This window comes from Desulfovibrio aminophilus DSM 12254 (assembly GCF_000422565.1).
Taxonomy (GTDB): domain Bacteria; phylum Desulfobacterota; class Desulfovibrionia; order Desulfovibrionales; family Desulfovibrionaceae; genus Aminidesulfovibrio; species Aminidesulfovibrio aminophilus.
The window spans coordinates 57,340-111,804 of the sequence record NZ_AUMA01000011.1; the positions used below are offsets into that span (position 1 = coordinate 57,340).

A 54,465-nucleotide genomic window follows, 5' to 3' on the forward strand; every position below is an offset into this window, starting at 1 on the left:
GGCCCCTTCGGAGGCTGCCGCTTTCAGGCGGAGCCCCCTGAGAGGTCGCTGTCCGGCGTTTTTCGGTTGACAAAAATTGCGGCTTGTCCGTACATTGTGGAGCCTGCATTCCGGTTTCCATTTCGGCCTTTCCGCGTGTGGCCGCAGAACGCGCAAGGCCTTGCTTTTTCTCCGTTCCTTGACTTCAAGAGGATATTCGTCCGGGCATGACGGCCTACGCCGCGGGCCGATGGTCTGGACGTGCGAGATTGGCTGGAAACATTTTAAAAAAACAATGGAGGTTAAGGGAATGGCGAAACACAAAACCCCCTTGTTGGACCAGCTGGAAAGCGGGCCGTGGCCCAGCTTTGTGTCCGACATAAAGCAGGAATGCGAAAACCGGGCCAAGAACGCCAAGGGCGTTGACTACCAGGTCCCGGCCGACTGCCCGGACGACCTGCTGGGCGTTCTGGAAATGTCTTATGTGGACGGCGAGACCCACTGGAAGCACGGCGGCATCGTGGGCGTGTTCGGTTACGGCGGCGGCGTCATCGGCCGTTACTGCGACCAGCCCCAGATGTTCCCCGGCGTGGCCCACTTCCACACCGTGCGCGTGAACCAGCCCTCCGGCCTGTACTACAAGACCGACTTCCTCCGTCAGCTCTGCGACCTGTGGGAACTCCGCGGTTCGGGCCTGACCAACATGCACGGCTCCACGGGCGACATCGTGCTCCTGGGCACGACCACCCCGCAGCTGGAAGAGATCTTCTTCGAGCTGACCCACAACATGAACAACGACCTGGGCGGTTCGGGCTCCAACCTGCGCACCCCGTCCTGCTGCCTGGGCCAGTCCCGCTGTGAGTTCGCCTGCATCGACACCCAGCAGCTGTGCTTCGACCTGACCCAGACCTACCAGGACGAGCTGCACCGCCCGGCCTTCCCCTACAAGTTCAAGTTCAAGGTCGACGGCTGCCCGAACGGCTGCGTGGCCTCCATCGCCCGTTCCGACTTCTCGATCATCGGCACCTGGCGTGACGAGATCCGCATCGACCAGAAGGCCGTTGCCGCCTACGCCGGCGGCGAGATCAAGCCCAACGCGGGCGCTCATGCCGGCCGCGACTGGGGCAAGTTCGACATCCAGAAGGAAGTCGCGGAGCGCTGCCCCTCCGGCTGCATCCGCTACGAGGGCGGCAAGCTGGAGATCAACAACAAGGAGTGCGTGCGCTGCATGCACTGCATCAACACCATGCCGCGCGCCCTGCGGATCGGCAACGACCGCGGCGCCAGCATCCTCTGCGGCGCCAAGGCCCCGATCCTGGACGGCCCGCAGATGGCCTCCCTGCTCGTGCCCTTCATCAAGGTCGAGGAGCCCTACTCCGAGATCAAGGAAGTCATCGAGAACATCTGGGACTGGTGGATGGAGGAAGGCAAGAACCGTGAGCGCCTGGGCGAGACCATGAAGCGCCTGTCCTTCCAGAAGCTTCTGGAAGTGACCAATCTCAAGGCCGATGCCCGCCACGTTCGCGAGCCGCGTCACAACCCGTACATCTTCTGGAAGGAAGAGGAAGTCACGGGCGGCTGGAAGCGCGAAATCGCCGACTATAGAAAGAAGCACCAGAAGTAACAAGAGGGGGACACCACTATGGCCTTCATCTCTTCCGGATACAATCCTGAAAAACCGATGGAAAACCGGATCACGGACATCGGTCCCCGGCACTTCGAGGAGTTCCTGCCCCCGGTCATCAAAAAGAACAAGGGCACCTGGGCCTACCACGAGATCCTCGAGCCCGGCGTCCTGCTGCACGTGGCCGACTCCGGCGACAAGGTCTACACCGTGCGTTGCGGCGGCGCCCGCCTGATGACCATCACGCACATCCGCGAGATCTGCGACATCGCCGACAAGTACTGCGGCGGCCACCTGCGGTTCACCACCCGCAACAACATCGAGTTCATGGTCACCACCGAGGACGAGGCCAAGGCCCTGAAGAAGGAGCTGAACGGCCGCAAGTTCGCCGGCGGTTCCTACAAGTTCCCGGTCGGCGGCACCGGCGCCGGCGTGACCAACATCGTGCACACCCAGGGCTGGGTCCACTGCCACACCCCGGCCACGGACGCCTCCGGCACGGTCAAGGCCACCATGGACGCCGTGTTCGAAGAGTTCGTCAACATGCGCCTGCCCGCTCCGGTGCGCATCGCCATGGCCTGCTGCCTGAACATGTGCGGCGCCGTGCATTGCTCCGACATCGCCATCCTGGGCATTCACCGCAAGCCCCCGATGATCGACCACGAGCACCTGGACAACATGTGCGAAGTGCCCCTGGCCGTGGCCGCCTGCCCCACCGGCGCCATCCGTCCCACGAAGACGGAGTGGCAGGGCAAGCAGGTGAACACCGTCGCGGTCAAGGAAGAGCGCTGCATGTTCTGCGGCAACTGCTACACCATGTGCCCGTCCATGCCGCTCTCTGACAAGGAAGGCGACGGCATCGCCATCATGGTCGGCGGCAAGATCTCCAACCGCATCACCCGCCCGGCCTTCTCCAAGGTCGTGGTGCCCTTCATCCCGAACGAGCCGCCCCGCTGGCCCACGATGACCAAGGTCATCAAGCAGATCCTGGACGCCTACTCCAAGGGCGCCCGCAAGTACGAGCGCCTGGGCGACTGGGCCAATCGTATCGGCTGGGAGCGCTTCTTCGAGGTGTGCGGGCTGGAGTTCTCGCATCACCTGATCGACGACTTCCGTGATCCGGCCTACTACACTTGGCGCCAGACCACGCAGTTCAAGTTCTAGGAAAACGGCGGGCGCGGGGAGGATCTCTCCGCGCCCGTCACAAACAAGGGGCTAATGCTATGGCGCTTGAACTCAATGAGGCGAAACAGAAGATCATTGATTTCTGCAACTCCAAGTCCAAGACCAAGACCAAGTTCTACTTCAACGACTTCACGGATCTGTTCCCGGATGAGAAGGCCCGTGAAGTGAAGAAGGTTCTCACCGCCCTGGTCAACGAGGGCGAAATGGTCTTCTGGTCCAGCGGCAGCACGACGATGTACGGCCTCAAGGGCGCCGGCAAGCACGCCGAGGGCGAGGACTAGACCGCCTTCCGTCCGCATGGACGATCGAGAGGGCCTTGCCCAGTCTTCTGGGCAAGGCTTTTTTCGTTCCAGGACCGCAGCGCATGGCCTCCACTCCGCGACTCATCTTGGCCGGTCTTTCCGGCGGCTCCGGCAAGACCATCGTCAGCCTCGGGCTCTGCCGGGCCCTGCTTCAGGCCGGGCACACCCCGCGCCCGTTCAAGAAAGGGCCGGACTACATCGACGCCGCCTGGCTCGGCCTGGCCGCCCGCGCCGAATGTTCCAACCTGGATCCATTCCTGCTCCCCGCCGAGACCCAGCTTTCCCTGTTCGCGGGCAAGGCCCAGGGGTTCGATCTCGCTCTCATCGAGGGAAACCGGGGGCTGTTCGACGGCAAGGATGTGGCCGGTAGCTGCTCCACCGCCGAATTGGCTCGCCTTCTGGCCGCGCCGGTGGTTCTGGTCATGGACTGCACCAAGATGACCCGCACGGCTGCGGCCGTGGTGGCCGGATGCCGTAACTTCGAGTCCGGGCTGAATCTGGCCGGGGTCGTCCTCAACCGCACGGCGGGGGAGCGGCATCGACGGATTCTGCGCGAGGCCATTGAGACGTACACCGATGTCCCCGTGCTGGGCATGCTGCCCAAGATGGCGGAAAATCCCATTCCGGAGCGGCATATGGGGCTGGTTTCGGACCAGGAACATGTCGACCGTGAAGCCGCGCTGGACCAGTTGGGACGGCTGGCCGCCGGTTGGCTCGATCTGGAACGGATTCTGGGCGTGGCCCGGAGGGCCCCGGAGCTGCCCGTTTCGGCGACCCCGCTTTGGCCCGAAACGCCTCCCTCTGATGGACCGGTCATCGGGTATGTCCAGGACGCCGCGCTCTGGTTCTACTATCCCGAGAACCTGGAGGCGCTTGAGCGCGCCGGAGCCCGCCTCGTCCGGCTGAGTCTGCTGGATTCCGCCCCCTGGCCCGAGATTCACGGCCTGTACCTCGGAGGCGGATTCCCCGAAACCCAGGCCGAAGGACTTTCGGCCAACGCGGCCATCCGCGATCACGTGCGCGCCTTGGCCGAGGCAGGATTGCCGATCTACGCCGAGTGCGGCGGCTTCATGTACCTCTGCCGTGCCCTGGAGATGCACGGCCGGACCTATCCCCTGGCCGGAGTCTTCGACCTGACCACCACCCTCTGCCCCAAGCCGCAGGGCCTGGGCTACGTGGAAGCCCTGGTGGAGCTGGACAATCCCTTCCATCCCGCGGGCGCCGTCCTGCGCGGCCACGAGTTTCATTACTCGGCCTGTCTCGCCACGACAGCCGCCGATTCCTCGGCCTTCGCCCTGCGCATGACGCGCGGACAGGGCCTGTTCCAGGGCCGGGATGGCCTCGTTCGGAACAACGTCTTCGCCGGTTACACGCACATCCATGCCTTGGGTGAACGTCATTGGGCCCCACGCTTCGTGACTGCGGCCCAGGACTATCGCCGTCGTCCGCGCTGAATTTTTCTCCTTGTAATTGTTTCCTTTTCCCCCTGTGTGGGGCAGGGGGCGCCTTGTCGTCCGCATTCGGGCTTGGGGTAGCGGAGCGTATTGTGCGCCGCCGCAGGCCCGGTACAGTCTGGATTTTTTCATGATAAAGTTCAGACTCGGCTGGTCAGCTCCGTCATCGCGTCATCTTCTGCTCGTTTTCAGGGCAGATCAGGGGGGAGAAGGCTGCGGATGCGCGTCAATGAAGCACCGCCGACATTGCGAGATTATCACAAATAAAAACAATGAATTGTGTTGCGATCAAGCTCGGCTGAGGCTTTTCGGGCGGGAACCGCTCAAGCGTTCCAGGGCAAGGCTCGTTACGGGTGAGGGGGCGGGCATCGTCTGCAACGGATTGAATTTACGTTGCTATCTGTCTTGCGAGATGGAGGGAGACGGTCAGGTTTGAAAAAGAAAGGCCGGGGTGTCCCGGCCTTGCGTGTCATGGGAGCGGATCGCTGGGCCCGCGCCGCGCTCATTCTTCGAGCTGTTCCTCGGCGCCGCCGCTTTTCCGTCGCTGATCCTCCTCGCTGCGCAGGGCCCGGCGCAGCACCTTGCCGACCATGGTCTTGGGCAGGGAGGTGCGGAATTCCACCAGGCGCGGCACCTTGTAATTGGCCAGTTTGCCTCGGCAGAAGGCGATGACCTCGCTCTTGGTCATCTTTTCGCCGTCCTCCAGGACCACGAAGACCTTGACCACTTCGCCGCGTGTTCCATGGGGGATGCCAACGGCCACGGCTTCCTTGATTTTGGGATGGGAGTGCAGCACCTCGTCGATCTCGCGGGGGTAGATGTTGTACCCGGCCGAGATGATGAGGTCTTTTTTTCGGTCCACGATGTAGAAGTAGCCGTCTTCATCCATGGTCGCGATGTCGCCGGTGTAGAGCCGGCCATTGCGCAGGACGTCGGCTGTGGCGTCGGGGCGGTTGAAATACCCCATCATGACCTGCGGCCCGCGGATGACCAGTTCGCCCATTTTGCCGGGGGGCAGGGTCACGGAGCCCACCTCCATGTCCACGATCCAGGCGTCGGTGTCCGGGAATGGCATGCCGATGGATCCGGGCTTGCGCTTGCCGGAGAGAGGGTTGAGGTGGGTCACGGGCGAGGCCTCGGTCAAGCCGAAGCCCTCAAGGATCTCGGCTCCGGTCATCTTCTTGAACTGGTCGATGTACTCCACCGGCATGGGAGCCGAGCCGGAGACGCAGAACTTGATGGATTTGAGGTCGTATTTGGCCACGTCTTTTTGTTGGAGCAGGGAGATATACAGGGCCGGGGCTCCGGGGAAGATGGTCGGCCGGATTTTGTGGATGGCCTTGAGCACGTCCTTGGGCGAGTACCGCGGGAAGGGCACCTGGGCCGCTCCGAGCATGGTCGCCAGATTCATGCAGACCGTGAGTCCGTAGATGTGGAAATAGGGCAGGATGCCGATGAAGGTCTCCTGCTGGTCGCCCAGGGTGTGCAGCAGGGCCCGGCACTGCTGCACGTTGGCCCCGAGGTTGGCGTGGGAGAGCATGCAGCCCTTGGACACGCCGGTGGTGCCGCCGGTGTATTGCAGCACCGCCATGTCCTTCCTGGGGTCCACGCCCTGGAAGGTGAAGGTGTCCGTGCCCTTTGTGAGCGTGGTCCAAGGCAGCACGCCGGCGCCGTCAAAGGGCACGACCGGGCGGTGGCCGTCCCGGCGGGCCTTGACCTTGTAAAGCAGGTTCAGGGGGAAGGCGAGGCAGTCGGCGATGCTGGTGACGAAGAATTTCTCGATGGGGATCTGGTCGCGGAGTTTCTCCACCTTGGGCCAGAGCAGATCCAGGATGACCAGGGCCCGGGCGCCGGAGTCGTTGAACTGGTGCAGGATCTCCGTCTCCATGTAGAGCGGGTTGGTCATGACCACCACGGCCCCGGCCCGCAGGACACCCCAGTAGGTGATGATGGCCTGGGGCGTGTTGGGCAGCATGACGGCCACACGGTCGCCGGGCCGCACTCCCTGGGCCCGCAGATTGGCGGCCACCGTTTCCGTCATTTTTTTGAGCTTGGAGTAGGTCAGGCGGAAATTCTGGAAGATGACGGCCTTGCGTTTCGGCCAATTTTCGGCCGCGCGGTCCAGATACTCGAAGAGGGGGATGTATTCGTACGGCAGTTCCCAGGGAACCTCCGGGTCGTATTTGGCAAGCCAGGGGCGTTCGTTGTCCGGCGCGGTGCTCTTCATGGTCTCCTCGTGAGTGGAAAGAATGGGGGCCGAGTATAGGGATGAAGGCACTTCCTGGCAAGGTGTGCGCGCTCACTTTCAAGAATCGCCTTGGTTTTCCAAGGAATTGCGCGGGAAACGCGGCGAAGGGGGCAAGCACTGCCGAGGAAGGAGGCTTTGGGTTAAAGAAAAGCGTCAAAATGGTCGATGTTTCATTGTGTGGGCGAATGAATGAATCGCCTCTGACAGGGGGATGCAAAAGCGTCTGACAAAAAAGGATTATAAATTCAGTATAATATGAAAAACAAGGCGGACATTTTTGCCGTTGGACCGGATTTTGCTAAAACCAGTCTGCCGGGGAATGATCGTTGACTGAATGAACAGCCGCCCGGTATACCCTGAAAAGATGAGTTTGGATGGTCGGTTCCCATGAATCAAATGCCGCTCGCTGATGGAAAGTACCTGAAGCCCAGCAAGGAAACCAGGGTTCTGGCGATCCTCGACTCCCTGGCCACGGAGAGCGATCTCTCCCAGTATGAGCTGGGGCGGAGGCTCAAACTCTCCGGCGCGATGATCAACCAGTATCTGAACACCCTCCAGTCCGAACGCCTGGTGGAGTTCCTGCCGGTCAACGGCAAGAGTTTCCGCTACGTGCTCACGCCCGATGGCGACGCCATGCGGCGGCGCATGTTCTCGGACTATTCCTCGGAAACCATCCGCCTGTACTCCACGGTCAAGTCCTTCATTCAGAACCGCCTGCGTGGGCTCAAACCCCGGGGCGTCAAGCGACTGGCCTTGTTCGGCGCCTCGGAGACCTGCGAGGTGGTGCTTTCGGCCCTGCGCGAGAGTGATTTCATCGTCGTGGCGCTGTTGGACAACGACCCCGCCAAGCATGGCCGCAATTTCCACGGCCATGTGGTGGCGCACCCCCAGGTGCTCGAGTCGTTGCGCTGCGACGCCGTGGTCGTCACCTCCTTCGGCAAGCAGGACGAAATCTATGAGCAACTCAAGCCCCTCTGCGAGAGCCGGGGGATCGACATCATGAGATTCTGACATGAACAAGCACCAGCGGTCCGTCACCCTGCGTTCCGGTGTGAAGATCGGCCCCGGCCACCCCTGCTTCATCGTGGCCGAGGTCGGCAACAATCACCAGGGCGAGTTCGAACTCGCCAAGCGCATGATCGAGGAGGCCGCCAAGGCCGGAGTGCAGGCCGTCAAGTTCCAGAAGAGGGACGTGGAGGCTCTGCTCACCCGCGCCGGACGCGAGGCCGCCTATTCGGGCCGCAACAGCTTCGGGGCGACCTACGGCGAACATCGTGAAGCCCTGGAGCTCTCCTTGGAGCAGATGGCCGACCTGAAGGTCTACACCGAATCCCTGGGACTGGTCTTTTTCGCCTCCTGCTGGGACGAGCCCAGCCTGTGCGGTATCCTGGACCTGGACGTCGAGCTCTTGAAGATCTGTTCCGCGGATCTGGTCAACGTGCCGCTTCTGCGCCGTTCCGCCGAGGCCGGAGTGCCCATCATTCTCTCCACGGGCATGAGCGCCTTTGAGGACATCGACATCGCCATGGCCGAACTGCGCCGCTCCCACGACGAAATCGTCCTGCTGCACTGCAACAGCACCTATCCCTGCCCCGAGGAGTGCATCGGCCTGCCGGTCATGGACAGCCTGCGTGAGCGCTACGGCGTACCCGTCGGCTACTCCGGCCACGAACGCGGCATCGCACCCAGCGTGGCGGCCGCGGCTCTGGGCGCCTGCGTGGTGGAGCGCCACTTCACCCTGGACAAGACCATGAAGGGCACCGACCATCAGGCCTCCCTGGAACCCGCCGAGCTGGCCCAGATGGTCGCCATGATCCGCGAAGTGGAAAAGGCCTTGATCATCAAGGGCAAGAAGGTCTTCCCCGAGGAGCAGGGCGCGGCCAAGAAGCTGCGCAAGAGCATTGTTTTCTCGCGCGACCTGCCCGCTGGGCATGTGCTCTGCGAGTCCGACCTGACGACCCGCAGCCCCTGGGTGGGCATCTCCCCGGTGCATTGGGACGAGGTCCTGGGTGCGACCCTGAAGCGGCCGGTCAAGCACGAAGAGCCCCTGCAGTGGGACATCCTCTCCCTGATTCCGGCCGTGGGCAGCAACGTGGCCACGTCCTGAGGCCGTCGTCTTTCCGGCGGTTTTGCCCGAAAGCGGGGACCGGCGACGAGGAGCCCCGCGTGAAACAGCTCATACTGTCCCTGGCGCCCGGCCGCTTGGCCGTTTGCCGCCTCCCCGAGGGCACGCCCCCGGCCGAAGTCCTTTCCGGGCTCGGGCCGGGCTTCTGGGCTCTGGTCCGCACTCCCGCCGAATTGTCTCTGGTTTGTCCCGAGGAGTCCGCCCCGTCAGCCGCCGCGGTGGAAACCGGCTGGCGCGCCCTGGAGGTGATGGGCCCCCTGGACTTCGGCTTGACCGGGGTGCTGGCCTCCCTGGCCGCGCCCCTGGCCGAGGCCGGAGTGAGCATCTTCGCCGTGTCCACCTTCGATACGGACTACGTCCTGGTCCGCGAGCCCGCGCTGGAGACGGCCTTGGCCGTCCTGACCCGAGCCGGGCACCGCATCAGATAATAAATGCCTTCGTCGGGGAGGCGGCTATAGTAGGCCCACACCTCTCACGCGGGAGCGCAGCATGGCCGCCACGGACACGGGCATTCTCCTGGAAACCGGGACCAACGAACTGGAGATCATCGAGTTCTTCGTGGACGAGCGGACGCCGGATGGGCCCTTGCGGCACCATTTCGGCGTGAACGTGGCCAAGGTCCTGGAGGTGGTCGAGGCCCCCGAGGGATTGGCGACGTCCCCGGCTGCGGGACATCCGAGCTTCCTCGGGGCCATCCCTCTGCGCGACCTCATCCTGCCCGTGGTGGACCTGGCCGTCTGGCTGGGCATGGAGCGGCAGCCGAACCGGAACGAGCCGATCATCGTCACCGAGTTCAACAACACCATCACCGGCTTTCTCGTCTCCGGCGTGACCATGATCCACCGCGTCAACTGGACCGCCGTGGAGCCGCCCAGCCATTTCATGGCCAACATGCGCGAGAACTGCATCACCGGCACCCTGGACCTGGAGGGTCATTTCGCCCTGCTGCTCGACCTGGAGCTGGCCCTGTCCGAACTGGACAAGACCTACGCGGTCCACGATCCGGCCGTCATTCCCAAGGCCGAGGAGCGGTTTCGGGCCCTGGTGGCCGACGACTCCACTTCGGTGCGCCAACTTCTGCGTCAGAACTTCGAGACCGCCAATTTCGAGGTCCGAGTGGTCAACGACGGCCAGGAGGCTTGGGAAGCCCTGGTGGAAATCCGCGGGCAGGCCGTACGTGATGGGCGACCGGTGACGGACTACCTGGACGTGCTCGTCTCCGATGTGGAGATGCCCCGCCTGGACGGCTACACGCTGACCCGGCGCATCAAGGAGGACAAGGAGCTGTCCCGGCTGCCGGTGGTGCTTTTCTCCTCCCTCATCTCCAAGGGCTTGCGGCACAAGGGCGAGGCGGTCAAGGCCGACGACCAGGTGACCAAGCCGGAGTTCGCCACGCTCACGGAACGTGTGCTGGCGGTGATCCGTTCACGGCGCTGACCGCGTTGCCCGCGGGCTGTGGCGGAATGTTTTTCCCTGCTTCCGGCAGTACCTTTTTCCCTCGAATGTCTGCTATGCTGGCTCCAGGTGCGCTGGAATTTCCGCAAAATCGCGCCACCGGCCCCGGGCTCATTCTTTGATGTAGATTGCAATATATCGTTTTTCTTTGAAAAGGATTGTTTCTCCAAGGGAAGTTTATGGACCCTCTTGTCGGGGGAGGGGAAAGAGCGTAAGCAGCGCTTCGCGCCCATCCCTTTCGGATGAGCCTACCTTATGAGAACCACAACCCTCGCCCTGCTCCTTCTGCTCGTCGCCCTCTGTCGGGGGGCCGGGGCATGGTGCCTGCAACCCGACGACACCCCGCCCGCCTGCACGGATCAGAGCGAGAACCGCGAATTCACTTCCGAAGACGAGTACAACGCCTGCCGCGCCGAGGTGGAGCGCTATGTGAAGCGCATGCAGGACTGGGCCTCCTGCGTGCGTGACGAGTCTCTGACCCGATCCAACGAAGTCATCGAAAAGTTCAACTGCAAGGTGCGGGGCGAATTCTGCCCCTGATCCCGCCCTCCGCCCGGACGAAAAAAAGGCCGGGCGCGAACGCCCGGCCTTGATCAACTGATTCTCTGTCGTCGTCTACTTTTTCTTTTCGTCGTCTTCCTTGGGCTTCTCGGCCACGGCGCATTCCGTGGTGAGCAGCAGGGAGGCGACCGAGGCGGCGTTCAGCAGGGCCACGCGGCTGACCTTCTTGGGATCGATGATGCCCGCCTTGATGAGATCCTCGTACTGGCCGGTGGCGGCGTTGAAGCCGAAGCCGCCCTTGCCGGAGCGCACCTTCTCGACCACCACGGAGCCTTCGAATCCGGCGTTGCCGGCGATCTGGCGCAGGGGCTCCTCGATGGCGCGGCGCACGATGTCCACGCCGGCGGCCTCGTCGTCGTCGACGGACTTGAGCTTTTCCAAGGCCGGGACGCAGCGCACGTAGGCCGTGCCGCCGCCGGGCACGATGCCCTCTTCCACGGCGGCGCGGGTGGCGTTCAGGGCGTCCTCCACGCGGGCCTTCTTCTCCTTCATCTCGGTCTCGGTGGCCGCGCCGACCTTGATCACGGCCACGCCGCCGACCATCTTGGCCAGGCGCTCCTGGAGCTTCTCACGGTCGTAATCCGAGCTGGTGTCCTTGATCTCGGCCTCGAGCTGGGCGATGCGCGCCTGGATGGCGTCCTTCTTGCCCGCGCCGTCCACGATGGTGGAGGATTCCTTCTCCACGACCATGCGCTTGGCGGTGCCCAGGTCGGCGATGGTGATGTTCTCGAGCTTGATGCCCAGGTCCTCGGAGACGACCTTGCCGCCGGTGACCACGGCGATGTCCTGGAGCATGGCCTTGCGGCGGTCGCCGAAGCCCGGAGCCTTCAGGGCGCAGACCTTGAGGGTGCCGCGCAGCTTGTTGACCACCAGGGTGGCCAGGGCCTCGCCGTCCACGTCCTCGGCCACGATGACCAGGGGCTTGGCCTGACGGACCACCTGCTCGAGCACGGGCAGGAGATCCTTCATGTTGGAGATCTTCTTCTCGCTGATGAGGATGTAGGGATCCTCGAATTCGCAGGCCATCTTCTCGGGATTGGTGACGAAATAGGGCGAGATGTAGCCGCGGTCGAACTGCATGCCCTCGACCACGTCCAGCGAGGTCTCCATGCTCTTGGCTTCTTCAACCGTGATCACGCCCTGTTTGCCGACCTTGTCCATGGCTTCGGACAGGATCTGGCCGATGGTGGCGTCGTTGTTGGCGGAGATGGCGCCCACCTGGGCGATTTCCTTGCGGTCGCGGGTGGGGGTGCTGATCTTGTCCAACTCGGCGTTGACGGCCTCGACGGCCTTGTCGATGCCGCGCTTGACGGACATGGGATTGCGGCCGGCGGCCACGAGCTTGAGGCCTTCGTTGAAGATGGCCTGGGCCAGGACGGTTGCGGTGGTGGTGCCGTCACCGGCCACGTCGTTGGTCTTGGAGGCGACCTCCTTGACCATCTGGGCGCCCATGTTCTCGAATTTGTCCTCGAGGTCGATCTCCTTGGCCACGGTCACGCCGTCCTTGGTGATGATCGGCGCGCCCCAGCTCTTCTCGATGACCACGTTGCGGCCCTTGGGGCCCAGGGTGACCTTCACGGCCTCGGCCAGGGCGTTCACGCCCTTGCGCAGGCCCGAACGGGCTTTCTCGTCGAAATGAATGGTCTTGGCGGACATGGTCTCCTCCTACTTCTCGATCACGGCGAGGATGTCCTCCTCGCGCAGGATGACCAGATCCTTGCCGTCGACCTTGAACTCGTTGCCAGCGTACTTGCCGATGAGGACCATGTCGCCGGCCTTCACGGTCATCTTGGCCTTGCCCTTTCCGGGGCCGACGGCCACGACCTTGGCCTGCATGGGCTTCTCCTTGGCGGTGTCGGGGATGATGATGCCGCCCTTGGTCTTCTCTTCGCCTTCAAGGCGCTGAACGAGCACGCGATCGTGAAGCGGTTTCAGGGACATGTTTCCTCCTTATGGCAGATCAGGTGTTTTTTTCTGACGGTCGGCCGAACGGCCTGGCCGGGTGGAAAGTAAACAGCGGAGACGGGTTGTCAATAGCGGCTGGCGGAAATTTTCCCGCCGCGCGGCTCAGTTGAGGACGCGGCGCGCGCCGATGTAGCGGCCGACCCAGTATGGCTGGAGGAAGGATTCCTCGCGCACCCGGTCGCCCCGGTTGGGGCTGTGGATGAAGGTGCCGGGGCCGGTGACGATGCCCACGTGCAGGCCCTGGTTGCGGCGTCGGATGCGGAAGAAGACGAGGTCTCCGGGCTTGAGCGACTCGAAGCCCACGGGCTTGCCCATCTCGAACTGTTCCACCGAGGAGCGGGGCAGGTCCAGCCCATGCTGTTCGAAGACCCAGCGGGTGAAGCCGGAGCAGTCGAAGCCGGATTGCGGGGCGATGCCCCCGTATTTATAGCGGGTGCCCATCATGGTCCGGGCCGTGAGCACCAGTTCCGAGCCCGGAGCCGTGGAGGCGGAGGTCTTCCGGGCCGTTCCCTCCGGAGGGGGGCAGGGCTCCGTGCTCGTGGGCCTGCAGACCGGCGCGGAGGGCAGGGAACGCATCGGCTCCAGGCCGGAACACCCCGCCAGCAGCAGGGCCAGGGGCAGGGCCAGAACGAGGAAACCGACGCGCGTCAGGTCGCGGCGGGGGGAAAAACGGACCGGAAAACGCGCCAACGACGCCTCGATCCAGTTCAGCGCGCGACGCGCAGGAAGGATTTCACGCTACGTACGCCGTCGACGCCCTTGGCGTGGTTCACGGCGCGGTCGGCCTCGGCCTGCGAGCCGACGATGCCCAGGAACACCACGTTGCACTGGATGACCTTGGTGTTCACGTTGGTGGATTTGACGTCCTCGTCGGCGATGAGTTCCTTCTTGATCTTGCCGTAAAGAAGCAGGTTGTCGGTGGTGCCGCAGAGTTCGTCGTCCTTCTTGGGCAGCATGTAGGTGGTCACGGCCCGCACCCCGTCCACGGCCCGGGCGATCTGGACGCCGCGGGCGACCTGCTGCTGGGATTCATACTCGCCCAGGACATAGGCGTGGCCGTCGTACACGGCGGCGTCGAAGTCCATATACTTGATCAACTCGTCCTGGAGGAAGTCGGCCTTGATCTCGGCGGTCATGATCTCGTCGTCGGTCTGGGTGCCGATGCTCCGTTCGTCCACGGCGGCCTTGTAGGCCGTGGTGCAGCCGGTTGCGGAAAACAAGAGCGTGGCGCTCAGGAGAAGCAAGAGGAGGTGCTTCAATGTATCCTCCTGGATTGTTTTGATGTCGTTGGTCTTCACAGGGCGTTTCGCGGGCCCCAGTCTAGCCGAGGCCCGCCCGCGCGGGCAAGGGAAAAATGCTTTCATTCCGGAAAGGCCCGCAGGGCAAGGGCCAGCGCCTCTCGCGACACGGCGCGCGCGCCGCGCCAGGGCGGCGCGCAGAGCAGGGTTCGCCCGGGCAGGGTCAGACGCCAGGCGTGCAGGTGCAGGCCGCCGGGATCGGGTTCGCCGTACTTGGGGTCGCCCACCACGGGATGGCCCCGAGTGGCCAGTTGGACGCGAATCTGGTGCGTGCGGCCGGTGCGCAGCCGCACGGCCAGGAGGCTTTCCGCCGCGCCGACGACCAGCGGCGCGGCCTCGGCCAGGGCAGGCTTGCCGCTTCCGGCGCGCACCCGTTCCCGCCCGGGCTCCCCGGATTTTTCCAGAAGATCCTCCAGGAGCGTGACCCCGGCATGGGGCCAGGAGCCGCGCACCCAGGCGAGGTAGGTCTTGCCCGTGAGCCCTTGGCGAAAAAGTTCGTTGAGGCGGCGCAGGGCCGTGTGAGTCTTGGCCGCCAGGAGCAGGCCCGAGGTGTCGCGGTCCAGGCGGTGGGCCAGGGCCGGGGCGAAGATCGCGTCCTCGAAGCGGGCCTTGAGCCGGGCGTCCACGGAATCGGCGTGGCCGGTTCCGGCGTGGGAGGGCAATCCGGCGGGCTTGGCCACGGCTATGATCTCTTCATCCTCGTGGATGATGTCCAGTTCGCCCGTGGGAGCGGGAAGGTCCGTGGCCTCGCCGGGATGGTGCGGGGGAACGCGCACGGTCTGCCCGGCCTCCACCCGGTCGAAGGGTTTGCGTCGTCCGCCGTCCACGCGCACCTGGCCGGTCCGGATCCAGCGCATGAGCGCCGGGCGCGGCACACCCTCCAGGCGGCGCTCCAGGAATTGCAGCAGCTTTTGTCCGGCCTCGGCGGCGCTCACGGGCAGATGGAGAACCTCGGGCACGGAGGCGTCCTCAGCCCACGAAGCGCGGAAGCCAGAGGGCCAGGTCCGGGAAGAACAGGAGCAGAAGCACGCAGACGAGGTAGGCCGACATGAACAGGGATACGCCCAGGAAGACCTTGGGCATGGGCACTTCCGGGGCCATGGAGGCCACGATGAAGGTGTTCACGCCCACGGGCGGGGTGATGGCTCCCATGGTGGTGACCACGGTGATGACCACCCCGAACCAGACCGGGTCGAAACCCAACGCCAGGGCCACGGGGTGAAAGATGGGCAGGGTCACCAGAAGCAGGGCCAGGGCGTCCATGAGCATGCCGCCCAAGGCGTAGATGGCGCAGATCACGAGCACCACCAAGGCCGGGGGGGCCTGGAGGGAGGAGACGAAGGCCGCCGCCTCGTAGGGCAGTCGAGTCACGGCCAGGAAGCGGCCCAGGATCACGGCTCCCAGGATGATGACCATGATCATGCTGGAGACCTTGATGGTGTCGGTGACGGCCCGGATGAAGTCGCGCGGGCTCAGGCGGCGGGTTCCGGCGGAGAGCAGCAGGGCCGCTGCGGCCCCGGCGGCCCCGGCCTCGGTGGGGGTGAAGAAGCCCGCGAACAGCCCGCCCATGACCAGGCCGAAGAGCACGAGCATTTCCAGAGCGCCGGGCAGGGCGCGCAACCGCCGGCCGAGGCTCGCGCGGGGGGCCGTGGGGCCCCACTGCGGCCGCAGACGGCAGGCCGCGGCCACCACGAGCAGGAAGAGCACCGCCAGGAGCAGGCCGGGCAGCAGGCTGGCCCAGAACAGGCGGGCGATGGAGGTGCCGGTCTGCAGGCCGATGATGAGCAGGACCACGCTGGGGGGGATGACCACGCCCAGGGTCGAGCCCGCGGCCACGGATCCGGTGGCGAGTACGGGGCTGTACTTGTACTTGCGCATCTGGGGCAGGGCCACGGTGCTCATGGTGGCCGCCGTGGCGGTGTTCGAGCCGCAGATGGCCGCGAAGCCCGCGCAGGCCAGAACCGTGGCCATGGCCAAGCCGCCCCGGATGTGGCCCATCCAGGCGTAGGCCGTGGTGTAGAGCCGCTCGTTGACCCCGGAGTAGAAGCAGATCTGGCCCATGAGGATGAACAGCGGGATGACCGTGAGGCCATAGGACGAGAAGACGTTCCAGACCTCGGTGCCGAGCATGCCCAGGGCGGCCTTGGTTCCGAGCACGGCGGCGAAGCCCGCGAAGCCCACCATGCCCATGGCGAAGCCCACGGGCAGGCGGGTGAAGAGGAAGAGCGCCAGGAGGACGGCGATGCCCGTCAGGGCCATGGTTCCGAGTTCCATCTAGACCTTGGTCCGGCCCGAGGCCGTCAGGAGGAAGTCCAGGAAGAGCGCCAGGGCCATGACCAGGCAGCCCAAGGCCGAGGCCAGGACGAACGGGTGGAAGGGCCAATGCAGAGTTTCCGAGACCTCGCCGGTCTCCACGAGAAAGGCGGCCCAGCGGCGGACCTGCTCGGCCAGGAGCAGGAAGAAGACGCAGGAGGCCAGGCTCGCGGCGGCGTCCAGGACGCGGCGGAGGGTTCGTGGCAGGCGGCCGAAGAGGATGCCCACGCTGATGTGGCTTTTGTTCAGCTGGGCCCAGGCCATGGAAAAGGCCGCCGACATGGCCCCGAGAAAGCCCATGACCTCGAAGGTTCCCTCCAGGGGAACCCAGACGGCCCGGGCGATCATGTTGGCGCAGGCCAGGGCCGTCATGGCCAGCAGCAGGACGCCGGAGAGCGCGGCCAGGGCCTTGGCGAGGCGGGACGTGAAGCGTGAGAGGGCGTCGGTCATGGCGTCCTGGAAAAACGCGGGCGCCCCTGGGAGACGCCCGTCGTGTCGTTATTTGGCTTCGGCCGCCTCGTGCTCGGCCTTGAGCCGGTTCAGGTCGGCCAGGATGGCGTCGGCGGGCAACCCCGCCGCCGCGGCCTGGGCCTTCCACTCCTCGATGAGCCCGGCGGTCTTGACCCGGGCCTCGGCCCGTTCGGCGTCGGACAGTTCGAAGATCTGGATGTCGTAGGTGTTCTTGGACCAGGTCAGTGCCTCGCGCACGTGCCCGTCCATGTAGACCCCGGTCCATTCGGCCTGCTCCCGGGCGAGCCCGTCCAGCACGGCCTTCGCGTCGTCGGGCAGGGAGTCCCACTTGGCCCGGTTCATGACCACGGCGAAGGGGTAGACCGGGAAGTCGGTCACGGTCTCGTAGCGGCAGGACTCCGCGAAGTTGAAGTCCTTGAGCACCTCCAGGGAGGAGAGCAGGCCCTTGACGAGACCCTTCTGCAAGGCTTCCGGGGCCTGGGACATGGGCATGGACACCGGGGTCGCGCCCAGGGTCGAGAGCATCTTGGAGGGGGCGCCCGAGGCCCGCAGTTCCAAACCGGCGAGGTCGGCCAGGGATTTCACCGGAACCGTGCTCATGATGTTCGAGGGCGCGGAGGTGAACAGGGTGAGCACCTTCACGGCTTTGAACTCGGCCGGGTCGTATTTGGCGAAGAGGTCGAAGAGCGCGAGGCTGGCCGTCCGGGAGGAGCGGAAGCCCACGGGCTGCTCCACCACTGTGGTCAGGGGAAACACGCCGGGCTGATAGGACATGGACAGGCAGCCGATGTCGGCCTGTCCATCCTGCACGCCCTTGAACATGTTCTTGGCCTCCAGCAACGTGCCGCCGGGGTAGGTTTCGACCACGATCCGGCCCTGGGTGCGCCGCTCCACCTCCTGCTTCCACCGTTCCATCTGCACGCAGGGGAAGGTCGAGGCGGGCGGGAAGTTGGCGTAGGACAGACGGATCACGGCCGTCTTGCCCTGCTTGGGGGCATCGCCCTTGGGCTCGTCGCGGCCGCAGCCCGAGAGCAGGACGACGGCGGCCAGCAGGACGGCCGTCAAGCGGATCGTGGCGCGCATGCGTTCCCCTCCCGACTACTTCTGGATCGCGTCGGTGTTCAGCTCGTAGCCGATGAGCACGGTCTTGCGGAACTCCAGCCCGATGGTGCCGGGGTAGGTGTTAACCAGGACACAGAGATCCTGCTTGCCGTCGTTGTTCGGGTCGGCCACCTGGAAGGCCACCACGGTGCCCTTGATGCGCCGGGTCTTCCAGGCCAGGTTCATGCCCACGCCGTCCCAGAACAGGGCGTGCAACTCGCCCTGGGTGAAGGTGCGGAAGCGGCCGAAGATCTGGGCGGCCACGGAGATGTCCTTGTTCACCAGCAGTTCGTACTTGCCCTTGGCCGAGAAGGCCGTGATCTTCATCGGCATGGGCAGGTAGTAGCTCTGCTTGGTGAAGTCCGAGCCGCCGCCGGCCATGCCGGGCAGGGCCGTGGTCACGTCCAGGTCGACGGCCGAGCTGTTGTAGGTGTCTTCGGTGGAGGTCTGGAGGTCCAGGGCCTGATTGTAGATTTGGATGTGGTTGTCCTCGTCGATGAGCACGACCTTGTAGCCGGTCTGGTCCGGGAGGTAGGCGAAGTTGTAGACGTTGGCGAACTCGGGCAGGGCGATGCGCTTGCCTTCCACGAGGTTCTTGCCGTTCAGGTGATACTCATAGATGCTCTTGGAGTTGAACAGCTCGGTGGAGCCCTGCTTCTGGCCGATGAGGGTCGGCGCGTAGGTCGGGGGCATGGCCACGACGGACAGGAAGACGCGGGCGCCGTCCAGGATCTTCTCGAGTTTGTTGCCCACGAAGGTGAAGATCATGGAGTAGGGCTGGCCGTCGCGGAAGGCCCCGACCACGATGTCCTGGATGCCGTTGCCGTCGGCGTCCACCGCTCCGATGAAGAGCAGTTCATATTTCTGGGTGAAGTCTATGCTGTCCAGGGGATTCAGGCGGCCGTCCTTCAGGGTGTAGGCATGGAGGGCGTGCTGGCCGAGGATGAAGACCTCCTGGCGGCGGTCGCCGTTGGCGTCGCTGACGACCATGCCGCGCGAGGGGAACTTGAGGTTCTGGGTGCGCCACTGGCCCGGCGTGTCCGCGCCGCCTTCATAGCGGAACTGGGGGTTCACGGCGGCGATGGGGTCGTTGGCGTTCGCGCCCTCGGCGGCCAGGAAGGCGGGGTTGGAGGGCGCTGCGGCGCGCTGCTCGGACGACGGCGTGGGCTGGTTGGGTGCGCCGAAGAGTTCGGCCAGTTGTTCCTTGGCCAGGGCGTCCAGGCCGGGAACCAGACCCTCCATGGACATGTCCTTGGTGGCCGTCTTGGCCTGGCCCTTGGCGTCCATGCGTTGGAGTTCCAGCGTGACGTGGTCGCCCAGGATGTTCACGGCGCCCCAGAAAAGGTACTGGCCGTTTACCCGGGCGAGCATGGACTGTCCCTGGGTGCCCGTCGTCGGCGGGGTGGAGCCCAGCGAGACCGCGGCTTCCTTGGGCAGAGGTTCGAATTTGCCTGGCATGGTCAGGCGCGAGGTGAGCATGGACTGCACGGCCGGGCCGAGATAGAGGAACTTCTCCGGGCCGTTGACCTTGAAGGGCAGCACGGCGTAGGTCTTGGCCGTCTGGGCCAGGGCCGCGCCCGCCAGGGTCAGGGTCAGGACCAGGGCTATCGATATATTCCTTAAAAATTTCATGGTGTTCCTCCGGTGAGATGAACGCTGTGGAAGCAGAACGCGCGAGGCGGCACTCTAGCAGGCCCCCCCGTGTTCTGTAAAGCAAGGACGCCGGGATGGGCCATTCGTTACGGAGCTTCCGCCTCGTGGGCGGCGCGGCCGAGGCCGGGGGCATCGAGGATCTGCTGCGGGCACAGGGCTTCGCCTTCGAGCCCGAGCCCTTCTGGTCGCTGGCGCGACGCCTGACCGGGGAACCCTTTCCCTTGGGTGGATCGCTGGCCGCCCGTTTCGGCCGGGTCTACATCCAGGACCGCTCCTCCATGCTCCCGCCCCTGCTCCTGGCGCCGCCTCCCGGGGCCGTGGTGCTGGACATGTGCGCCAGCCCGGGGAGCAAGACCGGTCTCCTGTCCCAGATGGTGGGTTCTCAGGGCTTCGTGCTGGCGGTGGAGGCCTCGGCCGATCGTCTGGCCACCCTGCGCGCCAACCTGCGGCGCATGGGCGCGGCCAACACGGCCACGATAGGCCTCTCTTCGGAACGGCTGCCTCTGGCCGAGGGCTCCTTCGACCACATTCTGCTGGACCCGCCGTGCAGCGGCTGGGGCACGGCGGAGCGCAACCCCAAGGTTCTCGAACTCTGGTCCGGCGACAAGACCGCGCCCTTGGTGCGGCTTCAGCGCGTGCTCCTGGCCAAGGCCGCCGCGCTCCTGGCCCCCGGGGGGCGGCTTCTCTACTCGACCTGCACCACCAATGTGGAGGAGAACGAGGAGCAGACCGCCTGGGCCCTGTCCGAACTGGACCTGGAGCCCGCGCCCCTGTCGCCGCCCCCCGGTTTCGTCTTCGACGCCCCGCTGCTCGGGCTCGACGGCGTGCTGCGGGTGGCCGAGGAGTCTCAGGGACAGGGGTTCTATCTGGCGGCCTTCACCCGGCGGGGCGGAGGGCGAGCCGCCGCCTCGGAGCGCGCGGCCCTTCCCGGCAAGCGTCTGAACCCGGCCCGGCTGGCCACGGAGGCCCCGGTGGACTGGGAGGCCCTGCCGCCGGGTCAGATCCACGACTTCAACGGCAAGGTCTATTTCCTTCATGAACGGGCGCTGGAGCTTCTGCCCCAGGGCCTTCGCTGGCAGGGCTTCGCCCTGGGCAAGACGGCGGCCGGAGTCTTTCGGCCCGATCCCCTGTGCCGCCCGCTGCTGCCGTCCCTGGCGAGCCTCCCGGTCGGGCGCGTGTTCGACGCCCAGGAGCCCGCCGAACTGGAGGCCTTGCTCTCGGGCCAGGCCGTGCCCTGCGGTGAAGGGAAAGGACCGGCCGCGTTGTATTACCGGGGGCTGAGCCTGGGCTTCGTCGGCCGCAAGGGAGGCCGTTTTCTCTGGACCGGCGCGGGTCTATAATGAATATCCTTTCAATTCAATTTGTTGCGTCGAACGATTTTTTTGATGATTTCTTTTGACAACCCGGGCCGGGCTATGTCATATGAGCCTTCCGCCGGGGGTTCCGGGGTTCGTTGACAGAGCCTGCCCATGTGAGTAGCTCCTTCCCGGGGGCGGATAGCTCAGCTGGGAGAGCACCGGCCTTACAAGCCGGGGGTCGCAGGTTCGAGCCCTGTTCCGCCCACCAGCGGATTCATAGCGCGGAGCCGTAGTTCAGTCGGTTAGAACGCCGGCCTGTCACGTCGGAGGTCGCGAGTTCGAGTCTCGTCGGCTCCGCCAGCAAGATCCAGGGGATCGGGAAACACCCGGTCCCCTGTTTCATTCTAGAAGAAAGCCCAATCGCCATTGTTCGGGTTGTTTCCTTTCAGCGACGGTCGGAGGGCGCCACCTCAGGCCGTCGCTGTCTTGTGTTGGACCGCGTGTTGGACCTTTCGTCCGAGTCCCCCCTCCAGGAGCTGGAGGTGCGGGCGCAGGTGGTCCAGCCTCTTCACATATCGTTCGGTGGTCGAGAGCCTCTTGTGGCGGAGCACGCCCTGGATCACCACCAGAGGCACGCCCAGCTTGGCCAGGATGCTGGCGGTCAGGTGCCGGATGCCGTGGCAGTCGAACCGCCGCACCCCGGCCCGCTCGCAGAGATCCCGCAGGAAGCGCCGATACTCCTTGAACGCCTCGCCCTTGTGCCGGCCCTCCTGGTGCGTGAAGACCAATCCCTCGCCGGAAGTCCGCCCACGGTGCTCCAGGAGCACGTCGCGCAGGTCAGTGGTCATGGGGATCCAGTCGGCCTCCATGGAGCCGTCCTTGCGCTTGCGGGTGAACAGCCGGACGCTGCCGTCCTCGAAGTCCACGTCCTCCCAGCGCAGCCGGAAGAGCTCCCCGCGCCGGGCGGCCGTGTGCAGGAAGGTGAGCAGCATGGCCCTGTCCTGGCCCTGGGCCGCGTCCACCACGGCCCAGAAGTCGGCCTCGGGCGGCACGTAGCGGTCCACCCGGTGCTCCGGGAACTGGTCCACGGCCAGGAAGGGGTTGGCCTGGGGCAGGCCCAGGAACTTGCTTCCCCAGGCCCAGGCCGCGGCCAGGTTCTTGCGTTCCTTGTTGGCCGCGTTGCCGCCCCGGGCCTCGAACTGGCCCTGGAGGTGCTCCAAGGCCTGGCCCGGCGTGAGCCCGGCCGCGGGCAGGAGCGGGTCCACCGCCGCCAGGAGCCGCGCCAGGATGTTCTTTTTCTCGGAATAGGTCTTGGGAACGTAGCGCACGGCGTAGTCCATGTACCTATTGCCCCACTCCAGCAGCGAGACCGTGGCGGTCGATGCGCCGGATGGCGTCCTCGCGGGTCTCTCCAGCGCCCGCCGCGTGCGGGCCTCCCAGTCCATGGCCTCGGCCCTGGTCGGTAGCAGCGGGCTCCGGATCCTCCGGTTCCGATGCTTGACCTGACCGAACCAGCGCCCTGTCCATTTCCCGTTCCTCTTGTGCTTGTGCGGCATGGGTTTTCCTTATGCTTTCGCCGATTAAGCTTTCAAAGAACACGGGACGGCGACCAAGCTTGACCCCGCCGTAGCGGGCAAAATACTTCAGAACCATTCCCTCGGAAACCCCGAAGATCGCGGCCACCTCGCCGGTTGTCAGCCGACGGCCCAATTCCTTGATGACGAGCGGATTGTCCATCACGTCCCCCGCAGCTCCCTGAACCTCGCCAAAAACTCCTCCTCCGCCTGTTCCGGGGCCCAGCAGTGCAGGGTCACGGCCGCCGGGCGGACGTACTCCGTGCCCCAGGGCGCGGGCGGATCGCCCAGGAGCTGGCCGCGCTCGGCCATGAGCAGGGCCATGTCGGCCTGCTTCACCGAGGGATGGGCCAGGGCCGGGACGCCGAAGGCCCGGGCCACCGCGGCCTGCACCCCGGCCTCCACGTCGCGCCAGTCCAGGATGCCCCGCTCCTGCCCGGCGTAGAGCATGGCCGCGTCCTTGAGCGGCCGGATCAGGTCGCCCATGTAGGCCTCGGCCGCGTCGTGCAGCAGGCCCTCCAGGGCGTGGCCCCGGGCGCCAGCCGCGAGACGAGCACGCTGTGTTCGGCCACGGAATAGTAGCGCCGCACGTGGCCGTTGAAGCGGCACTGCATGGCCAGGGAACGGGCCACGTCCTCGATGACCACGGCCGCCGGGTCGGGCGCCAGGGGAAAGAACATCCGGCCGGTGTAGGTCTGCTTCCAGAGCATGGGGCCTCCTAGTCCACGTAGCAGCCGCGCTCGCAGCGGGTTTCGGGTTCCGCCGTCCGGGCCGCGCCGCGCGGCAGCAGGTCGCGCAGGCGCACGAGCTTCTGCCGGGCCAGGACCACGCAGGCTTGACCACCCTCGCGCCACTCCACGCCGCCCAGGGCGTCCACGGCCCGGATGGCCTCCTCCACCCGCCGGGTCAGCTCCGCCGGGCCCAGGTCCTCCCGCCCGCGCCGGGTGCGCTCCGCGCAGAGCCGGGCCGCGTCGGGATCGTTCAGGTCGAGCAGTAGGCCGGGCCTGCCGTTGATCACGACACCCCTCATGGCTTCCTCCTTTTCCGCCCGCTCCGGGCGCGGACGGCGCAGAACACGATCAGGCCGATGAACGCGAACCCCAGGGCCTGGGACAGGATCGGGGGCTCAGCGGCCATCGCCGCTCTCCACCTGGCGCAGCAGGGCCATGATGGCCGTGACCGCCTCGTGCCCCTCGCGCAGGATGTCCCGCCGGTCCCGTTCGGAAAGCTCGCCGTCGGCCAGTCCCCCGGCCGTGCGGGCCACCAGTTCGCCGAACTCCTTCACGGCCACGAGGCATTGCCGCTGCACGGGCTCCACGCCCGGCGCGGCCTCGGGCAGCCGGACGAAGGCCCCGCCCATCTCGCGGGCCAGGAAATGCAGGGCCGCGTCCGATCCGGCCGCCTCCATGAGGGGCAGGACCAGGTCCGCGCCGAGCTTGTGCCCGGGCTGGCTTGAAAGCTCGCTCATGAGCGTGGCGTAGGGCTTGCCCAGCATGTCCGCGATGGTCTCGGCCCGCAGGCCGCTGGGCGCGCGCTTGACCAACTGGTGCAAAACCGCCGCGAGAGAGGGGAACGTGGGCCGCATCTGCGAAACCTCAGCCTGTTTTTGCGTGGACCAGGACGAAAAAATACCTGTATGGCCTACTTCATGAACTTCTTGGCACTCAGAAGCTCTTCCAAGGAACGGAGCCAGCGTCCAATGAGGAGACAAATCGCAGGGCCAGCAAGTCCAGATGACTGCAAGAAGTAATATGTCTCGTCCATTTTGTTGCCAACGATCACCACGGCTGCGATCCTGTTCTCCATCGCTGAGTTGATGTGGCGAAGAAAATTAGCACGATCATCAGAATATTGGATTCTGTCCACGCGCTCCAGAATTGAGGATATTGCGTTGTTGCATTCCTCGCCGAACATTTCAGAGAACGGTGATTGCGATTGCTTGGGCATGTTCGACCTCCATTCAGTCCTGCCGGTTCGTCACGGCGTTTCCGTTGATCCTGGGCTTGGGTCCGGCCTAGCCCCGGAAGGCCTGCATGAACTGCTCGTGCAGGTCGCGGGGCTTGGGCCCGGGCTTGATGTCCTGGGCCCGGGGCAGCAGCTGGGCGGGAATGCCCTGGTCCACCAGCTGGGCGTGGCGGCGGGTGGGCATGGTCTCCTGGTTGCAGAGCTTGGACACGCTGTTGGGCGTCACGCCCAGGCGGCGGCCGAGCTCGGAGAACGTGAGACCGTTACGGGAAAGCCAGAGACGGAGCGCCTCTTGCCGTGTCAATGAAGATAAGTTAGGGCTGATAGGCAATTGCATACGTCACCTCCGGGGATTGGAATGAGCCAGGAAAAACTCACCGTCGGCAGGCTGCGCCGAACCCTGCGGGACCTGCCGCCCGACATGCCCGTGACCTTCGGCAGCACGTCGTATTCCCGTCTTCCATTGACCTTTGTGCGCACGAAGACTTGGGACGATGACGACAAGATCGTGATGATCGAGCTGTGCGAGCTCTTCGCGACCACCGAAGAGGAAGAAAGCATCGCGGAGCCCGAACACGACCTGCGGATCACGGTTGAAGACCTGCTCTTGAGGTTGAAGCCCTACGAGGACGACTGGACCGTGGACTTCAGCTGCTCCCTGGAAGGAACGCCGCTGGAGTTCCAGCGCATGGGGCCGGTGCTGGCCTTTGACCTCGTCCAGCCCCGGCCGCCGTTGGACTGGGACGAACTGGAATAGAAGGCTCACCGGTGCCTCCAGGAGGGAACGATCCTTGGTGGGAACGGCAACAAGGGCGGCGCGTGATGCTCCACGACGCGCAGCAGGGACTTGATGCTGCCGGCCGGGTAGAAGAGGTTCTCGCCGGGATAACAGGGGTCCTGCTCCATGGTGCGGATGATGTACTTTGAGGAACGCCGCTCGATGATGAGGAGTTCAAGCTCGCGGTCGTACCTCAACTCCACCTCCAGGGCCAAACGGCGCAGCCATTCGGCCGTGATGGCCAACCGGGATTCGATGCGCTGGTCGGCCTTGGGCTGCGCCTCGGGACCGGCGGGGGCCGCCGCTGACGGCGACTGGCCGAGAAGACGGCCGAGGGTGCGCTGAAAGGTTTCCCGGTCGCGGGGATCGGGCAGGATTTGTGCGAGGAGCTTTTCGAATTCGGGAACGGCGTCGCTCGACATGGCTTCCTCCGGCTTGGCGTGAAAATGTTCGGTTCGCGTTTGGTGTTGATTCGGGGATATGGGTATTTTTTAACTGAGTCAAGATATTTTTCAACTAGGATTAAAAAATAGATGTGCGACGAGCTAGGCGACCGCTTATCGGCGTTGGCTAAATCCCTTGGAAAGGAAGACCAAGAACTTGCACAACTTGGTGGAATTTCTAAGGAAACTTTATCAGGCTATAAGAGCGGGCGCGCGCAACCACGCTTTGGCGCACTCTTGGAGTGGTGCAAAAATACCGGAGTGAATGCCAACTGGCTGCTTCTGGGCGAAGGCCCCATGTTCCGCGACCAGATTCAGACCTTGGCCGATCCCATTGCCCAGCGCGTGGAGGCCGTGGGCCGGACCATGCGCGAGTCAGGCGCGGCCGAGGCCGACATCCTGAAGGCCATCCGGGCCATGATCGACGGCGAGATCGCCAAGGCCGGGCCCGCCACGGAGCCTGACCCTGCGCCCACCGTCGGCAGCGCTTCCGCGTGATCCCTGGGGGAAAGGGACGACAGCGGACAACCGGCGGGGCGTGAGGTCGGGGGGAAAGAGGGTGGACGTCGGGGTTCGCCTCGGCGGCCAGGTCAAACATGAGGAGCAGACAGGGTGGCCAAGACCACTGACGCATACGCCAACGGAAACAACGGCGCGGAGACCGAACGCGCGGACCTGCACAAGATCATCTGGCGCATCGCCAACGACCTGCGCGGCAGCGTGGACGGCTGGGACTTCAAGGGCTATGTGCTGGGCTTTTTGTTCTACCGCTTCATCTCCGAGAACCTCGCCGCCTACCTCAACGAGCAGGAGCGCGCGGCCGGGGCTTCGGACTTCGACTACGCCGACCTGAGCGACGCGGACGCCGAATCCGGCCGCGCCGAGACCGTGAGGGAAAAGGGATTCTACATCCTGCCCTCGCAGCTGTTCGCCAATGTGCGCGAACGCGCCCGGCAGGACGCGGACCTCAACGAGACCTTGAGCCGCGTCTTCACCGACATCGAGGCCTCGGCCAAGGGCGCGGACAGCGAGGACGACTTCAAGGGCCTGTTCGACGACATCGACGTCAATTCCAGCAAGCTCGGCCCCACGGTGGCCAGACGCAACGAGAAGCTGGTCAAGCTGCTCGAGGCCATCGGCGACCTGCCCCTGAACAACGGCTCGGGAGCATTCTCGGGCAACAGCATCGACCTCTTCGGCGACGCCTACGAATATCTGATGCAGATGTACGCCTCCACCGCGGGCAAGTCCGGCGGCGAGTTCTACACCCCGCAGGAGGTCTCCGAGCTCTTGGCCCGCATCACGGTGGTCGGCAAGGAAGAGGTGAACAAGGTCTATGACCCGGCCTGCGGCTCCGGCTCCCTGCTGCTGAAATTCGCCAAGGTGCTGGGGACGGACAAGGTGCGCCAAGGCTTCTTCGGCCAGGAGATCAACCTGACCACCTACAACCTGTGCCGGATCAACATGTTCCTGCACGACATCAACTTCGAGAAGTTCGACATCGCCCACGGCGACACGCTCACCGACCCCAAACACTGGGACGACGAGCCCTTCGAGGCCATCGTCTCCAATCCGCCGTACTCCATCAAATGGGACGGCGACGCCAACCCCCTGCTCATCAACGACCCGCGCTTCGCGCCCGCGGGCGTGCTCGCGCCCAAGAGCAAGGCCGACCTGGCCTTCACCATGCACATCCTTTCCTGGCTGGCGGTGAACGGCACGGCGGCCGTGGTCGAATTCCCCGGCGTGCTCTATCGCGGCGGGGCCGAGGCCAAGATCAGGCAATACCTCATCGACAACAACTACGTGGATGCGGTGATCCAACTGCCGCCCGACCTGTTCTTCGGCACCACCATCGCCACCTGCGTCATCGTGCTCAAGAAGTCCAAGTTCGACAACGCCACCCTGTTCATCGACGCATCCAAGGAATTCACCCGCAACGGCAACAAGAACAAGCTCACCGAGCCGCACCGGCAAAAAATCCTCGAGGCCTACACCGGCCGCCAGGACATCCCCCACTTCGCCCGCCTGGTGCGCAACGCCGACATCGCCGAAAACGGCTACAACATCGCGGTGTCCTCGTACGTGGAGCAGGAGGACGTCCGCGAGGCAGTGGACATCAAGGCGCTCAACGCCGAGATCGGCCGCATCGTGGCCCGGCAGGCCGAACTCCGGGAGCGGATCGACGCCATTGTCGCCGACCTGGAGGGGGGAGTCGCATGAGCGGGGGGAATTTGTGCAAGGGGTTGCTGCACAATTGCAGGGGGACGAGACATGAGCCGCATCGATGACCTCATCGCCAAACTGTGCCCCAAGGGGGTGGAGTTCAAGGAACTGGGCGAGCTTGGTGAACTTGTGCGCGGCAATGGGATGCCGAAATCCGACTTCGGAGATTCCGGGGTCGGATGCATACATTATGGACAGGTTTACACCCATTACGGGGTTTGGGCGAAGGAGACGATTTCTTATATTTCGGAGGAGAAGGCACAGAAGCTGGCCAAAGTTGACCCTGGTGATCTTATCATCACAAATACCAGCGAAAATGTCGAAGACGTGTGCAAGGCGGTCGCATGGCTCGGAGAAGCTCCGATTGTTACAGGTGGCCATGCGACGGTGCTGAAGCACGATCAAGACCCGAAATACCTTTCGTACTATCTGTGCACCTCATATTTCTTCGCAGAGAAAAAAAAATATGCGCTCGGCGCGAAAGTGGTTGACGTCTCGGCGAAAAATCTCGCAAAAATTAAGATTCCCGTCCCCCCTCTTGAGGTGCAGCGCGCGATCGTGAAGGTGCTGGACGCATTCACGGAGCTGGAGGCGGAGCTGGAGGCGGAGCTGGAGGCGCGTCGACGGCAGTACCAGTACTACCGCGACGCGCTCCTCAGCTTTGAGGGTGGCGAAGATGTGTTGGAGATGGCATTGGGTGACGTGATTACAGCGCTTAGAACAGGCCTGAATCCTCGTCAAAACTTCAATCTTAATCCGAACGATGCAAAAAATTGGTATGTTACGGTTAGAGAGTTAGACGGTTTTAATGTGCGCATCAGCGATAGAACTGATCGCGTTAATGATATTGGACTTGATTTGATACAGAATAGATCAAAACTTCAGATTGGTGATGTTTTATTTTCTGGAACAGGAACGATTGGTCGAACAGCGCTCATCACGGAAACTCCAACTAACTGGAACGTTAAAGAAGGTATCTATGTAATTACACCGAACGTTAATTATATAAATGCACGGTTTTTAGTGTATTTATTGCATTCAAGTAATACTCGTAATCAAATTCTTGCCCAAGCTGACGGGTCAACGGTAGTGAGCATCCCAATGGCAGCTTTGCGCAAGATTCGCATCCCAGTCCCGCCCCTGTCCGAGCAGGCCCGCATCGTGGCCATCCTCGATACATTCGACGCCCTGGTGAACGACTTGACCTCCGGTCTGCCCGCCGAGATCGCGGCCCGGCGCACGCAGTACGCGCACTATCGCGACCGTCTGCTCACCTTCAGGGAGGCCGCATGAGCGAGGGCCCCAAGCCGTTGCGCTACGAGCCCATCGCGCTCTCGGACGAGAGCACGGTGGTGGCGGAATTCGTGCCCGAGGCCGGGCGCGACGCGGCCTACCAGTCCGAGGCCGAGTTGGAGAAGGCCTTCATCCAGAGGCTGCGGGCGCAGGCCTACGAGCATCTGCGCATCGCCTCGGAGGCCGAGCTCGTCGACAATCTGCGCCGCCAGTTGGAGCGGCTCAACGCCATCGCCTTTTCCGACGCCGAATGGGAGCGCTTCTTTCGGGACCGCATCGCGGGGGCCAACGACGGCATCGTGGAGAAGACCGCGCGCATCCAGGAGGACCACGTCCAGATCCTCAAGCGCGACGACGGCACGACCAAGAACATCTCCCTCATCGACAAGCGGGACATCCACAACAACAGCCTGCAGGTCATCAACCAGTACGAGGCGGAAGGCAGGCGGGCCAACCGCTACGACGTGACCATCCTGGTCAACGGCCTGCCCCTGGCGCATGTGGAGCTCAAACGCCGGGGCGTGGACATCCGCGAAGCCTTCAACCAGATCGACCGCTACCAGCGGGACAGCTTTTGGGCGGGCTCGGGCCTGTTCGAGTACGTGCAGATCTTCGTCATCAGCAACGGCACGCTGACCAAGTACTACAGCAACACGGTGCGCGACGGGCATCTGGCCGAGCGGCGCGGCGGGCGCGGCGGCCAGAAGACCTCCAACAGCTTCGCCTTCACCAGCTGGTGGGCCGACGCCGCGAACCGGCCGATCACGGACCTGGACGGCTTCATCCGCACCTTCTTCGCCAAGCACACGCTGCTGCACATCCTGACCCGCTACTGCGTGTTCGACGTGGACCGCAAGCTCCTGGTCATGCGGCCGTATCAGATCGTGGCCGCGGAGCGCATCCTGCAGCGCATCGTCACGAGCACCAACCAGCGGCGGCTAGGCTGCATGGAGGCGGGCGGCTACATCTGGCACACCACGGGCTCCGGCAAGACGCTGACCAGCTTCAAGGCCGCGCAGCTGGCGCGGAACCTCCCGGCCATCGACAAGGTGCTGTTCGTGGTGGACCGCAAGGACCTGGACTACCAGACCATGCGCGAATACGAGCGCTTCGAGAAGGGCGCGGCCAACTCCAACACCTCCACCAAGGTGCTGCAAAGGCAGCTGGAAGACCCCAACGCGCGCATCATCATCACCACGATCCAGAAGCTGTCCCGCTTCGTGGCCGTGAACCGGCAGCACCCGGTCTATGACCAGCACGTGGTGGTCATCTTCGACGAGTGTCACCGCAGCCAGTTCGGGGACATGCACGCCGAGATCACCCGCATGTTCCGGCGCTATCACCTGTTCGGCTTCACCGGAACGCCGATCTTCGCCGACAACGCGGGCTCGGGCGGCGATCCGCTGCGGCGCACCACGGAACAGGCCTTCGGCGACAAGCTGCACACCTACACCATCGTGGACGCCATCGGGGACAAGAACGTGCTGCCGTTCCGCATCGACTACATCAGCACGATCAGGACGCAGCCGAACATCACGGACAAGAAGGTGTCGGCCATCGACACCGAGCGGGCCCTGCTCGACTCGGAGCGCATCGCCCAGATCGTGGGCTACATCCGCGAGCACTTCGACCAGAAGACTAGGCGCGCCACCAGCTACCGCCATGACGGCAAGCGCCTGAGCGGGTTCAATTCCCTGTTCGCCACCGCCTCCATCGAGGCCGCCAAGCGCTACTACGCGGAGTTCGCCGAGCAGCAGAAGGAGCTGCCTCCCGGCCGCCGCCTCAAGGTGGGCCTGATCTACAGCTTCGCCGCCAACGAGGGAGAGGGCGACACGCTGCCCGAAGAGGAATTCGAAGCCGCGGGGCTGGACCAGGGCTCACGCGATTTCCTGGAGGCGGCCATCCAGGACTACAACGCCATGTTCGGCACGAGCTACGATACCTCGGCGGACAGGTTCCAGAACTACTACAAGGACCTGTCGCTACGGCTGAAAAAACGGGAGCTGGATGTGGCCATCGTGGTCAACATGTTCCTGACCGGGTTCGACGCCACCACGCTCAACACCCTGTGGGCGGACAAGCCGTTGCGCGCGCACGGCCTGCTCCAGGCCTATTCGCGCACCAACCGCATCCTCAATTCCGTCAAGACCTACGGCAACATCGTCTCCTTCCGCGACCTGGAGCAGGAGACCAACGACGCCCTGGCGCTGTTCGGCAACAAGGACGCCAGGCGGACCGTGCTGCTCAAGCCCTACGCCGAGTATCACCAGGAGTACCGGGAGCTGGTCGCGGAGCTGGCCGGAACCTTCCCGCCGGACCGCCCCATCGTGGGAGAGGCGGCGCAAAAGGCGTTCATCAGGCTCTTCGGCGCCATCCTGCGCCTGCGGAACATCCTCGCGTCCTTCGATGAGTTCGTCGGCAACGAGCTCCTGACCGCGCGCGACTTCCAGGATTACCAGAGCCTGTACCTGAACCTGCACGCCGAGTTCCGCAACGTCTCGGAGGCGGAAAAGGAGTCCATCAACGACGACGTGGTCTTCGAGATCGAGTTGATCAAGCAGGTCGAGATCAACGTGGACTACATCCTCATGCTGGTGGAGCAATACCTGCGGGCCAAGGGGGCCGGAACGGACAAGGAAATCCGCGCGGCCATCGGGCGCGCGGTGGACTCCAGCCCCAGCCTGCGCAGCAAGAAGGATCTCATCGAGCAGTTCGTGGACGCCGTCTCCGCCTCCGCCAAGGTGGACGCCCAGTGGGTCGCCTTCGTCGCGGCCAAGAAGGCCGAGGAACTCGAGCGGATCATCGCCGACGAGGGGCTTCGCGCCGACGAGACCAGGGCGTTCGTGGAGAACGCCTTCCGCGACGGCGGCATTCCGGCCACCGGCACCGCGATCACCAAAATCCTGCCGCCGGTTTCACGGTTCAACAAGACCAACGACCACGCGACCAAGAAGAGAACCGTGCTGGACAAGCTGGCCGCGTTCTTCGAACGGTTCTTCGGACTGGCCTGAGGAGGAGCTCCCTCGTCGTCGGCATCCGTTGCGGAGGCTGCCCCTTCAGCGTCAAGCGCGAGCCGCCGCACCTCCATGAAATTCGTTCCCAAAACGAACCGCTCTATTTTTTATTTTTTGGGAACCATCACTTGACTTCTTTTTGGGAACGCATTAGTTCTTCGCACATGCGTGTGATCGCCAAAAAAACCCTCCGAGTTTTTTGGGAGAACCACCCGGACGCGGAGGGGCCGCTTCAGGCCTGGCATCACGAGCTGACAAAGGCCACGTGGAAAGACTGGACGGAAATGAAGAGGCGCTTTCCATCGGCGGACGCAGTAGGAGGGGATCGCTATGTTTTCAACATCAAGGGGAATACATACCGACTGGTGGCGGAAATCGCCTTCGCCTTCGGCATCGTGTTTGTCAAGTTCATAGGCACACACGCCGAATACGACCGGATTACCGCCAGGGAGGTGGAGCCCAAATGACGAACACCATCAAGATCATCAAAACGGAGGCCGCGAACAACAAAGCGTTGAAGCGCATTGAGCATCTCATGGGGACGGCGCGTCCCGGAACCCCGGAGGGCGATGAGCTCGAACTTTTGACCACGCTTGTGGAGCTGTATGAGAAGGAAAATGCTCCGATACTCCCGCCTTCGCCTGTTGAGGCCATCAGATTCCGCATGGATCAGATGGACCTGACCAACAGGGACTTGGTGCCGATTCTTGGCAGTAAGTCCCGGGTCTCCGAGGTGCTTTCCGGGAAGCGGCCTTTGACTTTGAGCATGATCCGGGCTCTCCGCAAGCATCTCGATATTCCCGCCGATGTGCTGGTGGATTCTCCCGAAGAACTGCCCCAAGAGCCCACGGGCATACAGTGGGAGAACTACCCTCTGAAAGAGCTTGTCCATCGAGGGTGGTTCCAGGGCCTCAAGCGTTGGAAAAAGGAGTTCTCCGCTCAAGCGGAAGAATGGATGCGGGATCTGCATGAACGTGCCGGGGGCGGCCCATTTTGCGCTCCTGCGGCCTGCTTCCGCAAGGGAAGCCGCAGAAACGCCAAGGCCGACTCCTACGCCCTGCATGCCTGGATTCTCTGCGTGAAGGCTAAGGCGACGCAAATCCTGCGGGAGCATCGCAGCGAACTCGGGACGTTTGAGCGGAACCGGCTTGACGATGACTTCTTCCGTGAGATCGTCCGGTTGAGCGTCCAGGAAAACGGCCCCAAGGTGGCCCAGAATCTCTTGAAGGTGTATGGAATCCTGCTGGTCATCGTCCCGCATTTCGACAAGACTTATTTGGACGGCGCGGCCATGCTCCTGGAGGACGGCACGCCCGTCATCGGTCTGACCCTGCGCCATGACCGCATCGACAACTTTTGGTTTTGCCTTCTGCACGAGCTGGCCCACGTCCGGGAGCACCTGCATCCGGACAACACGGACCTGGTCCTCGACGACCTGGACATCCACGTCGATGATGACGGGATAGAAAAACAGGCCGACATGATCGCGCGCGAGGCTGAACTCCCTGCTGATGTCTGGAAGAAAAGCAAGGCCTACCAGCTGCCGACGGCGCAAAACGTCCGGAGCTTGGCGAAAGCGCAGAAAATTCACCCGGCCATTGTGGCTGGACGGGCTCGTTTTGAGATAAAGAATTACAGGATGTTGTCCAAGCTTGTCGGATTCAAAACCGTTCGCGAGCTTTTCGCGAAGGAAATGCAAGGCCCAAGCGGGCATTAATATATACAAAGGCGAAGGCCGCCGTCTCAACTAGGAGAGCAGCGGCCCTTGGCATACGCGGAAACCGCGCACACGATGTCTGGTACACATTCGTTATGCGGCCTCCCTTGATATGTCAAGCTGCTCTCCCGCAAATGAAGACCCTCTGTGGGTCATGAAAGGAGCCCATCATGGGCTACAATCCGAAGCGTTCCTCTGCGGCCGTGGCGAGCCTTGCGGCTCAAGTTCTGCAGGACGGCAACTCCTCTGGGGTTCAGAGGCGGTTGGCCGGTTCCGTGCTGTCGCAGACGAACACGGGCAACCAGACTGGGGCGGAATTGGAAGGCTTGGCTTCGCGGGTTCTCCAGAGCGAAAAGTACAATGACCTGACCCAGGCCTTGGCTGGGTCGGTGCTTTCGCAATCCAATAAGGCCCGGTAGTCTGATCGACAACAAGGCCCCCGCTTCGGCGGGGGCCTTCCTTTTCACATCCCCACCCCGGCGGACCAGCCGGAAGGCTTGAAGACCGCGAGCTTCTCCTCGTCCTCGATGTAGGCCAGCCAGCCCGCGCGGGGCATGGCCGAGGCCCAGGCCGAGCCGGTCCAGACCACCACCCGGCCCTCCAGCCCGGCCCAGTCGCCCGAGGCGGACGCGGCCACGATGTAGGAATCCCCGGCCGCCGGGCCGGCGGGCGGGGCGGCCAGGTCACGGTCCCTGACCGAGAGGTGGAAGCCGAAGCGGCCCAGGGTGAGCAGGTTGGCGTCCATGGCCACGTTCCAGCCGGACTCGCCCAGGCCCCAGCCGTAGTTCAGGCCGCTGCGCGGCTCGACGGAAGCAGGCATCAGATCCCTCCGTAGAAGTTCCCGTACTGGAAGCCGTAGCCCGCGCGCGGGATCACGCGGTCATGGCGCTGGAGGCTCGCGAGCCCGTCGCGCACGGACTCCAGCTCGAAGCGCAGCCGCCCGTTGAGGCGGTAGGAACTCGCCGAGGGCTCGCGGGCGGCGTAATGGGCGGCCGCCTCCTCCGGGGTGAGCGCCCGGCCCACGTAGTAGGCCAGCTCGTCGAGGGTGCCCGCGACCCACTGGAGCGCCGGACGGCCCATGATGCAGATCGGATTCGCGGGCGCGTGGTCCAGGACCGAGGGCAGGGTCAGGCTCGTGTTCAGCACGCCGTTGATGAACATCTCCAGCTTCCAGACGTTGGGGCTCACCTGGCGGCGCTGGAACACGTAGTGCCGGTAGGCCCCGTCGTTGAGGCCGGTGGCGGCGGAGGTGAGCTCGTATCCGCCGCCCGACTGGTCCCGCATCTGGATGCGCCCGGCCGAGCTGTAGTTGGAGAAGATCGTGGGGCCCTGGTAGGGCGAGGGGTCGTAGAACTTGCCGAAGACCATGCCGTAGGCCGTGCCGGTGAACTTCAGCCAGCACTCGATGGCGTATTCCCCGGTTCCGGGGTTGAGCGAGGCATGGTGCGCGGCCTGGGCGCGGGAGCTCGTGCCGTCGAAGCGCACGGCCGTGTTTCCGGGCACGGCTCCGGCCTCGCCGAAGACCGGGTTGTTGGAACAGGCGGCGTCGTGGCCGTGGCCGGTGGAGTCCGCGAGGGTCGGACCGGCCGCCTCGCCCATGCGCCAGTAGGCCGTGGGACCGGCGGCCGCCACGACCTGGTCGTAGGTCCGGGTCTCCGGGTCCGGCAGGGCCAGCCCGCTGTCGGCCCGCTCCTCGGCCGGGGCGTAGTCCCAGCCCTCGGCATCGAGCCCCTGCACGGTGCGCAGGAGCGTGTCCGTCTCGCCGTAGATGCGCAGGGTGGAGGTGGTCCCCTGCTCCGGGGTGACGCCGTCCTCCTCCTGGGTCACCACGTAGGCGGTCTGCTGCACGCGGTTGCGGTGGGCCCAGGCCAGGGACAGCCCGACGGTTCCGGGGATGGCCGCGGGCCAGGCCTGGCCGTTCACGCGCAGCCGTCCCGGCGGATAGGGCCGGGCGAAGCGGCCCGCCAGGGTCACGGAGAGCTCCGGGGCCTCGGCCGGGGCCAGGGTCGCGCCCGGGGTCCGGGTCAGCACCCGGGCCTTCACGGTCTCGCCCGAGGCGTACTCCTCCCGGGGCAGGAGCGGCGAGGCGTCCAGCAGGGCCCGGGCCCCGGCCGGGTGCGGCGCGGGCAGGGTGTCCAGCACGCCCCGGGCCACGCCGAGCGCGCCGTTGTTCACGGACCGGACCAGGAGGATTTCGTTCTCCAGGAAGAGGAGCTGCCCGGGTTTGGCGGCCTCGAAGTCCGTCAGGTCCGCCAGCTGGATTTCGGTCTCCGCCGGGCCCACGGCCAGGGCCAGGACGCCGCCCGGGGTCCAGGCCCCGCCGAGGCCCTCGTCGGGGTCGTACCCCTGGCCCGCGTCGAACACGGCCTGGTACCCGGCGGAATCGGCCTGCGGCGCCGGGGCCAGGACCAGGAGCGCGGCCGAGTCCGGGCCGAATTCGTTGAGCAGGAACTGGTATTCGCCGGTGAGGTGCTTGATGACGTGCCAGTACGGGGCCTCCAGCAGGCGGGCCGCCGAGGCGGGCGCGGGCGCTCCGACCGGGCTGGTCCAGGGCACGGGCAGGGGCGGGGCCACGGTGGAGATCACGGGCTCGGCGAACACGTCCTGGGCGCAGGTGAGCCTGACCGTGCCGTCGGTGAGCGCGCCGTGGCTCACCGCCAACACGCGCAGGACCATGCGTTCGATGCAGTATTCCGGCCAGCGCCAGGCGAACACGTCGCCCGGCTTGAGGTTCCGGGCCGCGCGGGTGGCCACCAGGGTGGCCTGGCAGAGCGAGCCGGTGCGCTGGGCCAGCTCCCGGTCCGCCACGCGCTGGGCCAGCTCCGCGTGCCGGACGCCCGGGAAGTCCAGGGTCTCGGAGACCACGGAGCCCTGCATGTTCACGGCGGCCTGGTCGCGGGCGTAGACCGTGCGCTCCCGGTTCAGGTCGTCGCGCCAGAGCACCTTGACCTCGTTGGTGATCTCGCCCCAGCCCGGCCGGTAGTACTGCTCCACCCGGATGATCTCGTCCGGGCCCAGGAGCGCGAGCCCGGCCGGGTCGTAGTCCCCGCGCAGGAGCTTCAGGCCGATGCGGCCGCTGGACGGGATCTCGTAGAGCGTGGCGTCGATGTGTTCGAGCACGGACTGGATGAAGTCCTCGACGCTCGACTGGGCGTCCCAGAGCAGGGAGAGCCCGAGGCGTTCGGCGAAGAGGGTCGCGGCGGCGGCCGCGAAGCTCGGCAGGTCCAGGCCGCCGGGGTCCAGGCCCCGGCCCCAGTCCGCGTTGGTCAGGCACTCGTAGATCATGTGCGCGGGGTTCATGTCGAAGTCGGCGGCGGTCTCGGCCATGCCCTCGTAGGGCACGGCGGACTCGCCGATCTCGTCCCAGCGGACGTCGGCCGGGGCGAAGAGGGAGTCGGGCCGGGTGCGCACGGCGCGCACGCCCAGGGGCCGCATGTACGGGTTGTTGCCCCAGTAGGTCTGGCGGAAGACGAGCGAGGCCACGCCCCGGGCCGCGCTCATCAGGGGGGAGACCTTGGCCAGGAGGTACGGATGCCGGGGCTGGTAGGGGCCGCCGTTGAGGATGTTCACCACCCCGGAGACCCCGCCCTCGCTGTTGCTGAAGAGCGTGGGCGCGTCGAGCACGATGGAGCTGTCGCCGATGGACGGGTCGGGGCCGTCGGCGGTCCAGCGCCCGGTCTTCACGCCCTCCCAGCCGTACTTCTCGCCGAAGCGCAGGCCCAGGACCGCGTTGATCTCGTGGGCCAGGACCACGTGCAGGCCCCAGAAGTACTGGTAGCCGACGACGACGCTCTTGCCGCCCTTGCCGCCGCCGCTCATCGCCCGGCCTCCCGGCGGGCCAGGTCCAGGAGCTTGAGGGCCATGGCGTCGCCCGTGGCGGCCAGCTGTTCGCCCGGGGTGCCCTCATGGAGACATTGACGCCAGTCCAGGCCGTGGGCGGCGTAGAACGCGCGACAGCCCCGCAGGCAGTAGCCCAGGGCGCGCATGTGCCGGACGTGGACCCGGGGTTCGCTCATTTCTTGCCGCCTCCCTTGGATTTGATGGCCACGGTGCGCAGGTCGCCCCACCAGACCACGTTGGGGTTCTCGATGAGCCGGGAGCCGAAGAGCACGGGCACCGGGCGGCCCTCGGTGGCCGTGGGCACGTCGATGTCCGCCATGGTGGCGGGCTTGGCCCCCGGGTCGGACTTCGGCGAGCCGCGCAGAAAGGAGCCCAGGACCGCCACGGCCACCCAGGCCACGAGCCACCAGAAACCCACGGACGCCTCCTAGCAGACCGGATCGCCGGTCATGGGGTTTTTCCAGGGGATGAACGGCCAGCCCCCGAAGTTGGCGATGTTCCCGCGCGCGTCGCAGGTCTCCTTGGTCTTGTCGCAGCCCGCGCGCAGCGTGACGGGATCGCCCGCGCGGAGCCCGGGCAGGGCCCGGCGCAGCACGACGGCCTCCCCGGCGTGGGAGACGATCTCCCGGGCCCCGGCCGAGGTGGAGAGCAGCAGGCCCTTGGAGAAGAAGCCGTCGGGCTTGGACGAGAGCCCGCTCACGCGCAGGGTCGCGCCCTCCACGGCGAGCACGCTCCCGTCGAGTTCCCAGAGGCTGCCGTCCGGCCAGGAGGTGAAGGGGCGCGGCTCGTCCGGGCCCAGGCCCCGGCCCCGGAAGAAGAGCCGCCAGCCCGCGAGCCGGACCGCGCCGCCGACCCCGAGCACGGACCACCAGCGGTGGGCGCCGAAATCGGCGCAGGGGAGAAAGGTCTTCGCGTCGGCGAGGTTCGTGTCCAGGGCCACGTTCGTGACGCGCCAGAGCGCGCCGTCGTCGGACCAGTCGAGCTGCATCCGGCAGGGGGCCGCGCCGGCGGGCGCGACGAACAGGGCGGCGGCCACGTTGCGGGCCGGGCCCAGGTCGAGCACGAGGCGGCAGGCCTCGCCGGTGATCTCGCAGAAGGTGGACGGGTCCGCGTCGAGCACGTTCGAGGCCGGATGCCCGGCGGTCTCCGCCCCGGCCACGGAGAGGGTCCCGGCCAGAGGGGAGCAGTGGTGGTCCTGATACGGGCCGGGGGAGAAGAAGCGGAGCCCGGCCAGGCCGAAGGGCTCGGCCGAGGCCAAGGCCCAGCGGTCGTGCGCGCCCTGGCCCGGCCGGATGTGCAGGCCGAGCCAGGAGCCGCCCCAGGCGGGCAGTTCGGCGGCCAGGCCGCCGTCCAGGAGCTCCCCGCCCGGCGCGGCGGCCAGCATGGCCCGGGTCCAGGCCGCGCCGTCGTCGGAATGCTGGACAAAGAGCCGGATCGTCTCGCCGCTGACGCCCGCCCGCAGGGGAAAGACGGCCGCGAGGTCCAGCTCCGCCGGGGCCGCGAGGCGGATGCAGGCCCGGTAGACCCCGCCCTCGGGGGCGTACTGGACCGGGCCGAAGCCCTCCGCGTCCGGGTCGGGCAGCCCGGCCGGGTCCTCCCAGGCCGGGGCCGGAAGCCGCCCCGAGGGCGGGGTGTTGTTGAAGAGCGTCTCCGAGCCGGTGTAGTGGGCCACGCCGTCGGGGGTCTCAAAGCCCTGGATGACGATCCGGCGGCGCTGGAGGTCCGGGCACTCCCACCACTCCTCCTCCACGGACTGATAGCGGAGGACGCCCGCCTCGCCGCCCAGGGACTGCTCGCGGGTGAAGGTGTGGACGCAGCCGCCCGCGTCCTCGGTCCACTCCCCGCTCTTGTACCGGACCCAGTCCAGCTCCTCGGCGGGCGCGCTCACCTCGCCGTAGCTGCCGGTGTTCTCGTCCCAGATGTTCTCCGGCGGATATTCGGCGCTCGCCGCGCCGCTGTGGAAGTACTGGCCGGGCTCGAAGACGTGGCCGGACCCGGCGGCCACGGCGGTGTTCGGCTCGGAATAGTGGCCGTTGCTGTCCGGGGGCAGGCAGTGGCGGTCGCAGAAGTCGTGCGGGCAGGAGGGCGTGAACATGCGGCGCAGGCCCGGGGCCTTGATGGTCGTGAACACCGGCTCGCAGGTGAGCGTGGCGGTGATGCCCGCGAACTCGCAGCCGAGGATCCGGCCTTGCCAGACCACGTTCGCGCCGCCGTCCTCCAGGCGCAGGATCTTGAGGCGCACGACCCCGTCGGGCGTGCCCGTGGCGAAGAGCGCGGCCGGGCCGACGCCGATGGGCGCGGTGACCTTGTGCTCGGTGCGCGAGGCGTCGCCGGACTGCTCCGTGTCGCCCCGGGACAGGCCGGGCAGGACCGCGTAGACCTCCCCGCCGTGCTCCTGGGGCGCATCCGCCGAGGTGTAGCGCCAGACCGTGGAATAGAAGGTGAATTCATACAGCTCCACGGCGCTCATTGCCGGACCTCCCGCGCCCGGGTCTCCACCCGGCAGCAGCCCGCCCGCTCCCAGGAGAGCTCCACCCGGTCGGCGTCCAGCCGGGCCAGGGCGAGCCAGGAGACGCGCGCCGAAACAGGGATGGCGGGCAGGGCCTCGGTCACGGTCAGCTCCTCCAGGCCGCCGTCCAGGGCTCGGGCCGAGGACACCCGGCGGAGGACCGCGCCGTCCGGCGCGCGCAGGCAAAGCGCCCGGCGCGCGGGCGAGGCCAGGAGCTGGACGCAGGAGGCCGCCGCCACGGTGAGGACCGTGGCGCCCTGGGCCACGGGAGCGGCCAGGGCCAGGTCCGCCCGGCCCGTGGGCAGCCAGAACGCGGTGAGCCGCCCGGAGAGGCGGTGCAGGAAGCGGCGCAGCTCCAGGCTCTCCGCCGGGGTGTCCGCGCGCAGCCGCAGCGGGATGACGGAGGCCGTGGACTCGGAGTGGACCACCCGCCGCACGCCGCCGGTGCGGTTGTCCAGTTCCTCGGCCGCGCGCGAGCCCTGGCGCTCCATGCCCTCCGGGTCGCACCAGAGCCGTTGCGGGAAGAGCTCGGCGTGCTCCCAGACCGTCCAGGCCCGGCCCGGGTCCGGGGGCTCGGGGTCCAGGGCCGTGAACACGGCCGAGCCCAGGGAGCGCCCCGTGGGCAGGTCGCGACGGGTGAAGGCCAGGTCCATGCGGCAGGACAGCAGGGGCACGGCCTGGGCCCGGGGATAGCTCCCGGCCAGGGGCGCGGCCAGGGTCAGGCCGTCCGGGTCCACGGCCGCGATCTCCGCCTCTTCCCAGGATTCGGCGTGGCGGATCACCAGGGCCCGGCCGCCGGGCCGGAAGCCCGCCCCGGCCGTGTCGCAGTCCAGGCGCGAGACCCCGGCGGCCAGGGGGCCGAGGTCGCGCTGTCCCGGCCACCAGGGCAGGCCGCAGACCTGGTCCTGGGAGGTGTAGGACAGGGCCTCGAAGCGGGCGCGCTCGGCCGGGGTGCGCAGGTTGTATTCCATCTCCAGGACCACGCGCGGGCCGGTGCGCAGGGCTGAGCGGAGCTCCAGGCCGGAGCGCGCGGTCTGCACGTCGGTGAGCCACTCCAGGGCCTCCAGGTGCGGGGCCAGGGGGCGGAAGGGCCAGATCGCGGACATCCTACCTCCTCAGCACCTGGGGGTTCCGGCGGATGACGTTCAGGATGAGCTTCTCCCCGGAGGACGAGGAGAGGTAGTCCGCCACGATGTCGGGGTCCAGGGAGTTGACGATGCGGGTGTTCCCCCCGCGCTCCACGGCCTGGGTGAGCCGGTTCAGGGCCTGGGACAGGCCCGGGTCCCGGCCGCCGTCCATGGCCTTGATGCCGAGCTTGCCGCTGCTGGTTCGGGCGATGGGGAAGATGCCCTCCAGCCCGGCCTCCCCGGCCAGGCCCACGCCGCCGTTGGCGAAGGCCGTGACGTGGCGCTGGAAGCCGAAGACCGTGGGCCCGCCGAGCAGGCTCCCGGACAGGGCCGAGAGCTCCGGGGCCTGGACCACGTCGCCCTTGGCCGAGAAGAGGTCGGCCACGAAGGAGAACACGCCCCCGGCCTGGGAGGCGGACTTGCCCGAGAGCATCGAGGCCAGCGGGCCCAGGAGGTTCATCTGGGTCAGCTGGGAGAACAGGCTCTTGGCCGCCGACTGGAGCGTGTTCATGCCGATCTCGCCGTCGAAGACGAACTCCGTGAGCGCGGCGTCGGCGGTCTCGAAGGCCGTGCCCAGGGCGGCCTCCACCTGCCTGGCCGTGTTCGCGGCCGAATCGGCGTACTCGCGCAGGAAGCGGGTCATGCCGTCGGCGGCCTTGTGGGAGACGTCCAGCCGCTCCTGGGCGGCCCAGGTCTCCACGGCCACGGAGTCGGCCCCGGCGCGCCGGTAGGCCTCGGCCTGCCTGTCGATCTGCTCCAGCTTGGCGGCGGTCTCGCCCAGGACCACGGCGCGGAACTTCTCACTGAACTCGGTCTGAAGCTCCAGGTTCTCCTCGCCGGTCTTGCGGTCCAGGGCGCGGTCCAGCTCGCGGCGGCGCTTGCGGGCCGCGAACACGCCGTCCGGGTCGTAGGCCGAGGTCTCCTCGGGCTTGAGCCAGTGCCCGGCCTCCATGAACTTCGTGTGCGCGGCCTCCTTCTCCAGGCGGATGAGCTCGCGCAGGGCCGGATTGGCCGCCCCGACCTTCCGGGCCAGCTCGGCGTACTTGTTCTCGATCTTCACGGACTCCAGCTCGGACTCCGAGGCGGTCAGCTCCCGGGTGCGGGCCGCGATGTCGGCCATGGTCTCGGCGTACTGGCGGGCGTTCTTGCCGGCCTTTTCGTCGATGGCCGCGAGCTTGCCGGAGCGGACCTGGTCCAGGTCGCCCTTGAGCCGGGCGAACTCACGGGCCGACACGCTCCCGGACTCGCGGGCCCTGGTGAGCGTGCCCAGCACCGCCTGGTAGTCCTTCTCCACATCGGCGCGCAGGTTGTCGGCCAGGGTCTTGGTGTACTCCGAGGCCCGGGCCAGGGCGTCCTGGCGCACCCGCAGGGTCCGGTCGAACTCCCGCATGGCCTGCCCGCCGTCGCCCGCGTCCGCGCCGGTGAGCTTGCCGGAAGCGGCCACCACGGGGAGCCGGATGGAGGAGCGGTCCGGGGCCTCGGGCGTCGCGCGCGCGGCCTGGATCACGGCCGCGAACCCGGCCCCGAGCAGGTCGCCGCCGCGCAGGTTGCGCCACCAGCCGTCCTCGGAGTGCCGGGCGGAGAAGGCGTTGATCTCGCGCAGCACGTCCCGGGCCTCCTTGAGGGCCGTGACCCAGTTGCGCGTGGAGTCCGCGAGGAAGTCCGTCTTCACGGCCTCGGCCTTGAAATCCTGCCAGGCCGTGTCCACCCGGTTCAGCTCGGCCTGGAGCCCGCGCGCGGCCGAGGCGGCCGGGCCGGAAAACTGCTGGTGGATGAGCCGGGCGGTCTTGAGCACCGCGTCCAGGCCCACCTCGCCGCGCTGGAGCATGGCGTCCAGCTCGCGCGTGGTCACGCCGACGGCCTTGGCCATGAGCTGGAAGGTTCCGGGCAGGCGCTCGGCCAGCTGGGTTCTGAGCTCCTCGGCGCTGACCTTGCCCTTGGAGAGCATCTGGCCCAGGGCCAGGAACACGCCGTTCATGTCCTGGCGGGAGAGCTTGAGGGCCGTGCCCATCTCCGAGAAGGCCGTGAAGATCTCGCCCGCCTGCTCCTCGACCTCGGTTCCCCGGGCCGAGGCGAAGAACCTCTTGGCCGTCTCGGCGGTGTCGTAGAACGAGAGGCCCAGGCGGTCGGACTCCTGGCGCAGGAAGGCGAGCCTGGCCCGGGCCTGCTCCGCGCCGCCCTCGATGGCCGCGAAGGCCACCTCGATGTTCTCCTTGCGCAGGCCGGCCCCGGCCGCTCCCTTCACGGCCGCCTTCACGGCCGAGACAGCGGCGGCGACGCCGAACGCCCCGGCCAGCCCGGCCCCGCCGAGAGGCGGGAACGCGGAGAAGCCGCCCCGGCCGCCGTCCGCGCTGAAGCGCTTCATGGCCTCCCGGCTCACGTTCATCTGCGTGGCCAGGGCCCGGACTTCGGCGCGGGTCAGCCCGGCCGCGCGCTGGATGTTGCGCAGGGCCTGGACCGCCCGGTTGTCGGCGAATTTCTTTTGCAGGTCGGCGTAGACGGTTCCCGTGAGCCCGAGCTGCCGGGCCGCGTCGCCGGATCGCGCCGCCAGCTCACGCATGGTGTTCGCCTGGCCCAGGCCGCTGGCGCGGACCTGGGCCAGGCTGTTCAGCATGGAGCGGCCGGAGCGGAGGGAGCTCTTTTCCAGGTCCAGGAAGGCGCGGTCCACGTCCTGGAATCCGCGCATGAGGCGTTGCGACGACAGGTTCACCTGGCCGAAGACCTTGGAGGCCTCGTCCTTGGCGGTGACGATGATCCTGGTTTCAGCGGCCATGCCTCAGCTCCCCTTCCCTTTGGCGGCCCTGGCCAGCTCGAAGCGCTCCAGGGCCTGGATCTTGTCGAAGCAGTGCGGGTCCAGGTCCACCGGCGGCCGCAGCAGCCCGGCCACCAGGGCCAGGGCCGCGTAGTCCAGGCCGACGAGGCCGAAGCCGGCGGAACGCCACTGGGTTCCGGCGGCCAGCCAGAGCCGCATGGCGTCCCGGTTTTCCGGTTTGAGGTCCGGGCCCTTGGCGCAGGGGCACGTCGCGCAGGGAGGCGGATCGTCCGGGGCGCGTCCGGATGCGCACGTCCCGCAGTAGCCCAGCCGCTTGGGGTCCACGCTCCAGGCCCAGACCTCTAGGAGTTTTTTTCCTCCTCCTCGATCCTGTTGCCGTTGGAGAGGTCCATGGTGCCGTAATAGACCTGCATGACGTCCGCGCTGGAGCTCTTCAGAGCGGCGAAACCCTTCTCGCCGTAGTGCTCGGAGAGCAGCTTGCGGATCGCGGCGCGGCGCTTCACGGGATCGTTGAAGTCCGCCGTGAGCACCGTCTCGATGAACTCGCCGTGCACGTCCCAGGGCAGGGACTTGAGCTTGAACTTCCTGCCCGACTCCTTGAGCGTGATCTCGTAGCCCATGGCTCACTCCGTCCAGGTCTTGATCTCGTTGCGCTGGGTGATGACCAGCGAGGATTCGGCCGCGTTGACGTCCCGGAAACAGGTGATGGTGTAGGTCTCCTTGACCCCCTGGGGCCCCTCGATGGGCGGGGTGGCCCGGGACAGCTCGGCCTCGGGGAACAGCAGGCCGAGGGCGTAGCCGCCGTTGACCAGGCGCAGGCCCACGGCCAGGCGCGTCTGGAGCAGGGCCTTGTCCGCGTAGGACGTGTCCTTGAACAGCCCGGTGAGGGTGCCGCCGGACTCCATGGCGCCGCGGGAGATGTCGCCGAGCCGGCCCTGGTCGCCGATGGTGAACTCCCCGGCCTGGTTCAGGTTGAGGGTCAGGGCCAGCTCGGTGAACCGGCCCCTGACATCGACGCCGTCCACGCTCAGGGAGGCGTGGAACTGGCTGAACTTGTGCAGGGGGAAGCGCACGGGGGCCGGGTCCATGAGGGCCGGGGGCGCGCTCTCGCCCGCGCCCAGCTCGGTCATGGCGGCGATGATCTCGCCGGAGCCGCCGATGGTCAGCTTGCACTGGTTGGCCTTGACCCCGCCGTTGCGGAACACGGCCGGGATGCTGGGGAACTCCCGTTCAAAGGCCGCGCTCTGGGTCTGGGCGTTGGTCACCTTGTAGACGTGGTCCCAGAACCGGGCCGTGACGGTCTCGTCCCCGTTCAGGGCCTCGGCGGTGAAGGCCGCCGCGATGACGATCTCGGCCGCGCTCGTGCCGCGCTTGAGCGTGTATGTGCCGTCGTAGTTCGTGGTGCCCGCCACGGTGATCTCCGCGCCCACGGGCAGGCCGTGTCCGGCGCGGGGCAGGCCCACCAGGCCGCCGCCCTTGTCCGTCACGGCCCCGGCGTCCAGGGTGATCCGGCGGGCCAGGGTCACGGTGTCCGTGTCGGCCACGACCTCGGCCGTGTACGGGGCCAGGATGACCAGCTCGTCGGGCCCGGTCTCGGGCTGGAGGATGTGGGCCCCGTCGTAGTGCGTGGTTCCCTCGATGACCACGGGCGCGCCCTTGGCCAGGCCGTGGGCCGGGCACGGGATGCCCACCTTGCCCGAGCCCTTGTCGGCCACGGCCCCGTTGGCCAGGGCCTTGGCCGCCACCACGGTGGAGACGGGGAGCAGGAACATGTGCCGCAGATGCAGGCCGAAGGAATGGGCGTCCACGGGCACGTTGATGTCGCCGGACACGTTCAGGTTGCCCCGGTCCGGGGCCGTGGCGTCCACATGGCCGGAGAGCACCTTGGAGGCGCTCTGTTCCTGCTGCCCGGCCAGCTTGTTGTCCGTGACCGGGATGACGTAGCCCTTCACGACCGCCGGAAGCGCGTTGAAGGACTCCTCGAAGGCCATGTAGGTTCTGGTGAGACTGCCGCTTTCCTGGGTCATGGATTCCTCCTAGAAGCCGCCGATGGTGTTCTCGGCGGTCACGGTGATGAAGACGTGCCTCTCGAAGTAGTTCTCGCCCGGCTGGGCGGTCTCGGATTCCCAGACCGCCGGACGGTAGGCGCTGTCCATGAGGACCTGGAGCGCGCGGGCCTCGAACTCCGCCGCGCTGCGGTAGCCCCGGAACACCCGGCCGCGCCCGCCCACGCTCTCCACCGCCCCGTCCTCCAGGCCCAGGGCCAGCATGAGCCGGTACTCGATGCGCTCGCCCTCGGCGGCGGACAGGTCCGGGCCGTCCTTGGTCTGCATGGGGACCACGACCACGAAGGGCGCGTCGGGCTCGCCCTGGAGGTTGAAGGGATCGGTGCCGAGCTGGATCGAGGGCTCCCTGCCGAAACGCTCCAGGCAGAAGGCGTTGAGCGCCACGCCGGAGAGCAGGGCCTCGAACCAGGCCTCGGCCACGGTCTGGGCTTCGGCGCGGATCATGCGGCCAGCCTCCTTTCGCGCATGTACTTTTGGATCCGGGCCTCGATGCGCGGGCCGAACTTCTGTTTCAAGGCGTCGTAGACCGGCCGGATCACGGGCCGGGCCGGGGCCGCGATCTCGCCCTTGCCGCCCAGGCGGTAGCCCTCGCGGATGAACTTGCGGCGCATGGAGGCCGTGACCCTGGTGCGGAAGCCCGCCTGGAGCTTTCCGGCCAGGCGCGCGGCCGCCTTGGACAGCCAGCCCGTGCTGACCTGGAACTTGTAGTCCTCGGCCAGGTAGCCCACGGCCCGCTCCAGGTCCCCGAAGGGCTGCTCCGGCAAGGCGGACCGGGCCCAGGAGCCGGACTTCTCCCGCCGGGACAGGGTCAGGGGGACGCGCGGCGGCCAGCCCGCGTAGGGCCGCCCGCCGTGGCGCAGCGCGCCCTTGACCGCGGCCCGCAGCCAGTAGCCCAGGGAGCTCAGGGCCTTGTTCAGCTCCTCCGGGAAATCACGCACGAGCGCCGCCAGCGCCGGGACCGAGGCGTCCGTGACCTGGAACCGGGTGCCGAAGCGCGAGGCCCGGTCCAGCACCACGGGATAGGAGCGGCCCTTGGCCGTGCGGATGCGGCCGATGACGGTGAACTCTTCGGACATCAGTACTTCCCTCGCTGCTGGGCGGCGGCGCGGCAGACCCGCCACAGGGGCGCGGACGGCAGGGAGCGCGGCTCGGGCAGGACCTGCCGCACGCCGTACTCCCGGCCGGACCAGAGGATGAGATCGCCCCGGGCCGGGTCGGCCTGGGAGGCGTCGAACCGGAACTCCGCGTGCTCGGCCACGTGGTTGAAGACAGGCCCGGGCCAGCCGGGCGGCGGCGGGCAGAGCCCGTGGTCCGTGACCACGGCCCGCAACGGGGTCTCCGCCCCGCCGCGCCTGAGGACCACCGCCTCGCCCTGCGCGGCCAGGATGGCCGCGGCCGCGCCGCCGAAGTTCATCTGGCGGCCCCTACTTCCCGTTGAACAGGGGTACGAATTTGGCGATGATCCCGCCCATGGTGGCCGCCGCGCCCATCATGAGGGCGAGCACGGCCGCGCCGCCCTTGCGGCGCTGTTCCAGGGCCTGGAGCGCATCCACGTCCTCTTCCAGGGCCTTGATCCGTTCGCTGCGCTCGTCGTCCCGGGCGAAATGCGCCTTGAGCATCTCCTCCAGCCTGGCCAGCGTGACTTCCACGGATTCCCTGCTCACCGCGCCACCCCCTCCTTCTTTTCCCAGCTCCGCGTGACCGCGAGGCCGAGCATGCCGAGGATGAGCTCCATGATCGTGCCCGACAGCTCCACGGGATAGGCGGGCAGGACCACGGCCTGGATGTCCGGGGCGTTGGCCATGATGGCGATGCACTGCCAGGACCAGAGCACCGCGCCCATGACGTGCTTGGGCAGGTAGTAGGAGGCCAGGGCCAGCCCGCCGATCCAGCCCAGGAAGGGCCGCCAACCGGCAACGAACACGGACTTGTGCGCGGCCTCGGCCAGGTTCGTCATGATCTGCATGACGTAGGGCTTCTGCCTGAGCTCCTCGAGCTCCGCCTGCGCCTTGGCCCGTTCCTCGTCCGAGGTGAACAGCTTGTCGGCGGCCGAGCCGACGGCGTTCACCACGGAGGACGCTCCGCCCGTGAAGATCCTGCCGATGACGGACATGAGACCCATCACGCCACCCCGTTGCGCAGGAAGACCCAGGCCGCGGCCGCCAGGACGAAGAGCAGGGCCACGCCCGCGCCGGTCACGGCCCCGAACCAGAACCTGTCGAAGAGCAGCCAGCCGCAGAGCCCGCCGAGGCCGGAACAGACGAACGTCACCGCCGCCAGGGCCAGGGCGAAGGCCAGAAGCAGGGCGTTGCCGAAGCCCGCGTCCATGTTCAGCCCTCCCAGCGGTTGTCGGCCATCTGCCGGGCCAGACGCCGGGCCCGGCCGCCCACCTGCTTGGCCCAGAGCGAGTCGAGCATCTCGTCGGCGGCGCGGGGATAGTCGCCCGTGCGCATGGCGTGCAGGGCCCGGGCGAAACCGGCCACCTTGGCCGCGCCCATGTTGAAGACCATGTCCCAGAGCACGGCCTGGCGCGGCGGGTCCAGGTGCGCGGCCCAGGGCCAGCGCCGGAGCATGTCGGAACGGGCGTCCAGGAGGTCCGCGACGAGCAGGCGGTCGGCCTGCTCGCGGGTGATGGCCGCGCCGACCTCGCAGGGGATGCCGGGCACGGGCCGGGCCTCCAGGTTGTGGCCCCAGCCGATGGTCACGTGTCCCGTGGGGCAGCGGTAGGCCTGGAGGCGCAGGCCCTCGGATGCGGTGATCTGGTCCACCAGCCCGGCCGGGATGCCTTCGGCTTCCGCCCTGGCGTGGAGGCTCGACTTGTCCATGCTCGGCCGTCCTTCGCGGTTGGCTCCTCCCTGTTCGCGGGGGCCCGGCCCGACCGCCGGACCGGACCCCCGCCGCACAAGGGAGGAGGGGTTGGGGGATCAGACGTTGAGCTTGATCTGAACCGTGGGCGCGTTGTCGGCGGCCCCGGCGAAGGCCGCTCCGGCGGCGAGGTTGTCCGTGGCCGTGGTGGTCAGGGCCCCGCTTCCGGCCGCGCCGGAAACCGGGCTGCCGTCCGCGTCCCAGTAGAGCTTCGCGCCCTGGGGCACGGCTCCGGCGGCCTTGCGGACCTCGAAGACCTCGCTGATGGCCACGCTTCCGGAACCGCCGTCCGGGATCTCCCGCACGGCCAGGCCGAACAGCGCGCCGATCACCACGGGCTCACCCGAGGGGATGGCCTTGCCCGTGGCGTTCTCGTACTTGAGCACCTTTCCTTCGCAGACGTGGTTGAGCATGGGCTCTCTCCTTCGCGCTCCGGCCTATTCGCCGGGGTTCTTCTGCAGGCCGCGGAAGTCCATGACGCCCGCGCCGAACACGTGGCGCACCTTCCAGAACAGGGAGTCGTTCCGGGCCTCCTCGATCTCCTCCAGGTAGGGCTGCTCGCTGCCGTCCAGGAAGGCCACCTCCACGGTGTCCACCTGGGCCGGATCGGCCGCGCCGAACCAGGCCTTCTCGCTCACGTCGTCCAGGCGGGGCTCCACGATGGGCGTGATGCCCTTGGTGGACCAGGGGTTGAGGGTGCCGGCGGGCATGTTCTCCTTGGGCAGGGTGGCCGAGCGCAGGACGATGTCCGCGTCGGTCTCCTGGATGGCCGGGACGATGATGTACTTGAGGGCCAGGTTGAGCTTGGCGCCCTGGATGCCCTTCTGGCGACGCATGGCGGTCTGCATGGCCTTGAGGGTGTCCGGGGACACCGGGCCGAGCGCCGCGCCGGAGGCCAGGTTGCGGTGGTCGCCGTGGAAGAGGAGCTTGTTGTCCTCCTTCAGGCGCAGGGTGTCGCTGAGCAGCAGGCCGTAGACCACGTCCGACTCCTTGCGCCGGGCGGCCTGGCCCAGAAGCCGGGGCATCCGGGCGAAGGCCCGCAGGTCGTCGTTGACGATCATCTCGTAGGTCAGGGGGACCATGCGGCCGTACTTGCCCACGCTGTAGGACTCCTGCTTGTCCCGGAGCGTGCCGGTCCTGTACTCCTCGCCCTCCAGGGTGAGCACGAGGTCCGGGGCCTCGGACAGGGCGATGCCGTGGATCTCCTTGAAGTCCGTGGCCGGAACCACGTTGACCCAGGGCCGCCAGGTGGAGGGGGTCTCGGCGTAGGCCTTGAGCAGGGTCTTGTGCACCGCGTCCTTGAACACGGCCGCGAAGTCCGAGGTGCTCATGGGCCCTGCCGAGAGGGCCAGGACCTTGGAGGCCACCTGGTTGCGGGACAGGCCCCGGGTGTCGACGCCCGCGCGTTCCAGGCAGAGGCGGGCCAGCTCGTAGGTGGTCAGGCCCCGGAACTCCTCGTGGCCCGGAGCGGGCTTGTCCACCCCGAGGCCCAGGCGCAGGAGCACGCCGTGGCGCGCGGCCAGACGGAACTTGTCGCGCTCGTCCGCGCCCGTCTCCAGCCGGGCCCCGGCCAGAGGCGGGTTGGCCTGTCCGGCCAGTTCGAAGAGCCGGGCCGTGGCCGTGTCCAGGGGCAGGCCCTGGCCCACCACCTCGGTGACCTGGGCCGCGCTCAGGTTGAGCTGCAGGCCCCGCTGATAGAGCTCGGCGGTGTCCCGGCGGGCCGTCTCGGCGACCTCCCGGCGCGCGGCGGCCAGCTCGGCCTCCTGGGCCGGAGCCTCCAGGCGGCCGTCGCCCGGGGCCGGGGCGGCCGGGGTCATCAAGTCCTTTTTCTCGGGCATCTCGTCTTCCTCCTGGGAAAGGTTGGCGTCCGCGCTCAGGGCGACGGCCGCGGTATCGTCGTCCGCCCCGAACGGGACGAAGCTGACCTCGAAGACTTCCGACTCCAGCCAGACATCGATGGGGCCCTCGACGGTCCGGCCGTTCACCATGTGGGTTTTGCCCTTCTCCACCCGCAGGAGCTTCCGGCCCTCCACGCCGATGGAGGCCTGCCAGGGGAAGCCCTCGCGGGCCAGGCCGAGCACCTCCCGGGCCCTGCCGGTGACCTGGGAGAACTGGCCCAGGACATAGAAGCCGTTGGCGTCCGTCCTGGCGCCGTCGATGGTGCCGACCACCTCGTGGGGATCGTGGAAGTAGAAGCTGGGGGCCTTTTCCTTGCGGAGCTTCAGGCCCTTGAGGTCGATGATGAAGCGGCCGAGCCAGCCCCAGTCCACTTCCTTGCCGGTGTAGGCCAGGATGGCGAAGCGGGACGGCCCGCCTTCCTCTTCCGGAGTCTGTTCGCCGGACATGGCGACCTCGGCCGCGAGCATGGCCGTGTTCCGGTCGCGCAGCTCGGCCAGACGGGCCATGCGGCCCTGGTTCCAGTCCGCCGTGCAGGCGGCCAGGGCGTCGGCCTCGGACTCTCCGGCCTCGCGGCGCTCGGCCAGACAGCGGCCGAGGAAGTCCTGCTTGGCCTCATTCCTCCTGGGCTTGGGCATTGCCGTTCTCCTTGGCTTGCAGCCCGCCGAAGAACGTCTGCTCCTCGGCCAGCTCGTCCATGATCTCGTCCAGGTCCTGGCCCCGCGAGGCCGCGATGCGCCGCCGGGAGGTGGAGCCCAGGGCCAGCTCCAGCTTGGCCGCGCTGGCGTCCTTGTACGGGTCCACCCAGGGCCAGCCCGGGGTCTGCCAGGTGACGGGGATCTCCGGGCCCAGGTCCTCCAGGCCGGAGAGGAAGAGAAAGCGGGACCAGAGGTCCCAGACCGGACGGTTGAAGGCCCGGTTCAGGAAGATCTGCTGCTTCTGGTAGCCCCGGCGCTCCTCCAGGGCCGCCGAGCGGGCCGAGGAGTAGGAGGCGTCGGTGTAGTCGTTGGAATAGGCCTCGTAGCTCATGCCCAGGCCCGCCGACGCGCCGCGCAGCTGGACCTTGCTGAACGGCTCGTAGGTCATGCCGGGCCGGGTGAAGCCCGCGGCGTTGATCTTGGTGCCCGCGGGCATGATCTGGATCCGGCCGGGCTCCACGAAGTCCGGGAGCCGGACCTCGCCGCCCTCGTGTCCGCCGGGCAGGGCCCCGCCGAAGTGGGCCGGGTCCATGGCCTCGGGATAGGGGGTCTCCACGAAGAAGCCGAAGGCGGCCGTGAGCCGGGCCGCGATACGCTCGGCGTCCTGGTACTCGTCGAAGTCGTGCATCTCCATGATCACGGCCGCCAGCCAGGACATGCCGCGCGTCTGGGAGGCGCGCTTGGGCGCGAAGACGTGGGCCACGCGCTCGGCCGGAACGCGCGCCGAGGCTCGGGCCGAGCGGCCCATGGGCCCCAGGCCGCCGGGGTGTTCGCTGAACAGGTGGTAGGCCACGGGCGCGCCCTCGGCGTCGAACTCCACGCCGCGCACCGCCCTGTTGCCGTTCGCCAGCTCCCCGTGCACCGAGGCGTCCAGGTGGTCCGCCTCCAGGATCTCCAGGCCCAGGGGCACGACGCCCTCGCGCAGGAGCCGGGCGGACTCGTAGAAGTGCACGAGCGCCTCGCCGTCCACCCAACAGTGGCGCAGGGCCAGTTCCTGCTTGCCGTAGAAGTCCACGCGCCGGTGCTCGGCCCAGCGCCGGAAATGATCCTCGGCCCGGGTGTTGCGCGCCCGGTCCAGGCGGCCCTGGGCCGTGCGCAGCTGGGCCTGGGGCCGGATGCCGGTGAAGATCACGTTGTTGCAGATCTTCTCCAGCGCACCGGAGACGTGGGCGGAGTTGCGGGCCAGGTCGCGGGCCCGGGCCGTGACCCAGGCCCAGTCGCGGCGGATGTGCTCGTCGGCGGTCTTGTTGGCCGGACGCCAGTTGCGGTTGGCGCCCTTGCGCGAGGCCGCGGCGTAGGACAGCAGGGCCCGGCGCTGGCGCATGTACTCCACGGCCCGGGCCGGGCGGCGCAGGCCGATGAGGTGGGCCATGCCCAGGGTCCAGATGTCGTAGAGGCCGCGCGCGAGGTTCACCGGCGGCCTCCGAACACGGCCTGACCGTGCAGGGAGCCGGACAGGCAGGCCAGGCGGGCCTCCAGCTTCTCGATCTGCTGCTGGAGCGCGGGCAGGTTCGCCCGGGAGAAGACGGTGTCCCCGGCGGTGAAGGACTGGGCCCCGCCGAGGATCGCCTCCTCGGCGGCCAGATACCGGTTCAGCCGGGCTTGCAGTTCGTCGCGCGTGGCCATGTCCGCTCCAAAGGGGTCTTTTGGAGCGAACCTACAGCGCGGTTCATTTCGGGGGGAAGGGAGTCGTTACCAGGGCTGGTAAATTACCAGGGCCGGGAAAGAAGCCGCAGACTGTCCCGATGTCCTCCCCCAAGATGTTTTTTACCGAAAAACATGATACATCTTCAGTATCCAGGCATGGAAGGAAAAGCGCCATCCTTGCCGGGGATCGGTCCGGCGCGCTGGAGTCCTTGGGGTGTTCGTCTTCAAACGCCACCAAGGCGATGGGGAGGCCCCCGTCTCCAGTCGCCGTCTGTCCTGAACGCGACCATGCAACAACGGAGGAGCCTCCATGAGCTTGAAAATAACCGATGCCGTGACCTGGGTTGGCAAGAAGGACTGGGAACTGCGTCGCTTCCACGGCGAGGAGTATTCCACCCACAAGGGCAGCACCTACAACTCCTATCTGGTGCGGGACGAAAAGACCGCGCTGATCGACACGGTCTGGGGCCCCTACGCCAAGGAGTTCGTGCAGCAGCTGGCCGCCACCGTGGAGCTGGCGGGCATCGACTACGTCATCGTCAACCACGCCGAACCCGACCACAGCGGCGCACTGCCCGAACTCATGCGACATATCCCGGGCGTACCCGTGTACTGCACCGCCAACGCGGTGAAGTCCATCACCGGCCAGCACCACATCGACCTGAACTTCCAGGTGGTGAAGACCGGCCGGCGTCTGAGCCTGGGCAAGCGCGAGCTCATCTTCATCGAGGCGCCCATGCTGCACTGGCCGGACACCATGTTCTGCTACCTCACCGGCGAGGACATCCTCTTCAGCAACGACGCCTTCGGCCACCACCTGGCCACCGAGGGCATGTACAACGATCTGGCCGACCCCTGCGCCCTGGAGGCGGAGTGTCTGAAATACTACGCCAACATCCTCACGCCCTTCAGCCCGTTGGTGAAGCGCAAGATCGAGGAGTTCGCCGGTCTGAACCTGCCGCTCAAGATGATCTGCCCCAGCCACGGCACCATCTGGCGCAC

The 54,465-nt window shown here is 66.8% G+C and carries 59 protein-coding genes and 2 tRNA genes (1 of these 61 only partly in view); 21 read left to right on the forward strand and 40 right to left on the reverse strand.

Annotation, left to right across the window (positions count from 1 at the left end; translation table 11 throughout):
• Positions 1-289: 289 nt before the first annotated feature.
• From dsrA to H587_RS0109220, 4 genes are all read left to right on the forward strand, one after another.
• The gene (gene dsrA / locus H587_RS0109205; protein WP_027176027.1) at positions 290-1,603 is read left to right on the forward strand and encodes a dissimilatory-type sulfite reductase subunit alpha; all 1,314 of its coding nucleotides are present in this window, start codon (positions 290-292) and stop codon (positions 1,601-1,603) included.
• An 18-nt stretch (positions 1,604-1,621) separates the two neighbouring features.
• Positions 1,622-2,767: a dissimilatory-type sulfite reductase subunit beta gene (dsrB, locus tag H587_RS0109210; RefSeq protein WP_027176028.1), complete on the forward strand. Its 1,146-nt coding sequence runs from the start codon at positions 1,622-1,624 to the stop codon at positions 2,765-2,767.
• Positions 2,768-2,826: 59 nt separating this feature from the next.
• Positions 2,827-3,069, forward strand: coding sequence for a dissimilatory sulfite reductase D family protein (locus tag H587_RS0109215; protein WP_027176029.1), 243 nt, complete (start codon positions 2,827-2,829; stop codon positions 3,067-3,069).
• 83 nt (positions 3,070-3,152) lie between these two features.
• Entirely contained in the window at positions 3,153-4,544 is a 1,392-nt protein-coding gene (locus tag H587_RS0109220) for a cobyrinic acid a,c-diamide synthase CobB (RefSeq protein WP_027176030.1), read from the forward strand.
• A 502-nt stretch (positions 4,545-5,046) separates the two neighbouring features.
• Here H587_RS0109220 and H587_RS0109225 read toward each other — a convergent pair.
• Positions 5,047-6,771 carry a long-chain-fatty-acid--CoA ligase gene (locus tag H587_RS0109225; protein ID WP_027176031.1) on the reverse strand — a complete coding sequence of 575 codons (1,725 nt, stop codon included), beginning with the start codon at positions 6,769-6,771 and terminating at the stop codon, positions 5,047-5,049.
• A gap of 417 nt (positions 6,772-7,188) precedes the next feature.
• On the opposite strand from H587_RS0109225, the gene H587_RS0109230 reads away from it, so the two are divergent.
• From H587_RS0109230 to H587_RS0109250, 5 genes are all read left to right on the forward strand, one after another.
• Positions 7,189-7,803, forward strand: coding sequence for a transcriptional regulator (locus tag H587_RS0109230; RefSeq protein WP_245560855.1), 615 nt, complete (start codon positions 7,189-7,191; stop codon positions 7,801-7,803).
• Between the two features lies 1 nt (position 7,804).
• On the forward strand, positions 7,805-8,899 hold the full coding sequence (locus tag H587_RS0109235) for an N-acetylneuraminate synthase family protein (protein ID WP_027176033.1): 1,095 nt from the start codon (positions 7,805-7,807) through the stop codon (positions 8,897-8,899).
• A gap of 59 nt (positions 8,900-8,958) precedes the next feature.
• On the forward strand, positions 8,959-9,345 hold the full coding sequence (locus H587_RS0109240; RefSeq protein ID WP_027176034.1) for an ACT domain-containing protein: 387 nt from the start codon (positions 8,959-8,961) through the stop codon (positions 9,343-9,345).
• A 61-nt stretch (positions 9,346-9,406) separates the two neighbouring features.
• Positions 9,407-10,354, forward strand: coding sequence for a chemotaxis protein (locus H587_RS0109245; protein ID WP_027176035.1), 948 nt, complete (start codon positions 9,407-9,409; stop codon positions 10,352-10,354).
• Positions 10,355-10,627: 273 nt separating this feature from the next.
• Entirely contained in the window at positions 10,628-10,912 is a 285-nt protein-coding gene (locus tag H587_RS0109250; RefSeq protein ID WP_027176036.1) for a hypothetical protein, read from the forward strand.
• 75 nt (positions 10,913-10,987) lie between these two features.
• Here the strand turns inward: H587_RS0109250 and groL are convergent, their stop codons facing one another.
• The 9 genes from groL to H587_RS0109295 all read right to left on the reverse strand — a co-directional run bounded on the left by groL (position 10,988) and on the right by H587_RS0109295 (position 19,713).
• Positions 10,988-12,589, reverse strand: coding sequence for a chaperonin GroEL (gene groL, locus H587_RS17955; RefSeq protein WP_034609007.1), 1,602 nt, complete (start codon positions 12,587-12,589; stop codon positions 10,988-10,990).
• A gap of 9 nt (positions 12,590-12,598) precedes the next feature.
• Complete coding sequence (locus H587_RS0109260; RefSeq protein ID WP_027176037.1) at positions 12,599-12,874, reverse strand: co-chaperone GroES; 276 nt, start codon at positions 12,872-12,874, stop codon at positions 12,599-12,601.
• Between the two features lie 126 nt (positions 12,875-13,000).
• A complete protein-coding gene (locus H587_RS17960) occupies positions 13,001-13,588 on the reverse strand; it encodes a C40 family peptidase (RefSeq protein ID WP_051202608.1) in 588 nt (195 codons plus the stop codon).
• Positions 13,589-13,605: 17 nt separating this feature from the next.
• On the reverse strand, positions 13,606-14,157 hold the full coding sequence (locus H587_RS0109270; RefSeq protein WP_027176038.1) for a BON domain-containing protein: 552 nt from the start codon (positions 14,155-14,157) through the stop codon (positions 13,606-13,608).
• A 101-nt stretch (positions 14,158-14,258) separates the two neighbouring features.
• The gene (locus H587_RS0109275) at positions 14,259-15,155 is read right to left on the reverse strand and encodes an RluA family pseudouridine synthase (protein WP_027176039.1); all 897 of its coding nucleotides are present in this window, start codon (positions 15,153-15,155) and stop codon (positions 14,259-14,261) included.
• Between the two features lie 10 nt (positions 15,156-15,165).
• Positions 15,166-16,470, reverse strand: a complete 1,305-nt coding sequence (locus H587_RS0109280) for a TRAP transporter large permease (protein WP_027176040.1) — start codon at positions 16,468-16,470, stop codon at positions 15,166-15,168.
• A complete protein-coding gene (locus H587_RS0109285; protein WP_027176041.1) occupies positions 16,471-16,959 on the reverse strand; it encodes a TRAP transporter small permease in 489 nt (162 codons plus the stop codon).
• Positions 16,960-17,007: 48 nt separating this feature from the next.
• The gene (locus H587_RS17965) at positions 17,008-18,063 is read right to left on the reverse strand and encodes a TRAP transporter substrate-binding protein (RefSeq protein ID WP_034609010.1); all 1,056 of its coding nucleotides are present in this window, start codon (positions 18,061-18,063) and stop codon (positions 17,008-17,010) included.
• Between the two features lie 15 nt (positions 18,064-18,078).
• Positions 18,079-19,713, reverse strand: coding sequence for an FG-GAP-like repeat-containing protein (locus H587_RS0109295; RefSeq protein ID WP_027176042.1), 1,635 nt, complete (start codon positions 19,711-19,713; stop codon positions 18,079-18,081).
• Positions 19,714-19,808: 95 nt separating this feature from the next.
• Between H587_RS0109295 and H587_RS0109300 the strand changes: the two genes are divergently transcribed.
• The 3 genes from H587_RS0109300 to H587_RS0109310 all read left to right on the forward strand — a co-directional run bounded on the left by H587_RS0109300 (position 19,809) and on the right by H587_RS0109310 (position 21,392).
• Entirely contained in the window at positions 19,809-21,074 is a 1,266-nt protein-coding gene (locus H587_RS0109300) for an NOL1/NOP2/SUN domain family protein (RefSeq protein WP_027176043.1), read from the forward strand.
• A gap of 150 nt (positions 21,075-21,224) precedes the next feature.
• Positions 21,225-21,300 (forward strand) — tRNA-Val (locus tag H587_RS0109305).
• Between the two features lie 15 nt (positions 21,301-21,315).
• A tRNA-Asp gene (locus tag H587_RS0109310) sits at positions 21,316-21,392 on the forward strand.
• Between the two features lie 110 nt (positions 21,393-21,502).
• Here H587_RS0109310 and H587_RS17970 read toward each other — a convergent pair.
• From H587_RS17970 to H587_RS17985, 8 genes are all read right to left on the reverse strand, one after another.
• Positions 21,503-22,372 carry a tyrosine-type recombinase/integrase gene (locus H587_RS17970; RefSeq protein WP_051202609.1) on the reverse strand — a complete coding sequence of 290 codons (870 nt, stop codon included), beginning with the start codon at positions 22,370-22,372 and terminating at the stop codon, positions 21,503-21,505.
• 4 nt (positions 22,373-22,376) lie between these two features.
• Positions 22,377-22,769: a hypothetical protein gene (locus H587_RS20840; RefSeq protein WP_051202610.1), complete on the reverse strand. Its 393-nt coding sequence runs from the start codon at positions 22,767-22,769 to the stop codon at positions 22,377-22,379.
• A complete protein-coding gene (locus H587_RS17975) occupies positions 22,769-23,092 on the reverse strand; it encodes a hypothetical protein (RefSeq protein WP_034609012.1) in 324 nt (107 codons plus the stop codon). Before H587_RS17975 ends, H587_RS20840 begins: the two co-directional genes overlap by 1 nt.
• Complete coding sequence (locus H587_RS17980; protein WP_051202611.1) at positions 23,080-23,316, reverse strand: hypothetical protein; 237 nt, start codon at positions 23,314-23,316, stop codon at positions 23,080-23,082. Before H587_RS17980 ends, H587_RS17975 begins: the two co-directional genes overlap by 13 nt.
• Positions 23,317-23,324: 8 nt before the next feature.
• On the reverse strand, positions 23,325-23,636 hold the full coding sequence (locus H587_RS0109325; protein ID WP_027176044.1) for a hypothetical protein: 312 nt from the start codon (positions 23,634-23,636) through the stop codon (positions 23,325-23,327).
• Between the two features lie 96 nt (positions 23,637-23,732).
• A complete protein-coding gene (locus tag H587_RS0109335) occupies positions 23,733-24,191 on the reverse strand; it encodes a phage regulatory CII family protein (RefSeq protein WP_027176045.1) in 459 nt (152 codons plus the stop codon).
• 56 nt (positions 24,192-24,247) lie between these two features.
• Positions 24,248-24,553 (reverse strand): hypothetical protein, encoded by a 306-nt coding sequence (locus tag H587_RS0109340; RefSeq protein WP_027176046.1) that lies wholly within the window; start codon positions 24,551-24,553, stop codon positions 24,248-24,250.
• A gap of 67 nt (positions 24,554-24,620) precedes the next feature.
• Positions 24,621-24,908, reverse strand: a complete 288-nt coding sequence (locus H587_RS17985) for a helix-turn-helix domain-containing protein (protein WP_051202612.1) — start codon at positions 24,906-24,908, stop codon at positions 24,621-24,623.
• Between the two features lie 21 nt (positions 24,909-24,929).
• Here H587_RS17985 and H587_RS0109350 point away from each other — a divergent pair, with 21 nt between their 5' ends.
• Positions 24,930-25,328 carry a hypothetical protein gene (locus tag H587_RS0109350; RefSeq protein WP_027176047.1) on the forward strand — a complete coding sequence of 133 codons (399 nt, stop codon included), beginning with the start codon at positions 24,930-24,932 and terminating at the stop codon, positions 25,326-25,328.
• A gap of 5 nt (positions 25,329-25,333) precedes the next feature.
• On the opposite strand, the gene H587_RS0109355 is transcribed toward H587_RS0109350, so the two are convergent.
• Positions 25,334-25,771 (reverse strand): hypothetical protein, encoded by a 438-nt coding sequence (locus H587_RS0109355; protein ID WP_027176048.1) that lies wholly within the window; start codon positions 25,769-25,771, stop codon positions 25,334-25,336.
• A 111-nt stretch (positions 25,772-25,882) separates the two neighbouring features.
• Between H587_RS0109355 and H587_RS21245 the strand changes: the two genes are divergently transcribed.
• From H587_RS21245 to H587_RS0109390, 7 genes are all read left to right on the forward strand, one after another.
• Entirely contained in the window at positions 25,883-26,290 is a 408-nt protein-coding gene (locus H587_RS21245) for a helix-turn-helix domain-containing protein (protein ID WP_084630561.1), read from the forward strand.
• 114 nt (positions 26,291-26,404) lie between these two features.
• Entirely contained in the window at positions 26,405-28,015 is a 1,611-nt protein-coding gene (locus H587_RS0109365; RefSeq protein ID WP_027176050.1) for a type I restriction-modification system subunit M, read from the forward strand.
• A gap of 51 nt (positions 28,016-28,066) precedes the next feature.
• Positions 28,067-29,311: a restriction endonuclease subunit S gene (locus tag H587_RS0109370; RefSeq protein WP_027176051.1), complete on the forward strand. Its 1,245-nt coding sequence runs from the start codon at positions 28,067-28,069 to the stop codon at positions 29,309-29,311.
• Positions 29,308-32,322 (forward strand): type I restriction endonuclease subunit R, encoded by a 3,015-nt coding sequence (locus tag H587_RS0109375; protein ID WP_027176052.1) that lies wholly within the window; start codon positions 29,308-29,310, stop codon positions 32,320-32,322. The genes H587_RS0109370 and H587_RS0109375 overlap by 4 nt, the downstream gene beginning before the upstream one ends.
• Before the next feature lie 167 nt (positions 32,323-32,489).
• Positions 32,490-32,792: a type II toxin-antitoxin system HigB family toxin gene (locus tag H587_RS0109380; protein WP_027176053.1), complete on the forward strand. Its 303-nt coding sequence runs from the start codon at positions 32,490-32,492 to the stop codon at positions 32,790-32,792.
• The gene (locus H587_RS0109385) at positions 32,789-34,042 is read left to right on the forward strand and encodes a hypothetical protein (RefSeq protein WP_027176054.1); all 1,254 of its coding nucleotides are present in this window, start codon (positions 32,789-32,791) and stop codon (positions 34,040-34,042) included. Before H587_RS0109380 ends, H587_RS0109385 begins: the two co-directional genes overlap by 4 nt.
• A 170-nt stretch (positions 34,043-34,212) precedes the next feature.
• Positions 34,213-34,461 carry a hypothetical protein gene (locus H587_RS0109390; protein ID WP_027176055.1) on the forward strand — a complete coding sequence of 83 codons (249 nt, stop codon included), beginning with the start codon at positions 34,213-34,215 and terminating at the stop codon, positions 34,459-34,461.
• Positions 34,462-34,505: 44 nt separating this feature from the next.
• On the opposite strand, the gene H587_RS0109395 is transcribed toward H587_RS0109390, so the two are convergent.
• From H587_RS0109395 to H587_RS0109495, 21 genes are all read right to left on the reverse strand, one after another.
• A complete protein-coding gene (locus H587_RS0109395) occupies positions 34,506-34,862 on the reverse strand; it encodes a DUF2793 domain-containing protein (protein WP_027176056.1) in 357 nt (118 codons plus the stop codon).
• Positions 34,862-37,861: a phage tail protein gene (locus tag H587_RS21250; protein WP_027176057.1), complete on the reverse strand. Its 3,000-nt coding sequence runs from the start codon at positions 37,859-37,861 to the stop codon at positions 34,862-34,864. Before H587_RS21250 ends, H587_RS0109395 begins: the two co-directional genes overlap by 1 nt.
• Positions 37,858-38,058 (reverse strand): hypothetical protein, encoded by a 201-nt coding sequence (locus H587_RS0109405; protein ID WP_027176058.1) that lies wholly within the window; start codon positions 38,056-38,058, stop codon positions 37,858-37,860. Before H587_RS0109405 ends, H587_RS21250 begins: the two co-directional genes overlap by 4 nt.
• A complete protein-coding gene (locus tag H587_RS0109410; protein ID WP_027176059.1) occupies positions 38,055-38,300 on the reverse strand; it encodes a hypothetical protein in 246 nt (81 codons plus the stop codon). The genes H587_RS0109405 and H587_RS0109410 overlap by 4 nt, the downstream gene beginning before the upstream one ends.
• Before the next feature lie 9 nt (positions 38,301-38,309).
• Positions 38,310-40,352, reverse strand: coding sequence for a phage BR0599 family protein (locus H587_RS19650; protein WP_027176060.1), 2,043 nt, complete (start codon positions 40,350-40,352; stop codon positions 38,310-38,312).
• Positions 40,349-41,497 (reverse strand): hypothetical protein, encoded by a 1,149-nt coding sequence (locus H587_RS0109420; RefSeq protein WP_027176061.1) that lies wholly within the window; start codon positions 41,495-41,497, stop codon positions 40,349-40,351. The genes H587_RS19650 and H587_RS0109420 overlap by 4 nt, the downstream gene beginning before the upstream one ends.
• A gap of 1 nt (position 41,498) precedes the next feature.
• Positions 41,499-44,291 (reverse strand): tape measure protein, encoded by a 2,793-nt coding sequence (locus H587_RS0109425; protein WP_027176062.1) that lies wholly within the window; start codon positions 44,289-44,291, stop codon positions 41,499-41,501.
• A 3-nt stretch (positions 44,292-44,294) separates the two neighbouring features.
• Positions 44,295-44,615 carry a DUF1799 domain-containing protein gene (locus H587_RS18000; RefSeq protein ID WP_034609017.1) on the reverse strand — a complete coding sequence of 107 codons (321 nt, stop codon included), beginning with the start codon at positions 44,613-44,615 and terminating at the stop codon, positions 44,295-44,297.
• Positions 44,616-44,632: 17 nt separating this feature from the next.
• Entirely contained in the window at positions 44,633-44,911 is a 279-nt protein-coding gene (locus H587_RS0109435; RefSeq protein WP_027176063.1) for a hypothetical protein, read from the reverse strand.
• Positions 44,912-44,914: 3 nt separating this feature from the next.
• Complete coding sequence (locus tag H587_RS0109440) at positions 44,915-46,318, reverse strand: phage tail tube protein (RefSeq protein WP_027176064.1); 1,404 nt, start codon at positions 46,316-46,318, stop codon at positions 44,915-44,917.
• A 9-nt stretch (positions 46,319-46,327) separates the two neighbouring features.
• Complete coding sequence (locus H587_RS0109445; RefSeq protein ID WP_027176065.1) at positions 46,328-46,801, reverse strand: hypothetical protein; 474 nt, start codon at positions 46,799-46,801, stop codon at positions 46,328-46,330.
• Positions 46,798-47,433, reverse strand: coding sequence for a hypothetical protein (locus H587_RS0109450; protein WP_027176066.1), 636 nt, complete (start codon positions 47,431-47,433; stop codon positions 46,798-46,800). Before H587_RS0109450 ends, H587_RS0109445 begins: the two co-directional genes overlap by 4 nt.
• Positions 47,433-47,771 (reverse strand): hypothetical protein, encoded by a 339-nt coding sequence (locus tag H587_RS0109455; protein WP_027176067.1) that lies wholly within the window; start codon positions 47,769-47,771, stop codon positions 47,433-47,435. Before H587_RS0109455 ends, H587_RS0109450 begins: the two co-directional genes overlap by 1 nt.
• A gap of 10 nt (positions 47,772-47,781) precedes the next feature.
• Positions 47,782-48,021 (reverse strand): hypothetical protein, encoded by a 240-nt coding sequence (locus H587_RS0109460; RefSeq protein ID WP_027176068.1) that lies wholly within the window; start codon positions 48,019-48,021, stop codon positions 47,782-47,784.
• Complete coding sequence (locus H587_RS0109465) at positions 48,018-48,479, reverse strand: 3TM-type holin (RefSeq protein ID WP_051202613.1); 462 nt, start codon at positions 48,477-48,479, stop codon at positions 48,018-48,020. The genes H587_RS0109460 and H587_RS0109465 overlap by 4 nt, the downstream gene beginning before the upstream one ends.
• Positions 48,479-48,685, reverse strand: coding sequence for a hypothetical protein (locus tag H587_RS0109470; protein ID WP_027176070.1), 207 nt, complete (start codon positions 48,683-48,685; stop codon positions 48,479-48,481). The genes H587_RS0109465 and H587_RS0109470 overlap by 1 nt, the downstream gene beginning before the upstream one ends.
• Before the next feature lie 2 nt (positions 48,686-48,687).
• Complete coding sequence (locus H587_RS0109475; RefSeq protein ID WP_051202614.1) at positions 48,688-49,182, reverse strand: glycoside hydrolase family protein; 495 nt, start codon at positions 49,180-49,182, stop codon at positions 48,688-48,690.
• A 99-nt stretch (positions 49,183-49,281) separates the two neighbouring features.
• Complete coding sequence (locus H587_RS0109480; RefSeq protein WP_034609020.1) at positions 49,282-49,635, reverse strand: DUF2190 family protein; 354 nt, start codon at positions 49,633-49,635, stop codon at positions 49,282-49,284.
• Between the two features lie 24 nt (positions 49,636-49,659).
• On the reverse strand, positions 49,660-51,756 hold the full coding sequence (locus tag H587_RS19655) for a phage major capsid protein (RefSeq protein WP_027176073.1): 2,097 nt from the start codon (positions 51,754-51,756) through the stop codon (positions 49,660-49,662).
• Entirely contained in the window at positions 51,734-53,230 is a 1,497-nt protein-coding gene (locus H587_RS0109490; RefSeq protein WP_027176074.1) for a phage portal protein, read from the reverse strand. The genes H587_RS19655 and H587_RS0109490 overlap by 23 nt, the downstream gene beginning before the upstream one ends.
• A complete protein-coding gene (locus tag H587_RS0109495) occupies positions 53,227-53,442 on the reverse strand; it encodes a hypothetical protein (RefSeq protein WP_027176075.1) in 216 nt (71 codons plus the stop codon). The genes H587_RS0109490 and H587_RS0109495 overlap by 4 nt, the downstream gene beginning before the upstream one ends.
• 331 nt (positions 53,443-53,773) lie before the next feature.
• Here H587_RS0109495 and H587_RS0109500 point away from each other — a divergent pair, with 331 nt between their 5' ends.
• A protein-coding gene (locus H587_RS0109500; protein ID WP_027176076.1) for an anaerobic nitric oxide reductase flavorubredoxin crosses the window boundary here: on the forward strand, positions 53,774-54,465 show its 5' portion. 529 nt of this gene lie beyond the right edge of the window; the window shows 692 of its 1,221 coding nt (coding positions 1-692); its start codon is at positions 53,774-53,776; its stop codon lies off the right edge, out of view.

Bases quoted from the DNA above. Each gene is read 5' to 3' on its own strand.
- H587_RS0109385 (WP_027176054.1), top strand. From the start codon at position 32,789: ATGACGAACACCATCAAGATCATCAAAACGGAGGCCGCGAACAACAAA.
- H587_RS0109470 (WP_027176070.1), bottom strand. From the start codon at position 48,685: ATGGACGCGGGCTTCGGCAACGCCCTGCTTCTGGCCTTCGCCCTGGCC.
- H587_RS0109335 (WP_027176045.1), bottom strand. From the start codon at position 24,191: ATGCGGCCCACGTTCCCCTCTCTCGCGGCGGTTTTGCACCAGTTGGTC.
- H587_RS0109355 (WP_027176048.1), bottom strand. From the start codon at position 25,771: ATGTCGAGCGACGCCGTTCCCGAATTCGAAAAGCTCCTCGCACAAATC.
- H587_RS0109220 (WP_027176030.1), top strand. From the start codon at position 3,153: ATGGCCTCCACTCCGCGACTCATCTTGGCCGGTCTTTCCGGCGGCTCC.
- H587_RS17970 (WP_051202609.1), bottom strand. From the start codon at position 22,372: ATGGACTACGCCGTGCGCTACGTTCCCAAGACCTATTCCGAGAAAAAG.
- H587_RS0109380 (WP_027176053.1), top strand. From the start codon at position 32,490: ATGCGTGTGATCGCCAAAAAAACCCTCCGAGTTTTTTGGGAGAACCAC.
- H587_RS0109225 (WP_027176031.1), bottom strand. From the start codon at position 6,771: ATGAAGAGCACCGCGCCGGACAACGAACGCCCCTGGCTTGCCAAATAC.
- H587_RS17975 (WP_034609012.1), bottom strand. From the start codon at position 23,092: ATGGGCGACCTGATCCGGCCGCTCAAGGACGCGGCCATGCTCTACGCC.
- H587_RS21250 (WP_027176057.1), bottom strand. From the start codon at position 37,861: ATGAGCGGCGGCGGCAAGGGCGGCAAGAGCGTCGTCGTCGGCTACCAG.
- H587_RS17965 (WP_034609010.1), bottom strand. From the start codon at position 18,063: ATGCGCGCCACGATCCGCTTGACGGCCGTCCTGCTGGCCGCCGTCGTC.
- H587_RS0109235 (WP_027176033.1), top strand. From the start codon at position 7,805: ATGAACAAGCACCAGCGGTCCGTCACCCTGCGTTCCGGTGTGAAGATC.
- H587_RS0109230 (WP_245560855.1), top strand. From the start codon at position 7,189: ATGCCGCTCGCTGATGGAAAGTACCTGAAGCCCAGCAAGGAAACCAGG.
- H587_RS17985 (WP_051202612.1), bottom strand. From the start codon at position 24,908: ATGCAATTGCCTATCAGCCCTAACTTATCTTCATTGACACGGCAAGAG.
- H587_RS0109285 (WP_027176041.1), bottom strand. From the start codon at position 16,959: ATGACCGACGCCCTCTCACGCTTCACGTCCCGCCTCGCCAAGGCCCTG.
- H587_RS0109465 (WP_051202613.1), bottom strand. From the start codon at position 48,479: ATGGGTCTCATGTCCGTCATCGGCAGGATCTTCACGGGCGGAGCGTCC.
- dsrB (WP_027176028.1), top strand. From the start codon at position 1,622: ATGGCCTTCATCTCTTCCGGATACAATCCTGAAAAACCGATGGAAAAC.
- H587_RS0109340 (WP_027176046.1), bottom strand. From the start codon at position 24,553: ATGCCCAAGCAATCGCAATCACCGTTCTCTGAAATGTTCGGCGAGGAA.
- H587_RS0109475 (WP_051202614.1), bottom strand. From the start codon at position 49,182: ATGGACAAGTCGAGCCTCCACGCCAGGGCGGAAGCCGAAGGCATCCCG.
- H587_RS0109350 (WP_027176047.1), top strand. From the start codon at position 24,930: ATGAGCCAGGAAAAACTCACCGTCGGCAGGCTGCGCCGAACCCTGCGG.
- H587_RS0109425 (WP_027176062.1), bottom strand. From the start codon at position 44,291: ATGGCCGCTGAAACCAGGATCATCGTCACCGCCAAGGACGAGGCCTCC.
- H587_RS17980 (WP_051202611.1), bottom strand. From the start codon at position 23,316: ATGCTCTGGAAGCAGACCTACACCGGCCGGATGTTCTTTCCCCTGGCG.
- H587_RS0109325 (WP_027176044.1), bottom strand. From the start codon at position 23,636: ATGAGGGGTGTCGTGATCAACGGCAGGCCCGGCCTACTGCTCGACCTG.
- H587_RS0109435 (WP_027176063.1), bottom strand. From the start codon at position 44,911: ATGGGCTACGAGATCACGCTCAAGGAGTCGGGCAGGAAGTTCAAGCTC.
- H587_RS0109260 (WP_027176037.1), bottom strand. From the start codon at position 12,874: ATGTCCCTGAAACCGCTTCACGATCGCGTGCTCGTTCAGCGCCTTGAA.
- H587_RS0109495 (WP_027176075.1), bottom strand. From the start codon at position 53,442: ATGGCCACGCGCGACGAACTGCAAGCCCGGCTGAACCGGTATCTGGCC.
- H587_RS0109405 (WP_027176058.1), bottom strand. From the start codon at position 38,058: ATGAGCGAACCCCGGGTCCACGTCCGGCACATGCGCGCCCTGGGCTAC.
- H587_RS0109295 (WP_027176042.1), bottom strand. From the start codon at position 19,713: ATGAAATTTTTAAGGAATATATCGATAGCCCTGGTCCTGACCCTGACC.
- H587_RS0109390 (WP_027176055.1), top strand. From the start codon at position 34,213: ATGGGCTACAATCCGAAGCGTTCCTCTGCGGCCGTGGCGAGCCTTGCG.
- H587_RS0109445 (WP_027176065.1), bottom strand. From the start codon at position 46,801: ATGATCCGCGCCGAAGCCCAGACCGTGGCCGAGGCCTGGTTCGAGGCC.
- dsrA (WP_027176027.1), top strand. From the start codon at position 290: ATGGCGAAACACAAAACCCCCTTGTTGGACCAGCTGGAAAGCGGGCCG.
- H587_RS0109450 (WP_027176066.1), bottom strand. From the start codon at position 47,433: ATGTCCGAAGAGTTCACCGTCATCGGCCGCATCCGCACGGCCAAGGGC.
- H587_RS0109480 (WP_034609020.1), bottom strand. From the start codon at position 49,635: ATGCTCAACCACGTCTGCGAAGGAAAGGTGCTCAAGTACGAGAACGCC.
- H587_RS0109280 (WP_027176040.1), bottom strand. From the start codon at position 16,470: ATGGAACTCGGAACCATGGCCCTGACGGGCATCGCCGTCCTCCTGGCG.
- H587_RS21245 (WP_084630561.1), top strand. From the start codon at position 25,883: ATGTGCGACGAGCTAGGCGACCGCTTATCGGCGTTGGCTAAATCCCTT.
- H587_RS0109215 (WP_027176029.1), top strand. From the start codon at position 2,827: ATGGCGCTTGAACTCAATGAGGCGAAACAGAAGATCATTGATTTCTGC.
- H587_RS0109250 (WP_027176036.1), top strand. From the start codon at position 10,628: ATGAGAACCACAACCCTCGCCCTGCTCCTTCTGCTCGTCGCCCTCTGT.
- H587_RS0109395 (WP_027176056.1), bottom strand. From the start codon at position 34,862: ATGCCTGCTTCCGTCGAGCCGCGCAGCGGCCTGAACTACGGCTGGGGC.
- H587_RS19655 (WP_027176073.1), bottom strand. From the start codon at position 51,756: ATGCCCAAGCCCAGGAGGAATGAGGCCAAGCAGGACTTCCTCGGCCGC.
- groL (WP_034609007.1), bottom strand. From the start codon at position 12,589: ATGTCCGCCAAGACCATTCATTTCGACGAGAAAGCCCGTTCGGGCCTG.
- H587_RS0109420 (WP_027176061.1), bottom strand. From the start codon at position 41,497: ATGTCCGCGATCTGGCCCTTCCGCCCCCTGGCCCCGCACCTGGAGGCC.
- H587_RS0109455 (WP_027176067.1), bottom strand. From the start codon at position 47,771: ATGAACTTCGGCGGCGCGGCCGCGGCCATCCTGGCCGCGCAGGGCGAG.
- H587_RS19650 (WP_027176060.1), bottom strand. From the start codon at position 40,352: ATGAGCGCCGTGGAGCTGTATGAATTCACCTTCTATTCCACGGTCTGG.
- H587_RS20840 (WP_051202610.1), bottom strand. From the start codon at position 22,769: ATGGACAATCCGCTCGTCATCAAGGAATTGGGCCGTCGGCTGACAACC.
- H587_RS0109300 (WP_027176043.1), top strand. From the start codon at position 19,809: ATGGGCCATTCGTTACGGAGCTTCCGCCTCGTGGGCGGCGCGGCCGAG.
- H587_RS0109245 (WP_027176035.1), top strand. From the start codon at position 9,407: ATGGCCGCCACGGACACGGGCATTCTCCTGGAAACCGGGACCAACGAA.
- H587_RS0109440 (WP_027176064.1), bottom strand. From the start codon at position 46,318: ATGACCCAGGAAAGCGGCAGTCTCACCAGAACCTACATGGCCTTCGAG.
- H587_RS0109370 (WP_027176051.1), top strand. From the start codon at position 28,067: ATGAGCCGCATCGATGACCTCATCGCCAAACTGTGCCCCAAGGGGGTG.
- H587_RS0109375 (WP_027176052.1), top strand. From the start codon at position 29,308: ATGAGCGAGGGCCCCAAGCCGTTGCGCTACGAGCCCATCGCGCTCTCG.